This window comes from Mycobacterium sp. 852013-50091_SCH5140682 (assembly GCF_001665685.1).
Taxonomy (GTDB): Bacteria; Actinomycetota; Actinomycetes; order Mycobacteriales; family Mycobacteriaceae; genus Mycobacterium.
Window position 1 is genome coordinate 1 of record NZ_LZTB01000114.1, and the last position, 56,023, is coordinate 56,023.

Sequence of the window (56,023 nt, forward strand, 5' to 3'; positions counted from 1 at the left end):
CTCCCGGCCCCCCCCCCGCCGCCCCCCCCCCCCGCCCCCCCCGCCCCCCCCCCCCCCCCGGGGGGGGCCCCCCGCGCGCCCCCCCCCCCCCCCCCCGACCACCGCCGGGAGCGCGGAGACCGCCCCGGCCACCGGGCCCGCTACGCCGCCGTCAGACGCGTCTTGAGGAACTCGACCACCCGCTTGCGCGCCTCGTAGGCGGGATGCCCGTCGACCTCGCGGACCTGGTCGGTGAGCACCGAGTGGGCCATCGGCGAAATCCCGTGCGGATTGCCCTTTTTCGAATCGATCTCGATGACCTCGAAGGCATCGCCGAGCCGCGACTTGAGGGTTCCGAACCGCGCGCCGGGGGCCAGGCGGTCCTCACTGAAACGCAGGCCCAGAGCACACAGGCCGTCGTTGGCGGCACGTTGCTCGACGATCTTGAGCTCCTCCTCCGAGAGCCCGGGATCCCGGCGCATCTTCGCGGTGAGCGCGATCGGCGCCGAGGGCTGGCTCAGCACGGGGGCCAGCACGCTGTCGTCGACGGCCGCGGCCAGCGCGAATCCACCGGTGAAGCACTGCCCGATCACGCCGACGCCCTTTCCGGGTGTGCTTGCATTGAGGTCGCGGGCGAGCGCCCGCAGGTAGTGGGCGACGGGCCGGTCGGCGTTGGTCGCAAAGGCCGCGAATTCCTTTGTCACACAAGCCTTCATCATCACCGGGACAGCGCCCGGACGCACCGCGCGTGCGCCAGGGGTGCCGAACAGTGACGGGGCCGCCACAGTGAAGCCGTTGTCCACCAGGTGATTACCCAGCGCCAGCACGCCGGGATGCAGGCCGGGGATTTCCGGGATCAGGACGACGCCGGGCCCCTCGCCTTTGCGGTACACGTCGTAGGTCTGGTCGGCCGCCGAGAACGGTGCGACGGTCCAACCCGTGAGATCAGCTTCTGGTGCGGTCATTCACCAGCTCCATCCGTTATCGCTTGACGGGAAGTGGCGACTGCTTCTGCGTCGCTTCCGCCAGCGTACGGTACTCATCCGTACCACCGGCTCCCGTGATCGCGATCTGCACCGGACCGCTCAGGCGCGTCGTCCACACCGACTCGGGGCTCTCGCTCTCGTACACCACCCAGGTCACCCCGTCGACGTTCTGAGTGCCCGACGGATACCCGCCCGCCCTGATCGAGGACACCAACGCGGTCTCGTCGGCGTTGCTCTGAGTCAGGCTCAAGTACGCGCCGGTGGGTGTGAGATAGCCGACCCGCGACCACACCGCACGCCCGCGCTGCCCGTCGGGCAGGGTCATGCCGCCGTCGATGCTGCCGCGGCTACCGGAGTTGGCCTGCCAGCCGGCAGGCAGTTGGGGCACTCGCAGCGGGATCTTGAGCGCGTCGGCGTCGGCGCGCAGCCCAGCCGCGGCGTCGTACACCGGCGCAGGTCCACGGCCCGGTCCGTCGGTCGCCAGCGAGCACATGCCGAGCATGCCGGCGAGCACGATGCACGCCAGTACCAGCGGCGCCATCGACCAGAACATGTCCCGGCCATCCTGCAGCAACCGAGACTTTTCTGGCTTCGGAACCGGGGTGGGCTGGGTGGTCATGGTTGCAGTATCCCAGCTCGCAGAACGCCGGCCGGTTCTGGGAGAATCAGCCCATGAGTCCCACTCGCGGCGAAGCCCCGGATCGCAACCTTGCCCTCGAACTCGTCCGGGTAACCGAGGCGGGAGCCATGGCCGCAGGCAGGTGGGTCGGCCGCGGCGACAAAGAACGCGGTGACGGCGCCGCCGTCGACGCCATGCGGGAGCTGGTCAACTCGGTCTCCATGCGCGGCGTCGTGGTGATCGGCGAGGGCGAGAAGGACAACGCCCCGATGCTCTACAACGGGGAGGAAGTCGGCAACGGCGACGGCCCCAACTGTGACTTCGCGGTCGACCCTGTCGACGGCACCACCCTGCTGAGCAAGGGTCTGCCCAACGCCATCTCGGTGCTCGCAGTCGCCGAGCGTGGTGCGATGTTCGACCCGTCGGCCGTTTTCTACATGAACAAGATCGCCGTCGGCCCCGAAGCCGCCGACGTCATCGACGTCACCGCCCCGATCGGCGAGAACGTCCGCAAGGTCGCCAAGGCCAAGCGCCTGGCGACCGAGGACGTGACGGTGTGCATCCTCGACCGGCCCCGCCACGAGAAGCTGATGGCCGATGTCCGCGACGCCGGCGCCCGGATCCGGCTGATCACCGACGGCGACGTCGCAGGCGCGATCGCGGCCTGCCGGCCCAACTCGGGCACCGACATCCTGGCCGGCATCGGCGGCACCCCCGAGGGCATCATCGCCGCGGCCGCGATCCGTTGTATGGGCGGCGCGATCCAGGCCCAACTGGCGCCCAAGGACGACGCCGAGCGCCAGAAGGCCATCGAGCGGGGCTATGACCTCGACGCGGTACTGGTCACCGAACAGCTGGTGTCCGGGGAGAACGTCTTCTTCTGCGCCACCGGCGTCACCGACGGCGACCTGCTCAGGGGCGTGCGCTACGCCAGCGGGGGCTGCACCACGCAGTCGATCGTCATGCGGTCCAAGTCCGGCACCGTCCGGATGATCGAGGCCTACCACCGGCTGTCCAAGCTCAACGAATATTCCGCCATCGATTTCATCGGTGACGCGGCCGCCGTCCGACCTCTGCCGTAATCCACCCGAACAACTCCATCGCACACAAAAGGGAGCACATGTCCGCCGACAGCGCAGTCGAAGGTGAATTCCGAATCGAGCACGACACCATGGGCGAAGTCCGGGTGCCGATCAACGCCCTCTGGCGGGCTCAGACCCAACGAGCGGTAGAGAACTTTCCGATCTCGTTCCGCGGGTTGGAGCGCACCCAGATCCGGGCGCTGGGCCTGCTGAAAGCCGCATGCGCCCAGGTGAACAAGGACCTTGGCCTGCTGGCACCGGAGAAGGCCGACGCGATCATCGCCGCGGCCGGGGAGATCGCCGACGGCCTGCACGACGACCAGTTCCCCATCGACGTGTTCCAGACCGGCTCGGGCACCAGCTCGAACATGAATACCAACGAGGTGATCGCGTCGATCGCCGCGCGCGACGGTGTGACGGTGCACCCCAACGACGACGTGAACATGTCGCAGAGCTCCAACGACACGTTCCCAACCGCTACGCATATCGCGGCAACGGAAGCCGCTGTGCGCCACCTGATTCCGGCACTCGAGGTGCTCCACGCCTCGTTGGCCGCCAAGGCCAGGCAGTGGCGGACCACCGTCAAGTCGGGCCGCACGCACCTGATGGACGCCGTGCCGGTGACCCTGGGCCAGGAGTTCGGCGGCTACGCCCGCCAGATCGAGGCAGGCATCGAGCGGGTCAAGGCCACGCTCCCCCGCCTGGGTGAGCTCGCCATCGGCGGCACCGCCGTCGGCACCGGCCTCAACGCGCCAGACGGATTCGGCGCCAAGGTGGTCGAGGTGTTGGTCAACGAAACCGGTCTTGCTGAATTGCGCACTGCCGTGGACTCTTTCGAGGCCCAGGCGGCACGTGACGGCCTGGTCGAAGCGTCCGGCGCACTGCGCACCATCGCGGTGTCGCTGACCAAGATCGCCAACGACGTGCGCTGGATGGGCTCCGGGCCGCTGACCGGTCTCGGCGAGATCCAGCTGCCCGATCTGCAGCCGGGTAGCTCGATCATGCCGGGCAAGGTCAATCCTGTTCTGCCCGAGGCGGTTACCCAGGTGGCCTGCCAGGTGGTCGGCAATGACGCCGCCATCGCCATGGGCGGGGCTTCCGGCGCATTCGAGCTCAACGTCTACATCCCGATGATGGCGCGCAACCTGCTGGAGTCATTCACGCTGCTGTCCAACGTGTCCCGGCTCTTCGCCGAGCGCTGCATCGACGGCCTGGTCGCCAACGAAGCGCATCTGCGCGAACTCGCGGAGTCCTCGCCCTCCATCGTGACACCGCTGAACTCGGCCATCGGTTACGAAGAAGCCGCGAAGGTCGCCAAGCAGGCCCTCAAGGAGAAGAAGACCATCCGGCAGACCGTGATCGATCGCGGCCTCATCGGCGACAAGCTTTCCGAAGCCGAGCTCGACAAGCGCCTCGACGTTCTCGCCATGGCGAAAGTCAAGGACGGCCAGTAACTTTCCCTGCGCGAGCAGTCCCCCGCAAGCGGGAGGTGCCCCCAACAGAATCGCCCATTTCCTTCAGGGAATGGGCGATTCTGTGTCTGCTCGCCGGAGTTCTCGCGCCGCGCACGGCAGTGAAAGTGACTTTGGTCCTCGGCCAAAAGGACTTTCGCCCGACCCTCTCGGCCCGTCCGGCTACGTACGGTGTGACCATGCCGTACGTGATCGGAACAGCATGTGTCGACGTCATGCACAAAGCTTGTGTCCTGCAATGCCCGGTGGACTGCATCTACGAGGGCGCACGGTCCCTCTACATCAATCCCGATGAGTGCGTGGATTGCGGGGCGTGCCGGCTGGAGTGCGACGCGGGGGCGATCTACTACGAAACCGATCTTCCCGACGACCAGCTACCGCATCTGGCGGACAACGCCGCATTCTTCAGTGAGATTTTGCCGGGCAGGGATGCACCGCTCGGTTCTCCCGGTGGTGCCGCCGCGCTCGGCCGGTTGGGCGTGGACACGCCACTGGTGGGTGCCCTGGCGCCACAAAACGCCTGACGCGCCTGCGGGTCTAGGCGGGCAGAGGTGCCGTCCAGCACACCACTGTGCCACCGCCGGAACGGCTTTCGATGCTCAACTGCCCGCCGGAGGCCTTGGCGCGGTGACGCAGATTCGCCAGCCCACTCTCGGTAACCGCCCCGGTGATGCCGGTCCCGTTGTCGCTCACCGTGATGCTCAGATCGTCCGCCACTTCCACGCGCACAACGAGTTCGGTTGCCGCAGCGTGCCTTACCGCGTTGCTGACCGCCTCCAGCAGCACCGCCTCGGCGTGGTCTGCGAGCACGGCATCGACAACCGACAGCGGGCCGATGAACTGGGTGGTGGTGTGCAGGCCGCTGCCGGTGAACTGCGTGAGCACTTCATCGAGCCGTTGCCGCAACCGCGTCGCCCCGGCCGAACGCCCGTGCAGGTCGAATATGGCGGTGCGGATCTCCTGGATGACCGCTTGCAGATCATCCACGCTGTCGGTCAGCCGCTGCTGCACATCCGTTGAGCGGGCTCGCGGAATGGTGGCCTGCAGCGACAATCCCACGGCGAAGAGCCGCTGGATCACGTGGTCGTGCAGATCACGCGCGATGCGCTCACGGTCGGAGAGGATTTCCAGCTCCTGCACCCGGCGCTGCGAGCTGGCCAGCTGCCAGGCCAACGCGGCCTGGTCGGCGAACGCCGCGACCATGTCCATCTGTTCGTCGGTGAAGGCCGGGCCACCCCGGGTGCGCAGTGCCACCAGTACACCGGCCACGGTGTCGGTGGCACGCAGCGGAAGCACCAGCGCAGGTCCGGTGAACCCACACAGCTCCAACAGTTCGCGACGCTGCGGTGCGCCCGCGCGATAGACCTCGCCCACCGCCGTGCCCGTCACCGGGATCGACGCGGTGCCGCAGTCACGCACCGTGCCCGCGGTGGCGGCCACCATGAGCGCGGCGACGTCACCGTGGTCGGCGTCGGCGTCGGCGGGCACGGCGACCACCGTGCCGTCGGCACCGGTCAGCTTGAGTGCCTCGTCAGCCACCAGCCGGAAAACTCTGGCCGGATCGGTGCCGCCGAGCAACTCCGTGCCGATGTCTCGGGTGGCCGCGATCCAGGCTTGCCGCGCCCGGGACTGTTCGTAGAGGCGGGCGTTCTCGACGGCGATGCCCGCCGCCGCCGCGAGCGCCTGCACCAGCACCTCGTCGTCCTCGCTGAACGGTTGCCCGGTGGTCTTGTCGGTCAGGTACAGATTGCCGAACACCTCGTCGCGGATGCGCACCGGGACACCGAGGAATGTGCGCATGGGCGGGTGATTCGGCGGAAAGCCCACTGACGCCGGATGCAGCCGGATGTCGTCGAGCCGAATGGGTTTCGGATCGTCGATCAACACACCCAACACGCCGCGCCCCTCGGGCAAGTGGCCGATGCTCTCCCGCATGGCGTCGTCGATGCCCTCGTTGACGAACTGCGTCAGCTCATGTCCTTCGCCGCGCACGCCCAGGGCACCGTAACGCGCGTCGACCAACTGGATCGCGGTGTGCACGATGGTTTTCAGCGTGACATCGAGTTCGAGGCCCGAGGTGACCGCCAACATGGCCTCGACCAGTCCGTCGATCCGATCGCGTCCGGTCAGTATCTGCTCGACCCGGTCCTGGACCTCCGTCAGCAATTCGCGCAATCGCAACTGCGACAGCGTTCCTCGCAGATCGTCGGCCACCGCTCCAACCTAGCTGGGACGTTCGAGTTTGGAGACGAAGACCGCGGCCTGAGTCCGACGCTCCATGCCGAGCTTGGCCAGCAGCCGCGACACGTAGTTCTTCACGGTCTTTTCGGCGAGGAACATCCTGGCCGCGATCTGCTTGTTGGTCAGGCCCTCGCCCAATAGATCGAGCAGCACCCGTTCCTGTTGAGTCAACCCCGACAGCGGATCGGCATGCTCGGCGTCGTGACGCAGTTTGGCCATCAACGCCGCGGCGGCCCGGTTGTCCAGCAATGACCGGCCTGCCCCGACGTCCTTGATGGCCTGCGCGAGCTCCATCCCCTTGATGTCCTTGACCACGTAGCCGCTGGCGCCCGCGAGGATCGCGTCCAGCATCGCCTCGTCGGAGGTGAACGACGTCAGTATCAGGCACCGCAGATCGGGCATGCGCGACAACAACTCCCGGCACAGCTCGATGCCGTTGCCGTCGGGTAGCCGCACATCGAGCACCGCGACATCGGGTGCGCTCGCGGGCACCCGGGCCAGCGCCTGGGCCACCGAATCGGCCTCCCCGATCACGTCCAGCTCCGGGTCGGCGCTGAGCAGATCGATGAGGCCGCGGCGGACCACCTCGTGGTCGTCGACCAGGAAGACTCTGATCATGTCCTGAGTCTCGCCGCAGTCGGCGTCGAGCGCAATCACATCGCCAATCCCTAAGCGATGGTGAGGAAGTCGCTGACGGGCCGACGCGGGGTGGGCGGCGGCACGTCGTCGAGGACGGGAGCCAGCCCGATCCGCACCAGAACCTGCGGGCACGCGTCGCGCCCGATCAGGTTGGCGACGATGTCGCGGCTGGCGTGCAGCTCGGTCACCTGTGACACCGGGCAGCTCGCGAAGCCTGCCATCGTGCTCTCGAGCAACACCTTCGACAACGCCTCACCGGCATCCAGCGCGTCGGCGCGGCTGTAGCCGTCGGTGGACAGCACGACGATGCGCGCGGCGTCCTCGCCGATGGCCAGCCGACGGTCCGTGTGAGCGGTCACCGGGAACGCCCGGGACACCGCGACGCGGTCACTTTCCGCCGCGGACACCAGCGCGCTCTGTGGAATCCCGTCGGTCGTCGCGAAAGGCGTTGTCCACCAAGCCAGGTCGGCGTGATATCCGGAGTCGTAGAGGCGCAGCGACTCACTGAGCATGGCTGCTTCGGCCAGCTGCGGGCGCATCTCGTCGGTCAGCACGTCGAGGTGCACCGGGCCGGTGTCCAGCCACGCCCGCAACAACGGTTCGAAGGACTCCCAGTCAGCAGGCGCGGCCATCGGCAACCGGTCGGTGCGGCGCGCGAGGATCGCATCGGCACGCCTGCGGTGCGCGTCGGTCACGAAGTCGAGCGGGCTGAACTGCAGCGTCGCCAGGTGGTCGGGGTGGTTGGGATCGGGGAACCGCTCGACGCCGGTGTCCCAGCCCGCGGCGGCCATCGCGACCACGACGTGGTCGAGCATCACGCCGCAGCTGATGACCGCCTCGCGGGCCGACCGGTCCGTGGCACGCACCACGCGTTCGGGGTCGAGATGCAGCTGCAGGGTCTCGCCGGTGTACACCCAGCGCCACGGCTGGGTGTTGTGCAATGACGGTGCGCGCGAGGCCAGCTGGACGGCTGTGGTGATGGTGGCGCTGTCGAACATGGTGTCGGGCATGCCACCAGCGTCGTCCCGGACGGCTGATCCGGTTAGGGTCTTTGGTCCTCAACCGGGTGCGATGTGCGCCTCACCGGCTCACGCCCCGTTGTTGACCCCACCGGAATTGGCCCCGGGGATGTCGGTGATCGGGAAGTTCGGCATGGGAGGCGGCGACGGTGTGGGTGGCAGCGTCGGAATGCTCGCGGGCGGGATGTCCTGCAGACCGTTGACGGGCGGGCCGTTCTCGCGGCTGCCATAGCTCGTGCCCGGCTCGCGGGGGCCGAGCAGGTGGCTGACCGTCACCAGGTGGTAGTCGTTGGCCTTGAGCACCGGGATGAACTGCTGCACCAGATCCACGGTGGACGAGTAGGTGTCGTGGAACAACACCACCGAGCCGGGTTTGATCTGGGTCATCAGCATGTAGCGGGTGGCCGCGGTGTTCGAGTCGTTGGCCCAGTCGAACGGGATGACGTCCCAGTTGATGTCGGCCAGCCCCTGTTTCTTGGCCTCCGCCAGTACCTGGTCGTTGATCAGACCGCCCGCGGTGCGCAGCAGTTTCGGCCGCTGGCCGGTGGCCTGCTCGATGGCGTCGCTGGCCTTGGACAGCTGTGACGGGATGTCCTCCGGCGGAATGGTCGTCATGTTGGGGTGTTCCCAGGTGTGCTGGCCGAGCTCCATGCCCGCCTCGACCACCCGCTTGGCCCCCTCGGGGTTGGCGGCGACCTTGTTGCCGATCTCGAAGAACGTCGCCTTGGCGTCGTTGTCCTGCAGGATCTTCAGCAGCCGGTCGGTGTACGGACTGGGGCCGTCGTCGAAGGTCAGGGCTACGCACTTCTCCACTGCGCAGTTGACGTCATCGGCCGACGCGCGCCGCACGTGCCCGGTGACCGCACCAGCCACGAGGACCACGACGGCGACGAAAATGCCGATTACGGTCCATCGCCACGCCTGGCTGTTGGGGAGTCTCACCACTCCGGCAGCCTACCGGCTGGCGATTTGTCCACCTCCCGTGACGGGCGCCGTCACGGGAGGTGCACATCAATCACTCAGGGAAGTGCAGCGGGGCTGTACTCCTCCAGCATCTCGGTGACCAGCGCGGCGATCGGCGAGCGTTCGCTGCGCTGCAGCGTGATGTGGGCGAACAGTGGGTGGCCTTTGAGCTTCTCGATGACCGCCGCGACGCCGTCATGGCGGCCGACCCGCAGGTTGTCCCGCTGTGCGACATCGTGGGTGAGCACCACGCGTGAGCCGGCGCCCAGCCGCGACAGCACGGTCAGCAGCACGTTGCGCTCCAGTGACTGCGCCTCGTCGACGATGACGAACGAATCGTGCAGCGAGCGACCACGGATGTGGGTCAGCGGCAGCACTTCGAGCATGCCGCGTGAGAGCACCTCTTCGAGCACCGCGGGACTGGCCAAGCCCTCCAGCGTGTCGAAGACGGCCTGCGCCCAGGGGCCCATCTTCTCGCTCTCACTGCCGGGCAGGTAGCCGAGATCCTGGCCACCGACCGCATACAGCGGACGGAACACCACGACCTTGCGCTGGGTGCGGCGCTCCAGCACCGCCTCCAGGCCCGCGCACAGCGCCAGCGCCGACTTGCCGGTGCCTGCCTTGCCGCCCAGCGAGACGATGCCGACGGATTCGTCGAGCAGCAGATCCAATGCGACGCGTTGTTCGGCTGACCTTCCCCGGAGGCCGAACACTTCGCGATCACCGCGGACCAGCTGCACGCGCTTGTCGGCGTTGACCCGCCCCAGCGCGTGCGAGTTTCCGCCGAGCAGACGAATTCCGGTGTGGCACGGAAGATCCCGGGCATCGGCCACGTCGATCTCACCCTCGGCGAACATCGTGTCGATGTCCTCGGCGGCGACATCCATCTCGGTCATGCCGGTCCAGCCCGAGACCACGACATCCTGGGCGTGGTATTCGTCGGCGGCCAAGCCCACCGCGCCCGCCTTGACCCGGAGCGGAATGTCCTTGCTCACCAACGTGACTCGCTTGCCCTCCGCGGCCAGGTTGGCCGCACAGGTCAGGATGCGGGAATCGTTGCTGTCGGTACGGAAGCCCTGCGGCAGCACAGTCGGATCGCTGTGGTTCAGCTCGACGTGCAGCGTCCCGCCCTGTGTCCCAACCGGAATCGGCTGGTCCAGCCGTCCGTGTTCGAGACGCAGATCGTCGAACATCCGCAGTGCCTGCCGGGCGAACCAGCCCAGCTCGTGGTGATGCCGTTTGGCTTCCAGTTCGCTGATGACAACCAGCGGAACCACCACTTCATGCTCAGCAAACCGGCTGCAGGCCCATGGATCGGACAGCAGCACGGAAGTGTCGAGCACATAGGTACGGACAGGCGAATCAGTCACGTGGCGCTCCTAGAGGCGAAGCTCGTTACGCGGCCCCACACGAACTTCTCGGTGGACGCTGCGGCACCAGGACCGGGGCCGGTCCTCTCGCAATCAATACGATCGGTACCGCCCGGACAGCAGAGCATGTCGCTAGCCATCGGAATCGACGCTACCCCCGCCGCGCCGAATGCGCCTGACAGGCGCGCCGTAGCTAACCCGCCGGCACGTTAAGTGTTGATGAACTGCTGGAGCTGGGCCTCGCCTGCCAGACCCCATGCGGCGATGCGATCGGCGATCACCGTGCGCAGGGCGGCCTTGTCGAAGATGCCTGCCTCGGCCACCAGCGCCACCTTGTCGCCGTACGCGTCGATATCCGCGCCGATCAGGTCGAGCTCGGCGGCGCGGGCGGCGATCGCGGCGACGGTTTCGTCGCGGTGGCGCTCGAGCAGGAACGACACCAGGTTCGCGAAGAACTCCTCGTGACGCTCCTCGTCACTGGCGATCCGGCCCATCAGCGATGCGAGCACCGGTTCCGCGGCCTGGACCTGCAAGTTGCGGCAGTACACCGCGTGGGCGCGCTCGAAGAACGCCATGAACACCAGGGTCTCGATCTGGCTGAAGCTGTCGGCTCGGTAGCCCTTCATCACGTGCTCGACGCGGACGTCCTCGTTGGCGGCCGGGTCGATCTCACGGGTGACCACCAGATAGTTGCGCAGGGCGACAGCGTGCAGATGCTCCTCGGCGGTCCAGCGGCCCAGGAACCGGCCCCACTTCTCGTCCAGGATGAAGTGTTCGACCAGCTCGCGGTGGTACCCGGCGAGATTGTCCTTGGTGATCAGCAGGATCTCCAAGGCGTCGGTGACCTTCTTGGGCAGGGTCACCTGGGAGGGATCCCAGTCCCGTCCACCTAGGAATGCGAAGTTCTCGCCCTGGTCGAACGGCACGTAATCGTGGGCGTACCAGAGATCCTCAGAATCGATGTGACGACGCAGCTCGGCGCTCACCACCGGCTCCAGCTCGAGGGTCAGCGCATTAGGGACAGGTTTCTGTGCCATGAAGTAACTGTAACCCTAGTACACACATTCCTTGAAATCGGGCCGGGACGGCGTGTCGCACACCACGCAGACGGCTCCTGTGAGTCTCCTGGTTATGCAATCTAGCTGCACAAATGCGCTCTACGCTGAACCATGACAATCCAACCGCAAGCACGCCGGATTCTTGTCACCACCGCCGCCGCAGGCCTCATCCTCGTACCGATCACAGCCGCGATATTCGGTTCGACGCCACGCGCTCTCGCCGACGATTGCACATCCGATGAGGTGCAGGACAGCTACTCACTGTCATGTGTGCCGACCATGGTGCCCGACACCAGCGATCAACTCACCGAGGACGAGATCGCCCAGCCCGGGTACAACGGCCACAGCGGCGGGGGCGGCGGGGGCGGCGGCCACCACTGACCGCCGCCTGACGCCCGCTAGAGCGTCAGGCCCGGGTACAGCGGGTTGGCGTCGAGCAGTTCAGCCGACGCGGCGTGGACGCGTTCGGCGGTGCCGTCGGCCATCTTGTACTTGGCCTTGGACGAGCCGTCGGGCTGCGTGTTGGACAGCACGTCGACGATCAACTCGGCGACCCGGTCGAAGTCGTCGGCGCCGAATCCGCGGCTGGTCAGCGCCGGGGTGCCCAGCCGGACACCGCTGGTGTACCAGGCGCCGTTCGGGTCCGCGGGCACCGAGTTGCGGTTGGTGACGACGCCCGCGTCCAGCAGCGCTGATTCGGCCTGGCGGCCGGTGAGCCCGAACGACCGCACGTCGAGCAGCACGATGTGGTTGTCGGTACCGCCGGTGACCAGCCCGGCATCACGCTTGGTGAAGCCGTTGGCCAGCGCCTGGGCGTTGTCGGCCACCTGCTGCGCGTAGGCCTGGAACGCGGGCTGGCGGGCCTCGGCCAGCGCGACGGCCTTGGCGGCCATCACGTGTGAGAGCGGGCCGCCGAGCACCATCGGGCAACCCTTGTCGACCGCGGGCGCGAACTCCTCGGTGGCCAGCACCATGCCGCCACGCGGACCGCGCAGCGACTTGTGTGTCGTGGTGGTGGTGACGTGCGCGTGCGGCACGGGATCCTCGTCACCGGTGAACACCTTGCCCGCCACCAGACCCGCGAAGTGCGCCATGTCGACCATCAGCGTCGCGCCCACCTCGTCGGCGATCTCCCGCATCTTGGCGAAGTTCACGCGGCGCGGGTACGCCGAGTATCCGGCGACCAGGATCAGTGGCTTGAATTCGCGGGCCGCTGCGGCGACGGCGTCGTAGTCGAGGAACCCGGTCTCCGGGTTGGTGCCGTAGCTCTGCTGATGGAACATCTTGCCCGAGATGTTGGGCCGGAAGCCGTGAGTGAGGTGGCCACCGGCGTCGAGCGACATGCCGAGCAGCCGCTGGTTGCCCAGCTTGTTGCGCAGGGTTTCCCAGTCCGCTTCGGACAAATCGTTGACGTGCTTGGCGCCCAGGTTGGCGAGTTCGGGGGCCTCCACCTTGGTGGCCAGGATCGCCCAGAAGGCAACAAGATTGGCGTCGATGCCGGAGTGCGGCTGCACGTAGGCATAGGGCGCGCCGAACAATTCGCGCGCATGCTCGGCGGCAAGCGCCTCGACGGTGTCGACGTTCTGGCAGCCCGCGTAGAACCGGTGCCCCACCGTGCCCTCGGCGTACTTGTCGGAGAACCAGGTGCCCATGGTCAGCAGCACGGCAGGCGATGCGTAGTTCTCGCTGGCGATCAACTTGAGCGAATCCCGTTGATCGGCAAGCTCTTTGCGGGTGGCCGCGGCCACCCGGGGCTCGACCGACTCGATGACCTGCAGCGCGGCCTGATAGGCGGCGCTGGCGGTGTCGGCGTAGTCGGCGCCCGAAGCCGCCGGCACAGAAGATGGGGTGGACGACGAGTCAGCTGCCATGGCGTTCAGCCTAGTCGTGGCCGGTCAGGTCAACGGTCTCGGGCCGGTTTGGCTCGGCGGGTGGCCGGGGTAGGGATACGGCTGTTGAGCAGGCTGCGCCGTCGCGATGTCCCTGGTCAGCTTCCCGTGCAACACGATCCACGCGCCGATCCCGACGAAAACCGATGCAGCGAACAGCACACCGCTGACGGTCTTCATCGCCGGCCCCTCTCCGAGCAGCTTCATCAGCACCGACGGAAAGGGGGTGGGGCTGTCGCCGCCGTCGACGCAGGCAAGTCCGAACACCAACATCGCTGCCCACAACACGATCTGAGCCCAGGCCTGCCCGGAGGTGAGCTCACGGCGCCCACGCTGACGCATCATCCGCGTCGTCAGCCACAGGAGGAAGAGCAGTATCGGCGATGCGAGAACACCGAAAAGCGCCATCCATCCCATCGGCACGAACAGTCCCCGACCCACGACCATCCACAGCACCAACAGCACATTGAGCGGCGTCGCCAGCGCAGGAATGTCCTGCCGGAGTTCTTTCACCTTCCGAGCCTAAGCCCGCAACGTGGACGGGATGAGCGGCTCATCGAGCAGCCTGCCGAACCGCGACGTCAGCGTCACGCCGTCGGGCCGCGCATCGAGCCAGGCCCGCAGCAGCCGGTAGCCCTCGATGTAGGTGCTGGTGTAGGCGCGCCACAGCGGCGAGGACAAGAACCGCAGCATCTGCCGGGCGCGCTCATCGTTGACCAGCAGCCACCGCTTGAGGAACGAGACCACGTCGTCGACGTCGCGGTGCTCGTCGTGCAGCATCAGCGCCGCGTCCTGACGCACGTCGGCCAGCCCGGCCATCGCCTCCGACACAGCTTCGGCGCGCTCACCGTCGAAGCGCAGACCCAGGTCGGCGTAGATCTCCGACGCCCACGCGCCCCAGCTGGGCCCCATGACGGCGTACAGCGCCAGGTCGGCCAAACCCTCGGCCATCAGGCACTGCGGGGTGTTGACCAGGAAGATCGTCTGTTCCAGCTGGCCCTGCCGCTCCACCAACCCGGCCTCCTTGCGGCAGTGCTCGGTGTGGTGGCCGGGATAGGACTCGTGGGCGACCAGCCGGGGCAGGTTGGCCATCTGCTGCTTGAGGTCAGCATTGACCGCGACCGTCGAGCGATAGTCACCGAGGTAGTAGTTGAAGCCCGACCACGGCTTGTCGGTGACCACCTCGTAGGTGATGGTTTCGGTGTCGGGCAGCGGATATTCGGCGCGCACCCGATCGCGCAGCGCCGAGGAGAACGCATTGATGCACTCCTCGAGCCGCTCCGGCGGGATCTCGTCGCCCGTGCGGTGCGCCTGGATGCGCTCGGCCAGCGGGCCCGTTCCGCCGAGCGCCTCGTCGAGCTTGGCGTGCGCCTCGCGGTACCGCTCGGGATCACCCTTGGCGATCCGGACGTCGAAGTAGGCCTGCACCTCGTCGACAAAGCCGACCTGTTCACCGGCGAACTTGCGCCCCGCGCAGTTCAGCGCGCGCAGGTGCGCGGCGAGATACGCGGCGCGGTCGCGGTCCAGATCCTGCGGTATCTCACCGAGCAGCCGGTCGGCCTGCCGGGCCAGGTCCGCGGGGTCGGGTGCGGGTTCGTTGTCGACGGCGCGACGCAACGCCGGGTCGCCGGTGAACGAGTCGACGTAGCCTTCCTCGACGCGGTCGAAGCGCAAACCGAGCAGCAGATATTCGCGGATGAACGCATCTGAGGGCGCCCCTATGTCGATACCGGAGTCCATGCCCTCAACCGTAAATGCAAGACTGACCAAATGCCGCGGCCCAGCGAGCCGAGCCCCTATGTGGAGTTCGACCGAATCCAATGGCGTTCGCTGCGCATGTCGACCCCGCTGAAACTCACCGAGGATGAACTGCTGCGTCTGCGCGGCATGGGCGAGAAGCTCGACCTCCTCGAGGTGGAAGAGGTCTACCTGCCGCTCGCCCGATTGATCCACCTGCAGGTGGCCGCGCGTCAGCGGCTCTTCGCCGCCACCGCGGAGTTTCTCGGTGAGCCGCAGCAGAACCCGGACCGGCCCGTGCCGTTCGTGATCGGGGTGGCGGGCAGCGTGGCGGTCGGCAAGTCCACCACCGCGCGTGTACTGCAGGCGCTGCTGGCCCGCTGGGAACACCACCTGCGCGTCGACCTGGTCACCACCGACGGATTCCTCTACCCGAACAAGGAGCTCAACCGCCGGAACCTGATGCACCGCAAAGGTTTTCCGGAGAGCTACGACCGCCGGGCGTTGATGCGGTTCGTCACCGCGGTGAAGTCAGGGGCCGACGAGGCCTGTGCCCCGGTCTACTCGCACCTGCTCTACGACATCGTGCCCGGCGAGAAGCAGATCATCCGCCACCCGGACATTCTCATCCTGGAGGGGCTCAACGTCTTGCAGACCGGGCCTGCGTTGATGGTGTCGGATCTTTTCGACTTCTCGGTGTACGTCGACGCGCGCATCGAAGATATTGAGAAGTGGTACATCTCACGATTCCTGACCATGCGCTCGACGGCATTCGCCGACCCGGCCTCGCACTTCCACCACTACTCGACGCTGACCGACGAGCAGGCCGTGTTCGCCGCCCGCGACATCTGGCATTCCATCAACCGGCCCAATCTGATCGAGAACATCCTGCCGACCCGGCCGCGCGCGACCCTGGTGTTACGCAAGGACGCCGACCACGCCATCAACCGGCTGCGGCTGCGCAAACTCTGACGCCGAAAGGCCAGTTATCGCACGCATTCTCGCGATTCGCGTGCGACAACTGGCCACTCGGCAGTGCGGATTACGCCCGGATGCGGCGGACCCCGATGAACTGCCATTCCGCCATCACCGCGGTGTAGATACCGGTGGCGATGACGATCACCCCGCCCGCCGTGGTGAGGGTCATGGTGAGCACGGCGGCCACCGCGATCACCGTGCAGAGCGCGTTGGCCACGGCGGTGCCGATGCCCGCGGGGCGCACCCGGTCCATGGCCGCGAGCGCGAAGACGACGATGCCGTAGCCGACGGAGAAGATGCCGACGCCGTATTCGATGGACTTGGGCAGGCCGGTGAGATCCGAGAACCATCCGGCGGTGGCGAGCAGGACGATGCCGGTGATGCCGACGAAGATCGCGTCGACCCGCATGGCCAGCCGCAGCAGCGTGTCGGATGCGCTCGCGGTGCGGGGTGTGGTGATGGCGGTCATGATTCTCCTTCGTGGTGGGTGTTGAGATGAGCACGGTGCGAGGACCACAGCCGCAACCTCTACGGATGCGGCCCCCGCACCGGCAGTCGGGGAGTCACGCCAGGCGGCGCACTCCGCGGTATTGCAGCCAGGCCAGGCCCAGCGTGATGGTGACGAACCCCAGCAGCAGATCGGTGCCCAGCGCGGTCAGCGGCAGCCATCCGGCCAGCACCGACGTGACGGCCACCGCTCCGAAGGCCACGTTGCCGACGAACACCGCGGTGCCGACGCGGCGGATATCGGGTAGTGCGGCCAGCACGTAGAGCAGCGCTCCGTAGCTGACGAGGGCGGCGCCGACGAGCCAACCGGCCGTGGCGGTCAGGCCGGCAAGCCGAGCCAGAGGATCAGCCACCATGGCGCCGAGCAGGCCCACCGCCGCGCATACCGTGGCGTCGGCGCGCAGGGCGAACCGCAGCAGCGAGGCTTCCATAGCGCCGCCGCTCGGCGCGGATTCGTGAAGTGGTCGGGTGACGAAGGCGGTCATGGCTGGCTCCTCGGCAATGAGGCGGTGTCGAGCTTTTCGAACACCTCCGACATTGCTCACGGCGCACTGCCAGATCGACGCCGGACGCTGCCAAGCACTGCCAACCGCAGGTCAGGCCCCTATTGCGCCGCCTGGCCCGAGGCAGGAACCAAGCTCCCGCGCAGGTCTGCGGCGATCACCTTGGCAGCGGCGTTCTGCCAGTTGTGCAACGACCGCTGCGGCACTTCGGTGACCAACCACTGCCACGCCTGCCGCGCGACCGGGTCAAGGCCTGCGGCGGTGGCATTCTGCGCGTAGGCACGCACTCCGACGACGTACGGGAAGTACAGCGAGTTGTAGTGCCGCCACTGCTCGGTGGTGCCGAAGTCACCACCGTCGCGGGGCTTGAGGGCCGCGATGCGGTCGGCGAGCAGCGCCTTGAGTTCGTTTGCCCGCTCGAGCGGTTGATCGGCGGCGCCCCGTTCGGCCAACCGAGCGTCGATCGCGGGCAGCGCGGTGAGCGGGCTGGCCATCAGCTTGGAGAGGTCGCCGTAATGCCCCAGCGCGCGGCGGGTGAGCCGGGCGAACGCGTCGTCGTCGACATCGTCGAGCGGGCTGCCCGAGCGCAGTGGTAGCGCGGCCTCCGTCCGGCGCAGCGCCTCGCGGTCGGCGCGCAGGGCCGGCGAACGCGAGAACGCCAGCCGGTCGAGCACCCCGGCCAGCGGATCGGCGAGCACCTCCACCGCCACGGCGACGGCCAGGCTGGTGAACAGCAGCACCGTCATCGCCACCCGGCCGTTTCCGGCGAGCACGGCCGCCCCGATGAGCGCCTGCGCGCCGAACGGCACCGCGATCACCAACGTCCCGAGAATCGAGCGCCGCATGTCGGCGCGCAGTGCCTGCCCTTCGTCGAACGCGTCCCAGATGGCCACCGCGATCCCGAGCAGTGCGACGTCAAAACCGGTGGACGCCAATGCCAGCCAGCTCGGGAGCAGTCCGAGCGGGATGACGATGATCGCGTTGCCGAGGGCGAAGAACAGCGTCGCGACAATGATGAAGCCCACCACGGATCCGGGCTTGGCCCCACCGATGACAGCCTTGATCATCGCGCCGAGCGAGGCCAGGGATATCACCGCGAACATCACCCAATGCCCCGGGCGCAGCGGCCCGGCGACACTGCCCGCCAGTGCGGCCCCGGCGAAGGCGGCCACCGCGACGGCGAAGATCGCGGCGAACTCCCCCGCCCTGGCGCGCCAGGTGTCACTCGGCCGCGACAGCTCGATCATCACCGCGAACCAGGCGATGCCAGGCAGCGCGACCAGATAGATCTCGATGCGGCTGAGCAGGTCCGACCCGCTGACGAGCCGCACCGCATCGAGAGCGACGACGACGGCGAAGCTGGTCAGCCCGATCGCGGCGCACACCAGCACGGGTTTGCGCGGGTCGCGGGCAAGCAGGTAGAGCCCCAGCCACCAGCTGAGCGTGAAGACCACCGCCGACAGCGCAGCCATGAATCCCAGTGTGGCACGCGCCTACTTGCCGAAGCGGCGGTGCCTCGCGGTGTAGTCGCGCAGCGCGCGCAGGAAGTCCACCCGCCGAAACGCGGGCCAGTACGCCTCGGTGAACCACATCTCCGAATAGGCGCTCTGCCACAACAGGAATCCGCTCAACCGCTGCTCCCCCGAAGTCCGGATGACCAGATCGGGATCGGGTTGGCCCGAGGTGTAGAGGTTCTCCGAAATGCCCTCGGCGGTGACGGCATCGATGAGCTGCTCGGCGGTGGCGCCGTTGGCCAGCTCCTTGTTGAGCAGTGAGCGCACGGCGTCGACGATCTCCTGCCTGCCGCCGTAGGCCACCGCCACGTTGACGTGAAACTTGCCGCCGTTGCCGTTGGTGCTCTCCACTGCCTCGCGCAGCCGGCGGGCCGGTTCGTCGCCGAGCAACGACAGATCGCCGACCGTACGCACACTCCACTTGTTGGCCGGGGCGCAGATCTCCTCGACCACGTCGGTGATGATCTCGATCAGTCCGGACAACTCTTCGGGGTCGCGCTGCAGGTTCTCGGTCGAGAGCAGGTACACCGTCGCCATCTCGATGCCTGCGGCCTGACACCACCGCAGCATCTCCGCGATCTTGGCTGCGCCCATGCGGTAGCCGATGCTGACATCGTCGTGACCTGCCTCACGCGCCCACCGCCGGTTGCCGTCGCACAGGACCGCGATGTGGCGGGGCAGTTGGGCTTTGGACTGCGCCAACTCCTGACGCAACCGCATCTCATAGAGCCGGTAGGCCGGTTCCTTGAGGCGCGGGGGAATGATGTCCACGAGAATCCAGACTACTGTCATAGTCGGTAACCCCATGGCTGTTAACGGAGGTGACATGACCGCGGACGCGAGGAGCACCAACATGACCGCGGACAGGAGGAGCACCGATCAAGCCCCGCCGATCGATGCCACCAAGCCCTACCGCTCAGCGGCAGCAGTGAATCGGTCGGCCGAAGATCTGCCCGCCGCGGTCGCCGACGGTGTCGCGCAGTTCCTCGGCAAACCGCGCGCTCGCGGCTGGATTCACGTCTACTCGGCGATCGTCGCGTTCATCGCCGGTGCCGCGCTGGTGTCCGTGTCGTGGTCGGTGGAATCCACCCGCGCCGGCCTGGCGACGCTGCTCTACACGTTCACCATCGTGGCGATGTTCGCGGTCAGCGGCACGTATCACCGCGTGAACTGGAAATCGGCGAACGCCCGCAAATGGATGAAGCGCGCGGATCACTCGATGATCTTCATCTTCATCGCGGGCAGCTACACCCCCTTCGCGCTGTTGGCCCTTCCCGAATCCAAAGGCATGGTGCTGTTCTGGATCGTCTGGGGCGGGGCCATCGCGGGCGTGCTACTGAAGATGTTCTGGCCGTCGGCGCCGCGCTGGCTGGGTGTCCCGCTGTACATCTTGTTGGGCTGGGTGGCTGCCTGGTTCATCGGGCCGATCATGAGCGGCGCAGGCGTGGCAGCAGTGGTGCTGCTGATCGTCGGTGGCGCGCTGTACAGCATCGGCGGCGTGCTCTACGCGCTGAAGTGGCCCAACCCGTGGCCGACGACGTTCGGCCATCACGAGTTCTTCCACGCCTGCACGGCGGTAGCTGCGATCTGCCACTACATCGCCATGTGGTTCGCGGTGTTCTGAGCCCGCCTACAGCTTGACGGTGTCAGCCGGCGACCAGTAGGCCTTCATCGCGGAGATCTTGCCGTCGGCGTCGAAGACCATGACGTCGATGGGCTCGATCCGCATGCCCTTGGTGCCGAAGTCCATCGTGAGCCGGAAATGGAACGCGGCCTCGTGGCCGGCCACCCGTAGGGTCACCAGTTCGGTCTTGCTCTTGATGTTCTCGACGTTGGCATAGAAACCGCGGATGGCGGCCCGGCCGATGTGCACCTCGCCGCCGCCCACCGGGTCCTCGACGGTCGCGTCGTCCGCGTAGAGTTCGGCGATCTCATCAGCACTTCCGTTGGCGACCAGCTCGAGATAGCGGTTGACGGTCTGGGTGATGTGCTCGACGTTCGGCATGGCCGCGAGGCTACACGGCGCCGCGTCGGCCGTCCTCCGGTTGACGGGCCAGTGATACCGCGAGGTCCCCGACCGTGGTGACGGGCAGGTCGCACACCCGGCCACGGCACACGTACGCCGCGTCGGCTCCGTCGACCCGGTCACGGCCTTCCAGCAAGGCGGACGAGTTCGCTGGGCCGCCGACGACGATGGCCCCGCCGGGCGCCAGCGCGCGTGCGGCGGTGAGCAATTCGGCCGACGCCGGGTCGCAGGCCACCGCGACCTGGATGGGTCCGCGGATCTGCGCCTCGGCCACCGCCAGCCAGTGTCCGCCCGAGCGGGGCGCCCGAGCCAGGATCGGCGTCGCCGAAGCCAGCGTGTCCTGCGCGGCGGCTGCATACGTTTCCGACCCGGTCAGGTGCGCGGCCAGTTGCAGCGCCTCGGCGATCAGCGACGCCCCAGACGGTGTGGCCCCGTCGACGGGATCAGCGGGCCGCACCATGAGTTGCTCGGCGTCGTCGGCGGTGTCGAACCAGCGCCCCGGCCGCTGCGGATCGCCATAGTGCTGCAGTGCGGTGTCCAGGAGCTCCAGCGCCTCGGGCAGCCACAGTCCGGTGAGCTGGTACAGCGTCAGCAGTCCGGTCACCAGCGCGGCGTAGTCCTCCAGGATTGCGGCGCTGTCCCCCACTCGGCCGCCGAGGCTGGCGCGGCGGAGCCGCCCGTCGACGAGGTGCACGTCCAGCAGCCGGCGTGCGCATTCTGAAGCGGCAGTGAGGTATTCGGGGTTGTCCAGGGCCACCGCGGCTTCGGCCAATGCGGTGATGGCCAGCCCGTTCCACGCCGAGACCACCTTGTCGTCGCGTGCGGGTTGCGGGCGGGTACCGCGGTGCGCCAACAACTTTGAGCGCACGCATGCGAACCGGGCGGCGTCGTCGGGGTCGACCGGCAGCTGCAGCACCGACGCGCCGTGCTCGAAGGTCCCTTCCGCCGTGACAGCGAAAACCGAAGCCGCCCAATCTCCGTCGTCATCACCGAGCACTTCGGCCAATTCGCTGGGCGTCCACACGTACGTCAGCCCCTCGCGACCGGCCGCATCGGCGTCCAGTGACGACGTGAACATCCCGTCGGCTCCGAGCCCGGCGATGATGAAGCCGGCCGTCTCGTCGGCGACCCTGCGCGCCAACAGATCCCCGGTGCGCCGCGCCCAGTGCGCATACGCCCGCAGCAGCAACGCGTTGTCGTAGAGCATCTTCTCGAAGTGCGGCACCACCCAGTACGGATCCACGCTGTAGCGGGCGAACCCGCCTGCCAGCTGGTCATAGATCCCGCCGCGGGCCATGGCCGCTCCGGTGCGTGCGACGGCCTGCAGGGCCGCGTCGGATCCGGTGCGTTCGTAATGCCGCAGCAGGCCTTCCAGAAGCGCCGAGGGCGGGAACTTCGGCGCTTTGCCGAATCCGCCGTGCGCGGTGTCCTCGTCGCGCAGCACCGTGGCCACCGCGTGATCGCACAGTTCGGGGCCTACCGGTGCACCACCGCCGGGCAGCCCGGCGGACATCGACCGCAGCTCCGTCGCGATCTGCTCCGAGGCCCGCTCGACTTCGTCGCGACGGTCGCGCCAGGTCTCGGCCACCGCCGCCAGCAGCTGCAGGAAACCCAGCTTCGGGTAGTAGGTGCCGCAGAAGAACGGCCGCCCGTCAGGGGTCAGGAAGCAGGTCATCGGCCAGCCGCCCTGCCCGGTCAACGCCACGGTGGCGTTCATGTAGACGGCGTCGAGGTCGGGGCGTTCCTCACGGTCGACCTTGATGCAGACGAACCCGTCGTTCACCGCGGCCGCAACCTCGGGATCCTCGAAGGATTCGTGAGCCATCACATGGCACCAATGACACGCCGCGTAGCCGATCGACAGCAGAATCGGGACGTCGCGTGCGGCCGCCTCGGCCAGCGCCTCGGCCGACCACTGTCGCCAGTGCACCGGATTGTCGGCGTGCTGGCGCAGGTAGGGGCTGGTGGCCCCCGCGAGGGTGTTACCCCCCGGACTCACGGGGCTGGCGGTCGTCGGATCTCTCCTCCGAGGTGTCGTCGGATTGCTCGTCTTCCGTGGTTTCCACCGTACCGTCGTCGACGGCCTGGTCCGGCTCGGGATGCTCCCGGTCGAACGATTCGGGCAGCTTGCGCAGGTGCCGATTCATCGACCAGACCAGGGCGAACGTCCCTACCAGCAGCGCTACCGTGATCAACAACCCGAACGGGCTGGCCTTACCGAAATCAGGTCCGGTGTTGCGGGGCTCGTCGGCCAAAAGCGTCACGACGGCCGTCAGGGTATCCATCACTTTTCAATCCCACTGAACAAATCATCCTCGGGCAGGCTTACCGGCACCCGGGACCGGGCCAGCTCGAACTCCTCGGTCGGCCACAACCGCTGCTGCCATTCGATCGGCGCGTGGAAGAAGTGACCGTTGGGGTCGATCTGGGTGGCATGTGCACGCAGCGCGTCGTCACGCTGGCTGAAGTACTCCGCGCATTCGATCCGGGTGGTGACCCGGCCCGCGAACACGTCGTGCTCGGGATCCCAATGTTCGAGCCATTTGGCGAACGGCCCCTCCTGGCCGTTCTTGGCGAACTCCTCCTGCAGCAGTTGCATGCGCTCCCGCAGGAACCCGTGGTTGTAGTACAGCTTGGACACACTCCACGGGTCACCCGCGTCGCGAAACTGCATGTAGTCGGCGGCGGCCTCATATGCGGCGACCGACACCTGGTGGCAGCGGATGTGGTCGGGGTGCGGATATCCGCCGTTCTCGTCGTACGTGGTCATCACGTGCGGACGGAACTCGCGGATCACCCGCACCAGCCGGGATACCGGCTCTTCGATGGGCACCAAGCCGAAGCAGCCGTCCGGCAGCGGCGGCAGCGGGTCCCCTTCGGGTAGTCCGGAGTCGACAAAGCCCAGCCAGTGGTGCTCGACGCCGAGGATCTTGGCAGCCTTGGCCATCTCGTCGCGTCGGACCTCGGCGATCCGGCCGTGCACCTCCGGGATGTCCATCGCCGGGTTCAGAATGTCTCCGCGCTCGCCGCCGGTCAGTGTGACAACCATGACGCGCACACCTTTGGCCGCATAGCGCGCGGTGGTCGCCGCACCCTTGCTGGACTCGTCGTCCGGGTGGGCGTGCACCGCCATCAACCGCAGTTCACTCATTTCGTCTCATCTAACTACGGCGACCTCTTGTGTAATCCAATACCTGCGCCGGTTGGCCGCGGGCTGTCCCCGCCTATAGTTCCAGTTCTGATGATCGAACGCCCCGTCGCCCGGTACGGACGGCAGTCTCTGCCCCGCCGGAACCGTCGCTGGATCCTTGCCGCTCTCCTCGCTCTCGTGGTGGCGGCCGGGGTCGTTCTCGCGATCGCCGCATGGCACAAATTCGCCAACAACGACGTAAAAGGCGAGCTCACGGCCTATGAGTTGGTCGGCGACGACAGCGTCTCGGTGACCATCGGGGTGACCCGTCCTGACCCGTCGCGGCCGGTGGTCTGCATCGTGCGGGCCCGCTCCCTCGACGGCGGAGAGACCGGCAGGCGCGAAATCCTGGTGGGTCCCTCGACGCAGAAGACAGTTCAGGTCACCGCGGTGGTCAAATCCAGCAAACCACCCGTCGTCGGTGACGTCTACGGCTGCGGGACGGACGTGCCATCGTACCTGGTAGCGCCTTGATTTGAGCCGGCGCAACAAACGCCGAACTGCGAATACATGAAGATCGGCTGTCTGTTCGGTGGTAAACTGGCCCGATACACGGTTCCGCGCTGGGGCCGTGTATTGCTGCATTAGCCCGCAGAAATCACTTGCGCTAGCGGCAATACACGCAGAGCCCCCGGCCCGAAACCGAGGCTTTCGCATGCGAGGCAACAAACGACAGGAGCGCGAAGACATGACCGACACCCAGGTCACCTGGCTCACCCAGGAAGCTTTCGACCGGCTGAAGGCCGAACTGGATCAGCTGATCGCGAACCGGCCGATCATCGCCGCCGAGATCAACGACCGCCGCGAAGAGGGCGATCTGCGCGAGAACGGCGGCTACCACGCTGCCCGCGAAGAGCAGGGCCAGCAGGAGGCCCGCATCCGCCAGCTGCAGGAACTGCTCAACAACGCCAAGGTTGGCGAGGCCCCCAAGCAGTCCGGCGTTGCGCTGCCCGGCTCGGTGGTCAAGGTGTACTACGACGACGACAAGAGCGACACCGAGACGTTCCTGATCGCCACCCGCCAAGAGGGCATCAGCGACGGCAAGCTCGAGGTGTACTCGCCCAACTCGCCGCTGGGTGGGGCCCTGATCGACGCCAAGGTCGGCGAGACCCGCACCTACACCGTGCCCAACGGCAACACCGTCAAGGTCACGCTGGTCAGCGCTGAGCCGTACCACTCGTAAGGTACGGCTCGCGGGGGAAGCACTACAGTCGGGGCAATGGCGCAAATCGCCGAAGATCTCTTTCTGCTGTTGCTGGACAATGCCTCCGCGCAGCCTGGTCTGGACCGGCGGCGCCGTGAGCGAGTCCTGGCCGCCGCCGTCCTCCTCGATCTCGCCTACGCGTGCCGGATCCGTCCGGCACTGCCCGACGAGCCCGTGGAACCGGGTCTGCTGATCGCCCTCGAAGGCAACTGGCCGGCGGATCCGGTCACCGACCCGGCGTTGCAGCTGCTGCGGCGGCGCCCGCTTTCGGCGGAGGCGGCGCTGGCCAAGCTCGGCAAGTCGACCCAGCCCACGCTTGAACTGCACCTGGAGAACACCGGCCAGATCCACCGGGTTCGCTTGCCGGGCAAAGGTTTTCGTGCGTCGTACTGCTGGCCGCTGACCAATCGAGAGCGGGCCGGGGTGGCCCGCGCGGCGCTGCTGGGCGCGTTGTTCGACGGGCAGAACCCGGCCCCGGCGATCGCTGCCATCATCTGCCTGCTGCACGCGGTCGACGGTCTCGGTGCCGTGCTCAGCCTCAACGAGCGGGGCTGGCGCTGGGTGCATGCCCGGGCAACCGAGATCACCACGGGCGCATGGGTCGACGACACCGCCGCCGGGTTACCCGAGATGAACCTGGCGGTGACGACGGCGACCGTGCGCCCGGCGTTGATGGGCTAGTCACCTTCGCTCGCGAGTCACCTATCTCTCGCGAGTCACCTTCTCCGGCGAGCAGACGCTGCGGCACGCGACACGCCGCAGTTCGCGGACTTTGACGCCTGCTCGCGGTGGTCAGGCGAGAGCCTGCTCCAGGTCGGCCAGCAAGTCGGCGGGATGTTCGATACCGACCGACAGGCGCACCAGGTCGTCGGGCACCTCCAACTGCGAACCCGCCGTCGAAGCGTGCGTCATCGCGCCGGGGTACTCGATCAACGACTCCACTCCCCCGAGCGACTCGGCGAGGATGAAAATCTCTGTGCGCGAGCACAGTTCACGCGCAGCATCCGGGCCGCCACGCAACCGGACCGACACCATGCCACCGAAACCGCTCATCTGTCGCGCGGCGACGTCGTGATTGGGGTGGGTCTCCAGTCCCGGATACAGCACCGATTCGACGGCGGGATGGCCGACGAGGAATTCGGCGATGAGGGCAGCGTTTTCGCTGTGCTGACGCATCCGCAGCACCAGCGTCTTGAGCCCGCGCATGGTGAGATACGCGTCGAACGGGCCCGGCACCGCCCCAGCACCGTTCTGCAGGAACGCGAAAGCCGTGTCGAGCTCCTCGTCGTTGGTCAGCAGCGCACCACCCACCACATCGGAGTGCCCGCCGATGTACTTGGTGGTGGAGTGCAGCACGATATCCGCGCCGAGCAGCAGCGGCTGCTGCAACGCCGGCGAAGCGAATGTGTTGTCCACCAACACCTTCACCCCCGACGCCGAGGCGATCTGCACAATCCCTGCGATGTCGGCGATGGACAGCAACGGGTTGGTCGGCGTCTCCACCCAGATCATCCGGGTGGACGGAGTCATCGCCGCCCGCACGGCGTCGAGGTCCGACAGCGGCGCCGGGGTGTGGGTGATCCCCCAGTGCGAGAAGACCTTGTCGATGAGCCGGAACGTGCCGCCGTAGGCGTCGTCGGGAATCACGACGTGGTCCCCTGGCCGCAGTACCGCCCGCAGGGCACAGTCGGTGGCGGCCATGCCTGAGCTGAACGCACGCCCGTAGTCGGCTTCCTCGACCGCGGCCAGCGACGCTTCGAGCGCGGCGCGGGTGGGATTGCCGGTGCGTGCGTACTCGAACCCGCCGCGCAACCCACCGACGCCGTCTTGGGCGAAGGTCGAGCTGGCGTAGATCGGGGTGTTGACGGCTCCGGTACCCGGGTCGGGACGGTAACCGGCGTGGATGGCTTTTGTGGCCAGGCCGTGCCACTTGCGCTGTTCACTCATAACCCGTTGAGCCTATCCGGACCAACCCTGGTGTGGTCCCGCGACCGGTCCAGGATTCACCGGTACGCACACCGTCGACATGATCTTGTCGGCGAAAGTCTGACGCTTGGCGTCCCACAGCGGGAACAGGTAGCCCAGGTAGCAGACGAGACCGTCGACGACATGGACGATCTGACGCATCAGGGACATGCCGAAACCGATTGGCTCGCCGGTCTTCTCACTGACGACCTGAAATTTCATCGCCTTCTTGCCGATGCTCTGGCCGGTCGTCCCCTGCCGTTGCCCGTAGTTCCACACCGAGAACGTGAACGGCAGCACCATGCCGAACAGGGCGGCCGTCCCGTACAGAGCGAGCTCACCGCTGGTCGAATAGCCCGGGCAGCTGAGCTGGCGCCGGCACGTCGATTCACTGCCTGCGACCGAGCCGATGGCCACCGTCAAGATGGCGAACGCGATGACCAGGAACACCGTGACGGGCAACTGGTCGATCACGAACGCGACCACCCGCGTGCCCCACGGCGTGTACGGATGCTGCGGGGCCCGTGGCTGCGGGTAGGCCTGCTGGGGCTGGTATCCGGACGTGGGCGCGTAGAACACCGGGATGGGCTCCTGGCCGAAGGTGTTTCCACCCGGGTTGTCGTTCGGCAGCATTGAACTCATGACGACTGCCGATCAGTAGATCCCGCTGGCAGGAGGACCCGGAACGGGAGGACCCGGCACCGAAGCGGCGGGCACGCAGATGGTCGACATGATCTTGTCGGCGAAGGTTTGCCGCTTGGCATCCCACAGCGGAAGCAGGTACCCGATGTAGCAGACGGCGCCGTCGGCGATATGGGCGATCTGTCGCACCAGGGACATGCCGAAACCGATTGGCTGGCCGGTGCTTTCGGAGACCACCTTGAACTTCATCACCTTTTTGCCGATGCTCTGGCCGGTGGTGCCCTGCTTGTAACCGTAGTTCCACACCGCGAAGACGAGCGGAAGGGTGAACATCACGATCGTCACGAGCGCCATCAAGACCGCGAGGACTCCCGAAGGCGCGGTGCTACTGGAGCAGTCGACGTAGCTGCCGGTGCTGGTGCACTGGGGCTGTGACGTTCCGACGAGCGCCAGTCCCCCGATGAGCACGACGGCGTAGGCGACCACCAGAATGGCCGCGATGGGTAGCTGATCGATGAAGAACGCCACCGCGCGGTCAGACCACGGCGTGTAGGAATTCGTGTTGGGCACCTGCGGGTAATAGCCCTGCTGCGGCGCGAAACCCGGTTGGGGTGAGCCGAATCCGGGCTGAGGACCATAGTTCGGTTGACCGTAGCTCGGTTGCCCGTAGTTCGGTTGGCCATAGCTCGGCTGTCCATAACCGGGCTGCCCATAGCTCGGCTGTCCGGGGCCGGGCTGGCCGGGGCCCGGCTGGCCAGAGCCGTATCCGGGTCCGTAAGGGTTGGGCGGCATCGCGGTCATGGCCAGATGATGCCATGGAAGCACTGTGCCCACGGTGCCGACCTGTGGGCCGGGTGCACCGTGGGCACAGTGTTGTTGACTTGATTACTACGGGGTCAGCGGAGCAACCTGGGCGCCGGTGAGCCGACGCCAGGTGTACACCAGGAACAGCGCCGCGACCGGTGCGGCGACCAGCAGGCCGATGCCGCAAAGGAGTTCGCCGACGAAGATGGTCACGAAGATGACGATGTAGGCCACCAGGGCATTCACGAAGTTCGACTTGACGAGCTCGAAGCTGGTCTTGATGGCGTCGATCGCGGACAGGTTGCGGTCCAGGATGGCGGGCAGGGTGAACAACGTGAAGATGCCCACCACGATGCTGCCGATGAAGCAGAGCGAGCCGATCGCGCTCACCACACCGACGATGAGGCCGGCGATGATGAAATTGCCGAGCTGACGCGGCTTGAAGAACGAACCGATGGTCACCGGTTGCCCGTTCGCGATATCGATCACACCGCTCAGATAGGCCGAAGACACCACGGCCATGAGCACGATGAGGATCAGACCGCCGACGAGCAGAACAGCGATGCTGCCCGCACCGAGGCTGTAGCTCGCCGAGTATTCGTAGTCCGAGCCATAGCTGCCGTACGACGACGTGCTGCTCGTGGCCATTGCCATGGCCAGGCCGTACGCGACACCCGCGATCACACCGACGATCAACCCGTACACCAGCGTCGGGACGATAAGAGCGGCGGCGTTCTTGCTGAACTTGTTCCACGCCCAGGAGAACGCTTCACCGACGCTGTAGGCAGCGCCCTGCTGCCCGTAACCCGGCGGCGGATAGCCCGGCGCACCCGGAGGCGGCGGTGGCGGGTAGCCACCCGGTCCGCCGGGAGGAGGAGGCGGCGGGTAACCACCTTGCGGCGGAGGCGGATAGCCGCCTTGCTGCGGAGGTGGCGGAGGCGGATAGCCGCCACCGCCCTGTGGCTGGAACCCACCACCCTGCGGCGGCTGGTAGCCACCGCCTTGGTGCGGTTGGTAGCCGCCGCCACCCTGAGGCGGCGGCGGGTAACCTCCGGGTGGAGGCGGCGGGTAGTTTCCGGGCGGCGGTTGATTACTCACGTTCATGGCTCCTATCTCGGGTAGCGACCGTCACCCGGTCACCACTGACTGCCAGCACCTAGATGTACAGCGAGCGGAACGGCTCACTGGGGAGATTACGCACCACGGGGCTTGTTCACATGCCCGTCGCGGCAAAGGCCGTATCTATAGATCGGTCGCGGACCCCCTCCGCAGTCGAGTTTGCTGGATAGCGCTCGCTGACATTACCCGAGAAGTGGTCGATTGCAGCGCTTCTCACCTGCTGTTCAGTGCCGCGCGTTTCCCTCCGAAAGGAACCCGAGCAGGTCGTGACGGGTCAGCACGCCAACGGGCTTGCCGTCTTCGACGACCATCACCGCGTCGCTGTCCCGAAGCGACTTCGCCGCTGTGCTCACCAACTCTCCCGCGCCGATCAGCGGCAGCGCGGGGCCCATGTGCTCGGAGACGGCGTCGGCGAGCTTGGCCCGGCCTTCGAATACCGCCGACAGCAGTTCACGTTCCGACACACTGCCGGCCACCTCGCCGGCCATCACGGGCGGCTCGGCACCGACGACGGGCATCTGGGACACCCCGTACTCGCGCAGGATTCCGATGGCGTCGCGGACCGTCTCCGACGGGTGCGTGTGCACCAGATCGGGCAGCGCACCGGACTTGCCGCGCAGCACATCTCCGACGGTCGACTGTTCGATCGAGCCGTCCAGGCGGCTGCGCAGGAAGCCGTACGACGACATCCACGCATCGTTGAAAATCTTTGAGAGATAACCACGTCCGCCGTCGGGCAGCAGCACCACCACGACCGCGTCGGGCCCGGCTTTGCGAGCCACCTCGATGGCTGCGACCACGGCCATCCCGCAGGATCCACCGACAAGGAGAGCTTCCTCACGGGCCAGCCTGCGGGTCATGTCGAAGGAATCCGCGTCGGAGACCGCGATGATCTCGTCGGGCACGGTGGGGTCGTAGGCGCTGGGCCAGAAGTCTTCGCCGACACCTTCGACCAGATACGGACGACCGGTTCCGCCGGAGTACACCGACCCTTCGGGATCGGCCCCGATGATCTGCACCTTCCCGCCGGACACCTCTTTGAGGTACCGGCCGGTCCCGGTGATGGTGCCGCCGGTGCCGACGCCTGCGACGAAATGGGTGATCTTGCCGTCGGTGTCGGCCCAGATCTCCGGGCCCGTGCTCTCGTAATGGCTGGCCGGCCCCATCGGGTTGGAGTACTGGTCGGGCTTCCAGGCCCCGTCGATCTCCCTGACCAGCCGGTCGGAGACGCTGTAGTAGCTGTCGGGATGCTCCGGCGGCACCGCCGTCGGACATACGACTACGTCAGCGCCGTACGCGCGCAACACATTCTGCTTGTCCTCGCTGACCTTGTCCGGGCAGACGAAGATGCACTTGTAGCCGCGTTGCTGGGCCACCAAGGCCAGTCCCACCCCGGTGTTGCCGGATGTCGGCTCGACGATGGTGCCCCCCGGCTTGAGTTCGCCGCTGGCCTCCGCCGCGTCGATCATCTTGACGGCGATGCGGTCCTTGGCACTACCACCCGGGTTGAGGTACTCGATCTTGGCGGCCACCAAGCCCGCACCTGTTGGGACAACCGAGTTCAGCTGTACCAGAGGAGTATTGCCGATGAGCTCACTGACGTGCTTGGCGATGCGCATAGTCACATCGTGTCAGGCCCGCGCGCGGGTTACCAGGTGGCCTCTCGAATGTAGTCGCCGATCTGGCGTAGCGAGCGCGTCGCTTCGGACACCAGAGGCGACGCGAGCTGGAAGACGTGCATCTGACCGGGCCAAACGCGAACCTCCACCGGAACCCCGGCGGCGCCGAGCATGCGGGCGGCTTTGCGCGCATCGCTGATCAAAACTTCGGAACCGGACACGTGAATGAGCGTGCGCGGCAGGCCCGGCTCGATATGGTCGAGCGGTTCGTAGACTTCTTCGCCTTTGCGGCCTGCGGCGTGCTCGACGAGTTCGACGAGAGCTTCGAAGGCGCGAGCGGGGAACATGGCGTCCCGCCGAATGTTCGGATGGTTGGCGCGGGTGAGGTTGTCGATCTCGAAGAGCGGCGACATCGTGACCAGGGCCGCCGGCTCTTCGCCTTCGGCCAGCAGCCGCTGGGCCAGCGCGAGACCCAGATAGCCGCCTGCGGAATCGCCCGCAAGCACGATCTGGTCGGGCTCGTAACCCGTGAGCCGTAGCCATTGGTAGGCGTCGTAACAGTCGTCGAGCGCGGTGCCCACCGAATGCTTGGGGATCATCCGGTAGTTGGCCACCAGCACCGGGCTGTCGGCGTACTGCGACAACGACGACACGATGCCGGAGTGGGTGCTCGCACCGCACACGATGAACGCGCCGCCGTGCAGATACAGGATGACGCTGCGCTTGCCGTCGGCCGGCAGCACTCCGTTTGCCCGCACGAGCTGCGCGGTGCAGTTGGGCAACCCGATCGTCGCCCTGATGGTGCCCGGAGACGGACGCAGCGCCCGCGCCGCGAATTCGACGATGCCGAACGGCCACGGCAGACGTGGAGCATGGCTACCAATTGCCAGCACCGGTCGGATTGTCAGCATGGCCGCCAGCGAAGCCAGCCGGCCACCCAGGCTCGGGCCATCTTCAACGATCTCTACCGGTGCCAGGTCACTGACCGGATACTTGCGCGCGCGGTGCAGGCTAGCTGGGCTTATGCCGGCACGATGGGACCTCGAGACCTTACTCGGTGCAGTCATCGCCACCACTTCCTACGTCTTTGTAGTGCTAGGTGTGCTACGTCACTCAGACAACCCGGGTAACTTAGCTTGACACCGTCATTCACTTCAACAATCAAATAATCTGAATTGATACCGGACTTGATACCGCAACGTAATCGCTGATCCGCGTTCGCCGCGCGCAAAACCCCGTGTGTCGCACCTAAACTTGCGGTGTGGGGTCAAGTAGCGATGCTCCTCGCATCCGCAGCCGTAGTCGGACGCCACGTCGAGCCACCGTCGCCCTGGCGGCCGCTGCGACGCTGGCGTCAACCGGCACGGCCTACATCGGAGCACGCAATCTGCTGTCCGGGCAGGCCGACCAAGCCCGCCGAGTCATTCCGAAATCCTGGGACATCCCGCCGCGTGCCGATGGCGTGTACGCGCCCGGCGGTGGGCCGGTACAGCGTTGGGAGCGCGGGGTTCCGTTCGACATCCACCTGATGGTGTTCGGCGATTCGACCGCCACGGGATACGGCTGCCATGAGGCCGACGAGGTACCGGGAGTCGTGATCGCCCGCGGCGTCGCCGAGCAGTTCGGCAAGCGGATTCGTCTGAGTACCAAGGCAATCGTCGGCGCCACGTCGAAGGGGTTGTCCGGTCAGATCGACGCCATGTTCGTCGCGGGTCCACCACCGGACGCGGCCGTCATCATGATCGGTGCCAACGACATCACCAAACCGAACGGCATCGGCCCGTCGGCGCGACGCCTGGGTGCCGCGGTGCGCAGGCTGCGGTCGGCGGGTGCGGTGGTGGTCGTCGGCACCTGCCCTGACTTCGGGGTCATCACCGCGATACCCCAACCGCTGCGCATGGTGGCCCGCAGCCGCGGGTTGCGGCTGGCCCGCGCGCAAGCCGGCGCTGTGCGTGCCGCGGGCGGCGTGCCGGTCCCGTTCTCCGACCTGCTGGCACCGGACTTCTACAAGGCTCCCGAGTTGCTCTTCTCCCAGGACATGTTCCACCCGTCGGCGGCGGGATATGCGCTGGCGGCCAGCCAGCTCTTGCCCGCGCTCTGTAATGCCCTGGGCGACTGGGACGGTGCCGAAGCGTTGGAAACCGGGTCGGCGGACGACACGTCGCTGCTGTCACGACTGGGCGGTGTGAGCAGGCTCTGGCGGCGGCCGACCGGGGTGCCCGCACCCATCGTGGTGCCCGCGGGTTAGGTTCGTTTCTAGAACACGATCTAGGAGCCTGCCATGCCTGAAGCTGTCATCGTTGCCACTGCCCGCTCGCCGATCGGCCGCGCAGGCAAAGGCTCACTCGTCGATATGCGTCCCGACGACCTTGCCGCGCAGATGGTCAAGGCCGTGCTGGACAAAGTGCCCGCTCTGGATCCCCGCGACATCGACGACCTGATCATGGGCTGCGGCCAACCCGGTGGTGAGGCGGGCTTCAACATCGGTCGCGCCGTCGCGGTTCAGCTCGGCTACGACTTCCTGCCCGGCACCACCGTCAACCGCTACTGTTCGTCGTCTCTGCAGACCACGCGCATGGCATTCCACGCGATCAAAGCCGGTGAGGGCCATGCCTTCATCTCCGCGGGCGTCGAGACCGTGTCCCGGTTCGCCAAGGGCAACGCCGACGGCTGGCCCGACACCAAGAACCCGATCTACGCCGACGCGATGGCCCGCTCCGACCAGGCCGCCGCCGGCGCCGAGGAGTGGCACGATCCCCGCGAAGACGGCCTGGTGCCCGACGTGTACATCGCCATGGGTCAGACCGCCGAGAACGTAGCACTGCACACCGGCATCAGCCGGGAAGACCAGGACCACTGGGGTGTCCGGTCGCAGAACAAGGCCGAGGAGGCCATCAACGCCGGTTTCTTCGAGCGCGAGATCGTGCCGGTGACCCTGCCCGACGGCACCGTGGTCTCCAAGGACGACGGCCCGCGGCCCGGCACCACCTACGAGAAGATCAGCCAGCTCAAGCCGGTCTTCCGGCCCAACGGCACCATCACCGCCGGCAACGCCTGCCCGCTCAACGACGGCGCCGCGGCGCTTGTTGTCATGAGCGACGTGCGTGCTCGCGAGCTCGGCCTCACGCCGCTCGCCCGCGTGGTGTCCACCGGTGTGTCCGGCCTGTCGCCGGAGATCATGGGCCTCGGCCCCATCGAGGCCGTCAAGAAGGCGCTCGCCAACGCGAACATGACCATCGGTGACATCGACCTCTACGAGATCAACGAGGCCTTCGCCGTGCAGGTGCTCGGCTCGGCCCGTGCGCTGGGCATGGACGAGGACAAGCTCAATGTCTCCGGTGGCGCAATCGCTTTGGGCCACCCGTTCGGCATGACGGGTGCCCGCATCACCGCCACGCTGTTGAACAACCTGCAGACCTACGACAAGACCTTCGGCATCGAAACCATGTGCGTCGGTGGCGGCCAGGGTATGGCGATGGTCGTGGAGCGGCTCTCCTAACTTCTCTGGCGTTGACTCTGCGGTTCCCACACTGACTCTGCGGGTGAGGCGCAAAAGTGCGAGAAGCCCACGCCCTCACCGCAGAGCCAACGGCAGGGCAACCCGGTCCCACACTGACTCTGCAGCCACGGCACAAAAGTGCGAGAAGCCCACGCCCTCACCGCAGAGCCAACGGCAGGGCAACCCGGCCACACACTGACTCTGCAGCCACGGCACAAAAGCACGAGAAGCCCACGCCCTCACCGCAGAACCAGCGGCGGGGCAACTCGGTCCCACACTGACTCTGCAGCCACGGCACAAAAGTGCGAGAAGCCCACGCCCTCACCGCAGAGCCAACGGCGGGGCAACCCGGTCCCACGCGAGCTGCAGGCGTCGCAGGATGTCCGGCCGACGGTGTCCCGCCGCCACCCGAATTGTGGTCCAACCCAGCTGAGCGACGTACTCGTGGCGGATGATGTCGTAACCAAGCGCATCGGCGTGCTGTGCACCGTCGTATTCGACCGCGAGCTTGTGCTCCTCCCACCCCATGTCGAGGTAGTACCGCGGTTGCCCGTTCGCGCCAAGCACCGGGATCTGAGTCTGCGGCCGCGGGTATCCGGCATCGATGATCATCAGCCGAAGCCTGGTCTCCTGCGGCGACTCGGCACCGGGATCGTAGAGGTCGAGCGCAGCTTCGAGTTGACGTAGTCCGCGGACATGCCGATGACGCTCGGCCAGCTCCAGAACGTCAACAGCTTTCAACTCCGTCGCGTTGCCGAGCGCATCGAGCCGAGCCACCGCCTCGCCCAGTGAACCGCGTCGGCCGAGGTCGAAGGCCGTCCGCTCGGGCGTCGTCACGCTGAGTTCGTCGAGTCTTCGCCACTCCCCCGGCAACAACAGCTCGGCACGGGTGATCACGGATTCCGGCGCCCTGGCATTCGCCCAGATCAACTCGATCGGAGCGTCGTCACCAATCCATTTCGCCCCGTACAGGGCGGATGCCGAGCGCCCCGCGACGACGCCTTTTCGCTGAGACCACAGCCATGCCGCTTGAGTCCGCCGCTGCAGCGTCGGGGCGATCCGTTTGTCCAGATACACATTTGGCATCACCGGCCGGTAATAGCGGCGTAACTCGTAGCGGTTCAGCGCGCCGCATGCCAGAGCCTCGCTGCCGATGAACGGTTCGATACCAATCTCCATGGCGACAGGCTGGTTTCGGCTACCGACGAATTGTCGCCGTCCGGCCCGCCACAGGAGGCGGGCTGTGGATGAACCTGCGATTGGGGATAACCCCACCTGCCGATATTGACTCTGCAGCCACGGCCCAAAAGTGCAAGAAGCCCACGCCCTCACCGCAGACTCAACGGCGGGCCAACCAGGCCACACACCGACTCTGCATCCACGGCGCAAAAGCGCGAGAAGCCAACGCCCTCACCGCAGACCCAACACACGGCCCACGCCTCACCGCAGACCCAACGCACGGCCAACGCCCCCACCGCAGAGCCAACACAAAAGAAAAAGGCGCCCGCATTCGCGGACGCCCTTCTCGGGTATGACTGCTAGTCGTTGTTGAAGTAACTCAGCAGTCGCAGGATTTCGATGTACAGCCAGACCAGGGTGACGGTCAGGCCGAGCGCGATGCCCCATGCTGCCTTCTCGGGCGCGCCGGCGCGGATCATCTGGTCGGCGGCGTCGAAGTCGATCAGGAAGCTGAACGCGGCCAGGCCGATGCACAGCAGCGAGAAGCCGATGGCCAGCGGGCCGCCGTCGGTCAGCGGGGCGTTGCCGGTGAAGATCGCGAACAGGATGTTCACGATGGCCAGCGCGACGACGCCGAAGATGCCGGCGACGATCATGCGGGTGAGCTTCGGGGTGACCCGGATGGCGCCGGTCTTGTAGACGACGAGCATGCCGAAGAACACACCGAAGGTGGCGACCACGGCCTGGAAGATCATGGCCGGTCCGCCAGTGGACACCAGGTTGGCGAACAGGAATGACGCGGTACCGACGAACACGCCCTCGAACGCCGCGTAGGACAGCACGATGGCCGGGTTGTCCTGCTTACGCCCGAATGTGGCGATGAGCACCAGCACCAGGCCGCCGATGCTGCCGACCATGAACATCGGGAACATCAGCGCCGGGTTGGCGGCGGCGAAGAAGTAGGAAAGCACACCCACGATCGACACGATCGCGAGCGTCATACCGGTCTTGGTGACGACGTCGTCGATGGTGAGCGGACGCGACACACCGGTCTGCCGCTGTTCGGGGTACTCGGTGTAAGGCTGTGCATGTACCTGCTGAGCGCCGTATCCGGCGGCTCCGGTACCGAATTGTGCGTATCCGCCCTGCGTTTTGGGCAGAGACCGGAATACCGGGTTGCTGGTCTCGCGCACCGTCGGGTCCTCTCCTATGTGCCGTTGTCGGCAGTGAACTACTTGGGTCAACGTTCGGCGATCTGCACAGGTTCCCGCAAAACCGAATGAGTTCCCAGGAAACGTACAGGTTTGGATATCGAGGCAAACCCTACCCGGCGAAAGCGGCCAACGGGCGTCGAACTAGATTGCATCCGTGACAGAAAACGAGGACATCCTAGTAAACGTCCGCAACGGCGTCGGCATCCTCACCCTGAACCGGCCCAAGGCGATCAACTCGCTCAACGAGGCCATGGTCGCGGGCATGGCCACGGCGCTCGACGCGTGGGAGCACGACGAGACCGTTCACACCGTTCTGCTCACCGGCGCCGGCGAGCGCGGTCTCTGCGCAGGCGGCGACGTCGTGGCGCTCTATCACAGCGCCAAGGCGGGCGGGGCCGACGCCCGCAGGTTCTGGTACGACGAATACCGGCTCAACGCCCGCATCGGCAGCTACCCCAAACCGTATGTGGCACTCATGGACGGCATCGTGATGGGTGGCGGCGTGGGGGTCGCGGCCCACGGCACTGTCCGGGTGGTCACCGACAGCACCAAGATGGCGATGCCCGAGGTCGGCATCGGCTTCATCCCCGACGTCGGCGGCACGTATCTGTTGTCGCGCGCCCCGGGCGCTCTGGGCCTGCATGCCGCGCTGACAGGTGCGCCGTTCAGCGGGGCTGACGCGATCGCGATGGGCTTCGCCGATCACTACGTGCCCCACGACAGCCTGGCCGAGTTCACCGAGGCCGTCGTCAACGACGGCGTCGAGCACGCCCTGGCCGCCCACGCCGTCGAGCCGCCGGCCAGTCCCCTGCTGGCACAACGAGACTGGATCGACACGTGCTACGCCGGGGACACGGTCGCCGACATCCTGGCCGCGCTGCGCGAGCACGACGCGGGCACCGATGCCGCCAACCTCATCGCCACCCGCTCGCCCGTCGCGCTGGCCGTGACTCTGGAAGCCGTGCGTCGGGCCGCCAAGCTGGACACTCTCGAAGAGGTCCTCCAGGAGGAATACCGGACCTCGTGCGCATCGGTGCGCTCGCACGATTTCGTGGAGGGCATCCGCGCCCAGTTGGTGGACAAGGATCGCAATCCACAATGGGCTCCTGCGTCGATTGCGGAGGTCACCCAGGCCGATGTCGACGCATACTTTGTTCCGGCGGATCCCGACCTGACGTTCTGAGAGGACATTCGATGAGCTTTGAGACGATCCTGGTGACCCGCGTCGACCGCGTCGCCACCATCACCCTGAACCGGCCCAAGGCGCTCAACGCGCTCAACAGCCAGGTGATGAACGAAGTCACCACGGCCGCAGCCGAACTCGACAACGACCCGGGTATCGGCGCGATCATCGTCACGGGCAACGAGAAGGCATTCGCCGCAGGCGCGGACATCAAGGAGATGGCCGAGCTGTCGTTCGCCGATGTGTACTCGGCCGACTTCTTCGAGCAGTGGTCGAAGTTCGCCGCCACCCGGACCCCGACCATCGCCGCGGTCGCCGGGTATGCCCTGGGCGGCGGCTGTGAGCTGGCGATGATGTGCGACATCCTGATCGCCGCGGACACCGCGAAGTTCGGTCAGCCCGAGATCAAGCTGGGTGTGCTGCCGGGGATGGGCGGCAGTCAGCGGCTGACGCGTGCGATCGGCAAAGCCAAGGCGATGGACCTGATCCTGACCGGCCGCACCATCGACGCGGTCGAGGCCGAACGGGCCGGGCTGGTATCGCGTTTGGTGCCCGCGGACTCGCTGATCGACGAGGCTCTGGCCGTCGCGGAGACGATCGCGGGGATGTCGCTGTCAGCCACGCGGATGGCCAAGGAGGCCGTCAATCGTGCCTTCGAGTCATCGCTCACCGAAGGGTTGCTCTACGAGCGCCGGCTGTTCCACTCGGCGTTCGCCACGGCCGATCAGAAGGAAGGCATGGCGGCCTTCACCGAGAAGCGCGCCCCCAACTTCACGCATCGATAAAGTCAACGGGTGACCGAGACCGCCGAGCCCGAAGCCGAGACGCCTGACGCCCAGTCACGCGAGGCGGACAAGCCCGACTGGTGGGAGCGTCATTACACGTTCTTCGGGACGGCGATCGGCCTGGTGTTCCTGTGGTTGTCGATGACGCCGTCGCTGCTGCCGCGTGGTCCGCTGTTTCAAGGCCTGGTCAGCGGATCCGCCGGCGCAATCGGATACGGCCTCGGCGTTTTCGGGGTGTGGCTGGTGCGGTTCATGGGTTCCAGGGACAGCAGCCCCAAGGCGCCCAAGTGGGCCTGGGTCGCACTGGTGGCGGTCGGCATCGTCGGCCAGATCCTGATGATCGTGTACTTCCACGTGTGGCAGGACGAGGTCCGTGACCTCATGGGCGTGCCGCGGCTGTCGTTCTGGGATCACCCGCTGACGGCTGTGTTGTCAGTGGTGTTGCTGTTCGTGTTCGTCGAGATCGGGCAGCTCATCGGAAGGCTCGTGCGCTTTTTGGTGCGTCAGCTCAATCGCTTTGCGCCGCCCCGGGTTTCGGCGGTGGTCGTCGTCGTTCTGTTGCTGGCGTTCAGCATCGCACTGCTCAACGGCGTGGTGGTCCGGGTCGCGATGGACAAGATCAACAGCACGTTCTCGAATATCAACAACGAGGACAGCCCTGATTTCGCGGCGCCGACCTCGAAGCTGCGGTCCGGCGGTCCTGAGTCCTTGGCGAAGTGGTCGACGCTGGGCCACCAGGGCCGAGTGTTCGTCTCGTCGGGGCCCAGTGTCGAAGCGCTGAGCAAGTTCAACGGTGAACCTGCGATGCCACCGATCCGGGCGTACGCCGGTTTGCATTCCGCCCAGGGCATCCGAGCCACCGCGGCGCTCGCGGCGCAGGAACTGTTGCGCACCGGTGGCTTGGACCGCAAGGTCGTCGCGGTGGCGACCACCACCGGCACGGGCTGGATCAACGAAGCCGAGGCCTCCGCACTGGAATACATGTACAACGGCGACAGCGCGATCGTGTCGATGCAGTACTCGTTCCTGCCCAGCTGGATCTCGTTCCTGGTGGACAAGGAGAACGCGCGCCAGGCCGGGCAGGCCTTGTTCGAGGCCGTCGACGAATTGGTCAAGCAGCGGCCGGAAGGCAAGCGCCCCAAGCTCGTGGTGTTCGGCGAGAGCCTGGGTTCCTTCGGCGGCGAGGCGCCGTTCCTGAGCCTGAACAATCTGATCGCGCGCACCGACGGCGCACTGTTTTCGGGCCCGACGTTCAACAACACCATTTGGACGGATCTGACCCGCAACCGCGACGCCGGTTCACCGGAGTGGCTGCCGATCTACGAAAAGGGCGACTACGTCCGGTTCGCCGCCCGCCCGGAGAACCTGGACCGGCCGGCCGAGCCGTGGTTGACCCCGCGCACGGTCTACCTGCAGCACGCATCCGACCCGATCGCGTGGTGGAACCCGGATCTGTTGTTCTCCGAGCCGGATTGGCTCAAGGAGCCGCGAGGTTACGACGTGTCGGGGCGCATGCAGTGGATCCCGGTGGTGACGTTCCTCCAGGTGTCCGCGGATATGGCGGTCGCGGTCGACGTGCCCGACGGGCATGGCCACGTGTACGTCAAGGACGTCGCCAACGCGTGGGCCAAGATCCTGCAGCCGCCGGACTGGACCCCGGACAAGACCGAGAGATTGCGTCCTCTGCTGAACAACAACGAAAACGCTTGAGCCCCGCCAGATTCAGCCCTGGACTGTCGGCCGGATCGTGATCTCACCGATCTCGACCTCGCGAGGCTGCTCGATGGCGAAGGCGATGGCAGCCGCGACCGCATCGGGCGGGAGGCCGAACTCGTTCATACCGTGGCGGATTTGCTCCCGCTGGGCGAGGTCGTCGATGGAATCGGCGAGCTCGGTGCGCACGAAGCCGGGTGAGATGGCGGTGGTCCGCACAACACCGTCAGTGGACTCCTGGCGTAACGCTTCCAGCAGGGTGCGCACCGCGTTCTTCGTCGCGGCGTAGACGCCCTGGTTCGGCACGATCTTGAGCCCAGCGGTGGAAAGTGTTGTGACGAAGTGCCCGTGGCCCTGGCGGCGGAACACCGGCAGGGCGGCGGCGATGCCGTGCAGCACGCCGCGGAGGTTCACGTCGATCATCGCTGACCAGCCTGCGAGGTCCAGTTCCGCGATGGGCCCGATCTTGCTGATGCCTGCGTTGCCGACGAAGACGTCCAGCCCGCCGAACTCGCGCACGGCGAGATCGACGAGCTGTCGCAGGTCATCGGGATCAGTGACGTCGGTCGCGCGCGCGACGGCCACTCCTCCGTCACGACGGATGTCGTCGACCAGCTGATCGAGCCGCTCGGCGCGGCGGGCACCGAGAACGACCGACGCACCGCGACGCGCGAGCAGGCGGGCGGTGGCCTCACCGATTCCGCTGCTGGCGCCGGTGATGGCAACGATCGGCGACATCGCGGCCCCTTTCGAGGTCGATACGAACACGTGTCGCCATCATCCCCGACGGCCGGGCCCTGCTAGACCAGCTCAGCCACTTTCAGGGCCTGGTAGCCGCCGATGACGTCGGTGGCGCGGTGCAGCCCGAGGTCGAGCAGGGCTGCGGCGGCCAGGCTTGAGGTGTAGCCCTCCGAGCACAGGATCACCCAGTACACGTCGTCGTCGACGGCCTGCGGAATCCGGGCATCGCTGGTGGGGTCGCACCGCCACTCCAGCACGTTGCGCTCGATCACCAGCGCCTCGGGCACGTCGCCCTCGACCGCTCGTTGCGCGGCGGGCCGAATGTCGACGAGTACCGCTCCCGACGCCAGCGCGGCGGGCAATTCGGCGGCGGGCAGCCGCTGCAGGCGTTCGCGCGCGGCGGCCAGGATGGCGTCGATGCGGCTCATGCTCATCCCTCCGGGGCGTCGGTCAGCTCGGTTCGGTTGCGACGCAACGTGTTCCGTTCGGTCACCTCGTAGTACGACATGGCGGTCAAGGGCGGCGAGTAGGCGTGCACACTCAACGTCGGACCGGTGATCGGCGCGGGCGCGCGGACCACGTCGTGCACCCAGCCGAGCGGGAACGCGGCCTGGGCACCGGCCGACAGCCGTCGGCGCCGCAATGCCTCGCCGTCCCAACGGGTTTCGGTGAGCGCGCCGGACACCACGGTCAGCGCCCCCAGCGATCCGCCGTGGTCGTGCAGTTCGGTGGACTTGTCCGGCACCCAGCTGATGAGCCAGATGTCCAACTCGTCGTCGCCGGCGAGCCGGGTGTACCAGCGTTCGTCGTGCGGCAGGCCGCGCAGCAGCCGGTCGTAGCGGCCGGACAGGACGTCGTCAGCGGCGCGGTCGGTGGTGTGCAGCAGATCGGGCAGGCGCAGCCGGGTCGGTGCGGAGACGGCGGGCACCACGGCAGGGGCAAGAGTGGAAACCATGCGGGGAACTCCAGAAGAGACGTGCGGACAGGGTTGGTCGAGGGCGCGCTAGCGAGCCCGACAACACCGCAGAGAGCTGGTCCGTTCCGTCACGGCGGCCAGTGTTGCATAGATTGGCGTCATGCGCAGTAACACCTGGGCCGTGCGATGGACGATCGGCGCCGTCGCCGCAACCGGCCTCACGTTGTTGACGGGATGTTCGTCGTCCGGCGATCAGGGGCAGCCGTCCGCGTCCTCCGCGACCCCCTCGGCCGCCTCCACCCGCACGGCGACACCCACCGCCGCCCCGGGCCAAGCGGCGGTCTCGCCGGGTGGGGTCACCACCGCGGTGGGAGCCGACGCCCAGTCCTCCGAAGAGGAGTATTTCCAGGCCTGCCACGCCGCGAAGGTGTGGATGGACGAGAAGGGCGGCGACCCCAAGGCGCAGATCGAACCGTATCTGGCGTCCCTGCAGACCCCTGGCGCAATCCCGGGGCCGGGCACCTACAACAAGGCCTGGGCGGAGTTGGAGCCGGGCCGTCAGGCAGCGGTGATCGTCGCGGTCCGTGCCGCGGCCGATCAGCTCTGCGGCTAGTTCGAATCAGGCTGCGCCGAACCACCCGTCTGGCCGCGCTGGGCGGCCACCCAGGCGCGTCCGCGGGCGACGGCGGTGGTGTGCGCGCCATACTTGCGCCGTGCGATTTCGCGTTGCGCTCAGCCCCGCGCTTGTGCCCTACCAACGACAGTGGTTGCGCGGCGACGTGTTCGCCGGACTCGCGGCAGGCGCGGTGGTCATCCCGCAGGCGATGGCGTACGCGACGGTGGCCAACATGCCCGTCGAGTTCGGCCTCTACAGTTGCATGCTGCCGATGGTCGTCTATGCGTTCATGGGCGGTTCGCGCAGCATCAGCGTGAGCACCACGTCGACGGTCGCGACGCTGACCGCGTCGACGATGCTGGGTGCGGGCGTGCTCGCCGGATCATCGCACGCTCCTTCGTAATTGATGACCTTGACACTGCTCGTCGGGGTGATCCTGCTGGTCGCCCGGGTGGTGCGGCTGGGGTCGGTGGTGGAGAACATCAACGAGGCCACCCTGATCGGGCTGAAGGCTGGTGTCGGGTTGACCATCGCGGCCGGTCAGCTACCGAAACTCCTGGGTGTGACACCGGATCCGAATCACGAAGGCTTCTTCCGGGTGCTCGCCTCGGCGCTGCGCCAGCTGGGTCATGCCCATGTGATGACCGTGGTGCTCTCACTCGCCAGCATCGGGCTGCTCTGGTTCATCGGCCGTGCCTACCCGAAGGTTCCCGGCCCGCTGGTGGTCGCGAGTCTGGGTATCGCGGGTGCCGCGTTCGGTGGGTTGACCGCACTCGGCGTCAAGTTGATACCCGCTGTGCCGGAAGGACTTCCGGTCCCCGGATTGCCGTCGTTCGATCAGATCGGTCATCTGCTGCCAGGGGCGCTGGCGATCGCGATGATGGCCTTCCTTGAGACCGTGTCGGCGGCGCGCGGTATCCGCCGCCGCGAAGATGCACAGATCGAACCGGACCGGGAGCTCAGCGCGCTGGGGCTGGCCGCGGTGGCGGGTGCGTTCTTCCACGCACTGCCGCCGTCGGGTGGCTTCTCACAGAGTCAGGTGAACACCCGGGCGGGCGCCCGCAGCCAGGTGTCGGGGTTGGTGACCGCGGCGTTGGCGGTCGTGGTGGCGCTGCTGCTGGCGCCGGTGTTGTCCAAGCTGCCGGAGGCGACGCTCGGCGCCATGGTCCTGGTTCCGGTCCTCGGGCTGATCGAGGTCCGGGCACTCAAGGCGCTGTGGACGTTCAGCCGCCGCGAGTTCACGTTGGCGATCCTGGTGATGACAGTGGCGTTGACCGTGGGCCTGCTTCCTGCCGTCGCCGTCGGAGTGCTGCTGACGCTGTACGCGGTGCTGCACAACGCGAATCAGCCACATGTCGTCCAGGTCGTCGACCACGACGGCATCAGCGCCGACGGACCGGAAGGCGAGCTGGTCCAGCCGGCCGATCCTCTGGTGCTGCGGCCGCAGGTGGCGCTGTACACCGCGAATCTGAGGGCCAACACCGCGATGATCCGCGTCATGGCGCTGTCGGCCGATCCGCCGCCAAAGACGTTGGTAGTGGACCTTTCCCGCCAATTGACCATCAGCACCACGATCCTCGACGGCCTGCGTGATCTGGATGCCGACCTGGCTGCGGCGGGGGTCCGCGTGGAGTTCACCGCGATGCCGCCTGCGGCGCTGGCTCTGGCACGTCGGTGGCCGTGGTGGCAGGACGTCGAACGCGAGCAGCGTTACCGGCAGGTGTGACGCCACCGTCGGCACGGCAGAATGGAACGCATGCGAGTTGCGCTGGCTCTCGGCAGCGGAGGTGCGCGGGGCTACGCGCACATCGGCGTCATCAACGAACTGCGCGAACGCGGCTACGAGGTGGTCGGGGTCTCCGGCTCCTCGATGGGGGCACTGGTCGGCGGGCTGCACGCCGCGGGCAAGCTTGACGACTTTGCCGAGTGGGCACGGACTTTGACCCAGCGTGCGGTGTTGCGGCTGCTCGATCCGTCACTCACGGCAGCGGGGATCATGCGCGCGGAGAAGATCCTCGACGCCGTCCGCGACATTCTCGGCGAGGCCACCATCGAGGACCTGCCGATCCCCTATACCGCGGTCGCGACGGATCTGATCGCCGGGAAATCGGTGTGGCTGCAGCACGGCCCGGTCGATGCGGCGATCCGGGCATCGATTGCCATCCCGGGTGTGATCGCCCCGCACGCGTTGGGCGGCCGGTTGCTCGGCGATGGCGGCATTCTCGATCCGTTACCGATGGCGCCTATCGCCGCGGTCAACGCCGACCTGACCATCGCGGTGAGCGTGTCCGGGGGTGATCCCGGCACGGCCGCGACCCCGGAGGATCGCGAGCCACGCCCGAGCGTCGAGTGGCTCAACCGCATGTTGCGCAGCACGTCGGGGGTTCTGGATACGGCGTCGGTGCGCAGCATGCTGGACCGGCCGACGGCCCGCGCGGTGCTGAGCCGGTTCGGGGCGACGATTCCCGACGGCGAGCTCGCGGAGACCGACACCGACGACATCCCCGAGACCGCGGGGGCGCCGCGGTTGGGCAGCTTCGAGGTGATGTACCGCACCATCGACATCGCGCAGGCCGCGCTGGCCCGGCACACGCTGGCGGCCTATCCGCCCGATCTGCTGATCGAGGTGCCCCGCACGGTGTGCCGCAGCCTGGAGTTTCACCGGGCCGGCGAGGTGATCGGGATCGGCCAGGAGTTGGCCGCCCGCGCGCTCGACGGCTGACTCAGCCGGCCAGGAAAGCGGCGACCGCCGCGGCGACGCGCTGCCCCTGCCTGCGGCCGGCCTGCGCCGAGGGCACCCGACAGGCCGGATCGAGCGGGTTCGCGCCGAACGCGGCGACCGCGTCGTCGTCGGCGTAGACGCCCAGCGATACTCCGGCGAAACCGTCGATCTCGGCGCTGACGCCGGCCCCGAACGGCGACGGGGTGTCCTTCCCCGAGGGCACCAGCACAACGGCGGCGGCGCAGTCGGCGGCCAGCACCATGTTCACGCTGCTGTTGACCCCGCCGTCCATGTAGCGCCGGTCACCGATCGTGACCACCGGCCACACTCCGGGGACCGCGCAGCTTGCGGCGACGGCGTCGACGAGCTCGACGCCGGAATCCCGGTCGAAGCTGACCAGCTCGCCGCGATCGATGTCGACGGCCGAGATCCGCAGCACCCGCTGCGGCCACTCGTGAGATGGCAGCCGCGCGGCGATCACCTCTCGGCGGACGGCCTGGGACACGGTCGGGGTGTCCAGGGCGACTTGGCCGATCTTCTGGAGTTTCTGGGTCTTGTCGGTGTTCGGGGTGAGCATGGCATCGAGAAACAGGTCGGTGACACTGTCGATGCCGACACCGGGGTCCAGTTCGGCCGATTTCGCGCCGATCTGCCGTCGGTAGAGCTCGTCGAGGCTCAGCCCGCTGCCGAGTTGTGCGGCGACCGTCGAACCGGCCGACGTGCCGACCAGCACGTCACTGTCCAGCAGCGCCTTGGCCGTCTGCGCGGATTCGTCGGCGATGCCCCGCAGAATGCCGGTCTCCCATGCGATCCCCGCGATGCCGCCGCCTGCCAGGACCAGTGCACGTTTGGCTGCCACGGGATTCCAGTGTGCCAGCCGGACGCGGGCTCACCCGGCAGGGTGCTGCGATGCGGCGGCCTTCGCGGTGAGATCGGCCAGTCGCAGCAGATGCTTGGGAGCATCGGGAAAGACCACCTCGCGGTGGATGTTCAGATCGGCGTCGACGTGCACGAGTTCACCGGGCGCCAGCTGCTGCCAGGCTTCGCCGTCCATCGGCTCGCTGGGGAACACCACCGCCGGATGCCGGGCGAGCTGGTCGGAGTGTGCGGCGATGCGGTGGCTGCGCATCCGCATCCGGTGCTCGGCCAGCTCACGGCGGTCCAGCAGGTAGAGCTCGTGGGTGGCCGGATAGCGCAGCGCCCACAGCCCGGTGGCGGTGCTGAGCAGAACGTTGACGGCGTATATCGGCACGGTGTCGGCGAGCCAGCCGATGGCAGCACGCAGACCGGCGGTCACGTCGCCGTCGGAGCGGCGGGTCTCCGCGGTGATCAACGCGAACACCCGCTCGGAATCGCTTTCGCCGCCGACCAGGTCGGCGACTCCCAGCTCGTCCAGCCGCGCATCGAGGACGTCGAGTCCTTCGACCACGCCGTTGTGCGCGAAGATCCGCCCGTCCTGCAGGAAGGGATGGGTGTTGCGAACCTCGAGTGCACCGGTCGACGCGTACCGGACATGCGCGATGAACGTGGTCGCGGTGAGGTCATGCGCCTCCGTCGCGAAGGCGCAATCCTGCCACGCCGCAATCGGTTGCTTGTACACATGCGGTGCGCCGTCGGGCCCGAACACGCCCAGACCGGTTCCGTCCGGGTTATGCCTGCTCTGGGCGGCGAGGCTGTCCGGCGCGTTCAGCAGCCAGAAGGTCGCCGTGACGGCGTGATGGCCGGCGTGCAGTCCGAACAACCGGCACATCGGTCAGCGTCGTTGCTCGACGACCGGCGACTGCGACATGATGCCGATAGTAGCCGCCGGACGAAGGGAACCGAGATGACCGCGACGATGCGGGCCGAGCGCTTCTACGCCGACACCAAAACGGTTGTTGTGGAAGATGTTCCAATTCCGGAGCCCGGTCCGGGCGAAGTTCTGGTGAAGGTGGCGTTCTGCGGCATCTGCCACTCGGACCTGAGCTTGATCAACGGCACGTTCCCGGCGCAGGCTCCGGTGGTGACGCAGGGGCACGAGGCGTCGGGCACTATCGCCAAGCTCGGCCCCGGGGTGACGGGGTGGGCCGAGGGCGACCGGGTGATCGTCGCGGCGGGCAGACCCTGCCTGACGTGTGCCAACTGCCGGCGCGGGGACATCGCCAACTGCATGCGGATCCAGTTGATGGCCTTCGCCTACGACGGCGCGTGGGCCGAGTACACCGTCGCGCAGGCATTCGGGCTGACCCGCGTGCCCGACAACGTGCCGTTGGAGCAGGCCGCGATCCTGGCCGATGCCGTGTCGACGCCGTACGGCGCGGTGGTGCGCACCGGCAAGGTCGGGATCGGCGAGTCGGTCGGGGTGTGGGGACTCGGCGGCGTCGGCACCCATATCGCGCAATTGGCGCGACTGGTCGGCGCCGTACCGGTGATCGCCGTCGACATCAAACCCGAAGTCCTCGACCGCTCACTGGAACTGGGCGCCGATTACGCATTCGATTCCCGTGACGAACAGCTCGGCGAGAAGATCGCCGAGGTGACCGGCGGCCGTGGGCTCGACGTCGCGTTCGACGCGGTAGGGCTCAAGTCGACGTTCGAACAGGCGTTGGGACAGTTGACCGTTGGCGGCCGGCTGGTGTCGGTCGGCATGAGCGCACAGGAGCCGACCGTGGGACCGACGTCGATGTTCGGCCTGACACAGAAGCAGGTGCTGGGCCATCTCGGCTATCAGAACGTCGACATCTCGACGCTGGCGACGCTGGTGTCGTTGGGCAGGCTCGATCTGTCGCGGTCGATCAGCGGCATCGTCCCGTTGGAGGACATCGCCGCGGGCATCGAGAGGCTGGAACGCCAGGACGGTAATCCCATCCGAATCCTGGTGCAGCCCTAGGGATCACCGCAGATCAGGAGCCGCCTTCCCACTGATCAGCGGCAGGTCGGGGTAGGTGGCGATGCCGGGTGCCGCCGCGCACACCGCGGGTACGGAGTTGACGCAGTGCGCCGCGGTGGCGACGACGCCGGGTTCGGGGCCCTGCTCGCCGACGATGCCCTGAAATCCGTTGATCACCATGGTGAAATCCGGATTTCCCCGGACCTGCATCTCGTAGCGTTGCCCGGCCGGCCCGAAAGTCCATGCCGGGTCCAGGTTTTCCTCACCCATCAGCCAGTTGACCGTGATCCGGACGACGGGTTCGTCGCCGACGAGGGCCTCCCAGTGGAACTTCCGGCCGGCAACCTGACCCGGTTCGATGACGCCGATCGGCGACTCGATGGGCGCGGTGGCCACGGCTATCTCCTGGGTGGCCCTGATCCGCGGCTCGGCCTTGAATCCGACCTGGTCCACGATCAATTTGATGGCCTGGATGAAGCCGCCGTCGAGCAGCTTCTGCATCGGCCCGCTCAGCGCGCTGTCCGGCTCACCACCGAAGCCCATGACATGGCGCACCACGTCGGGGGCCTCGTAGGTGCGCAGGTCGGAGAACTCCTCGGCGCGCACGAATCGCACGCCGGTGGACAGCGCCGACATCAGCAGCGGGAACTTCTCGCTGATGCCGCCGGGTGCGATACCGGTGCCGTGCAGTGTGGTGCCGCCTTCGAGTGCGGCAGCCCGCAGCGGCTCGGCCTGCTTGTCGGATGGGTAGAACCAACCGATCGGGGTGACGACGTTCTTGCCGGACCGCAGCAGGGCCGCCACTTCGTCGGGGTTGGGCACGAGCGGCGCGTAGATCACCGCGTCGGCGTCCAACGAGAGGATCTCGTCGACACTGTTGGTCGCGACGACGCCGACGGGTCCGGTGCCGATGAGCTCTCCGACGTCCCTGCCGTTCTTGGCGTCGGAATGCACCCAGCACCCGGCCAGTTCGAGGTCGGGGTGTTCAAGCACGCCCTTGATGGCGGCGACGCCGACTCCGCCGGTCGCCCACTGCACGACTTTGAGCACGGCACACCCTCCCAACAGAACTAGAACGTGTTCTATTTATGTCTACACTAAGCGCGCCGCGATATGTATGTTTCTCGACATGGTTAACAAAGTGTTCGTTGTCGGTGTGGGGATGACGAAGTTCGAGAAGCCAGGCCGGCGCGAAGGCTGGGACTACCCGGACATGGCGCGGGAGTCGGGTACCAACGCGCTCAAGGACGCCGGGATCACCTACGACCAGGTCCAGCAGGGCTATGTCGGGTACTGCTCGGGGGATTCCACCTCGGGTCAACGCGCGCTCTACGAGCTGGGTATGACGGGCATCCCGATCGTCAACGTCAACAACAACTGTTCGACCGGGTCGACGGCGCTTTACCTTGCCGCACAAGCCATCCGGGGCGGCTTGGCGGACTGCACCATCGCGCTGGGCTTCGAGAAGATGCAGCCCGGCTCACTTCAGGCCGGCGCCCAAGACCGGGAATCGCCGCTGGGCCGCCACGTCAAAGCACTGGCCGAGATCGATGAATTCGCATTCCCGGTGGCGCCGTGGATGTTCGGCGCGGCCGGCCGCGAACACATGAAGAAGTACGGCACCACCGCCGAACATTTCGCGAAGATCGGCTACAAGAACCACAAGCACTCGGTCAACAATCCGTACGCGCAGTTCCAGGACGAGTACACACTCGACGACATCCTGGCCGCCAAGATGATCTCCGATCCGCTGACCAAGCTGCAGTGCTCCCCCACCTCCGACGGGTCCGGCGCGGCCATCCTCGCCAGTGAGGCGTTCGTCGACAAGCACGGACTGGCCGCTCAGGCCGTCGAGATCGTCGGACAGGCCATGACCACCGACTTCGCCTCGACCTTCGACGGCAGCGCCGCCAACATCATCGGCTATGACATGAATGTGCAAGCCGCCCAACAGGTCTACGCGCAATCGGGCCTCGGCCCCGAGAATTTCCAGGTCATCGAACTGCACGACTGCTTCAGCGCCAACGAGTTGCTGCTCTACGAAGCCCTGGGTCTGTGCGGCGAAGGTGACGCGCCGCGGTTGATCGACAACGACGACACCACCTACGGCGGACGTTGGGTGATCAACCCGTCCGGCGGGCTCATCTCCAAAGGCCACCCGTTGGGCGCGACGGGCCTGGCCCAATGCGCCGAGCTGACCTGGCAACTGCGCGGCACCGCCGACAAGCGTCAGGTCGAGGGCGTCAACGCTGCCCTGCAGCACAACATCGGCCTTGGCGGCGCCGCCGTCGTGACGGCCTACCAGCGCGCCGAGAGGTAAGACTTCTCCCCGCGAGCAGACACGCCGGCACGCGACACGCCGCGTTTCGGGTACCCAGATGTCTGTTCGCGGGAGGAACAAGCGGGAGAAAACTAACCCGTCAACATCGCGTCGATCAGCCGGCGCAGCACCTGTCTGATCTCGCGGCGGGCCTTCTTCGGATCCTCGGCGGTGGCGATGGCCATGGCCGCCTCGTCGAGGGCGCCGATCAGCACGTGGGCCAGCGCCCGCACCGGCTGCTTCGCGAGTTGACCGGCCTTGATCGCCTCGGCGAGCAGCTGCTCGGTCATGCCGAGGCTGTAGCGCTGGGCCACATCGCGGAACCCTGCCCAGCCGAGCACACTCGGCGCGTCGAGCAGGACCAGCTGGCGCACCTCGGCATCGCCGGACACCTCCAGCCACGCGTCGACCGCCGCACGGATCGCGTCGGCCGGTGTCGTCGCGCCGGACGCGGCCACCTCGGTCGCGAGCCTCGCCATGACGTCCTGCTCCACCGCCTCCACCACAGCCAGGAAAAGCGCTGCCTTGTCGGCGAATTGGTGGTACATGGCGCCGCGGGTCACGCCCGCGGCAGTGGCGATCTCCGGCGTTCCCACCTCTGCGTATCCGCGTTCACCCCACAGTCGCCGGGCGGCCGCGATCAACGCTTCACGGGTAGCCGCGGAGCGCTCTTCCTGAGTACGTCTCTTGTTTTCCATACACCCTGTTGGTAAGTTACCGGCAGACTGTTCGTAAATGCGTATCGAGCCGGGAGTCATCCATGTCGATCATTGAGATTAGCGCCGGAACCGTCCATTTCGAGGAATTCGGACCGAAGGACGGCAGGCCGGTCGTCTTCGTCCACGGGTACATGATGGGCGGACAGCTCTGGCGGCAGGTCAGCGCGCGCCTCGCCGCGCGTGGCCTGCGGTGCATCGCCCCGACCTGGCCGTTGGGCGCACATCCGGAACCGTTGCGGCCCGGCGCCGACCGCAGCATCCGCGGCGTCGCGGACATCGTCGCCGACACACTGGCCGCACTGGATCTCGACGACGTCGTTCTGGTCGGCAACGACACCGGCGGGGTGGTCACTCAACTGGTGGCGGTGCATCACCCGGAGCGGATCGGCGCTCTGGTGTTGACGAGTTGCGATGCGTTCGAACACTTTCCACCGCCCATCCTCAAGCCGCTGATCCGGGCGGCACACTCCAAAGTGCTGTTCCGGGGCGTGGCTCAGGCGGTGCGGGTGCCTGCCGTGCGCAAGCGGGCCTACGCGGGACTGGCTCACGCGAACATCGATGTCCTCACACGGGAATGGGTGCACACCACCCGGTCGAATCCGGCGATCGCCGAGGATCTTCGGCAGTTCACCCTGTCGCTGCGCACCGAGGTCACCACCGGCGTGGCCGCACGGCTGCCCGAATTCGACAAGCCGACGCTGATCGCCTGGTCCGCCGACGACGTGTTCTTCGAGCTGGGCGACGGCGAGCGCCTGGCGCAGACCATCCCGAATGCGCGCCTGGAAGTGATCGACGGCGCCCGCACCTTCTCGATGATCGACCGGCCGGATCGCCTGGCAGACCTGATGTCGACCATCGCCGTACGCGCCTGAGGGCGCCGAGCAGACACAGAATCGCACCGTGGCCGCCGCAATAGTGCGATTCTGCGACTGCTCGCGTTAGAGGGTGACCACCTCGTAGGCGCCGTCGGCGTGCCGGGCCCGGATCGTCTTCTTGTCGTACTTGCCGACGCTGGTGCGCGGGACCTGATCGATGAACGTCCAGCGCTCCGGAAGCCACCACCGAACCACCTTGTCGGCCAGGAATTCTCGCAGTTCCGCCGGGCTGGCGGTGGCATTCTCGTGCAGCACGACAACGGCGAGCGGGCGCTCCTGCCAGCGCTCGTCGGGCACGCCGACCACGGCGGCCTCCAACACGGCGGGATGGGCGATCAGCAGATTCTCCAGCTCCACCGACGAGATCCACTCACCACCGGATTTGATGACGTCCTTGGCCCGGTCGGTGAGGGTGACGTAGCCGTCTTCGTCGATGCAGCCCACGTCACCGGTGCGCAGCCAGCCGGTGTCGAACTTCTCCGCGTCTCGTCCCTGGTAGTAGCTGCCCGTGATCCACGGCCCGCGTACCTCCAGCTCTCCCACGGCTTTACCGTCGGCGGGCATGGGCGTACCCGTGTCGTCGACGATGCGAACCTCGACACCGCACATCGCTCGCCCCGCGGTGGCGCGCATCGCCCAGTGCCGTTCCTCGGACACTCCGGGCAGTGGTTTGGCGACCGTCGCCAACGGCGATGTCTCGGTCATCCCCCACGCCTGTTGGATGTAGACGCCGTAGCGCTCCTGGAATGTCCGCATCAGCGTGACCGGCACCGCCGAGCCGCCGCACGCGACCAGTCGCAACGACGAAATATCGTGTCCCGGTGTCTTTTCCAGACAATGCATCACGTCATTCCAGATGGTGGGCACGGCGCCTGCCACCGTGGGACGCTGCGATTCGATCAGCTCGATCAGCGAAGCACCGTCGAGGAATCGGTCCGGCATGACCAGATGCGCCCCGGCCATCAAGGCCGCGTACGGCAACCCCCAGGCATTCGCGTGGAACATCGGCACGATCGGCAACACCACATCGCCTGTGCCCACATCGAGCGCATTGGCAGTGCAGGTGGACAGCGCGTGCAGATAGCTCGACCGATGGCTGTACACCACCCCCTTGGGGTTTCCGGTGGTGCCACTCGTGTAACACATTGCCGCAGCCGAGTTCTCGTCGATGTCCGGCCAGTCGAACTGGGCGGGCTGAGCCGCCAGCACTTCGTCGTACCGAACGACCGTGACGCCGTTGAGAGCACTGACGTCACCGTCCCCGCACACGATCACGGTGTGCACCGTCTCCAAGAGCGGTAGCACGGGGGCAAGCTGCGGCACCAGCGACGCGTCGGCCACGATCACCCGGTCCTGCGCTTCGTTGGCGATGTAGGCGATCTGCTCCGGGGACAACCGGATGTTGAGGGTATGCAGCACCGCCCCCATCGCAGGCAACGCCAGATAGGCAACCAGATGTTCGGCGTTGTTCCACATGAAGGTGCCAACCCGCTCGTCCCCGGTGATGCCGAAGCTCCGCAACGCGTGCGCCAGTCGCGCGGCCTGTTCACCGATTTCCCGGTAGGTGGTGCTGCGGTACCCACCCCCGCCGGTCGCTGTGGTGACGCTTCGGTCGCCGTTGGCGCCACAGGCGTGCCGCAGGATCGACGTGATGGTCAACGGCCAGTTCTGCATGGTGCTGTCCACGGGCGCGATGCTATCGGGGCAGCTGCGGGAACGAATCGGGTTCCCGAAACGATGTAGGGAGAGGAAGATGTGAAGTAGCTGAACGAGAGGCACGACAATGCGGGTGAAGTGGACCATGGGTGCGGTCGCAGTGGCTGTGATCGGGCTGGTGGGCGCCCCCGCCGGTCTGGCCTCCGCCGACGAGACGGCGCAGGAGACGATCAGCCGGCTGCAGTCGCAGGGCTATACCGTCAACATCGATCGCGTCGGCACGGCGCCGCTTGACCAGTGCGTGGTCACCAGCGTCCGCAACCCGCAGCAGGTCAAGCAGTGGGTGCCCTACACCGGCCCGGGCCGCGGCAACGGCAACGACCGCGTGCTGGTGCAGGTGGTCACCAGCCAGACGGTGTCGGTGTCGCTGAACTGCCAGGGCTGAGCGGGCCGGGCTGGGCTCACCAGCCCGACGGCCCCCAGTGGCGGTAATGGCCCCACCCGTAGCCTCCGCGCTAGCCGCGATCGCCCCAGCCTCCGTGCCAGCCGTGATATCCGGCATCGGATGCATGCACGACCTGATCCGGTGCCGCTGACACCGAGTGGGTCGGCTCCGCGGGTGTGCTCTCCACTGCCGCGGCCGCGGGTGCGGCGACGACGGCGCCTGTGACGACGGCTGCCACCACTGCGGCCGCAACGCGCTTGACTGTTCGATGCATGGTGTCACTCCTTGGAAAGTGTTGTGGTCCTTACCCTTTCCACGATCCGCCGACACAGGATCGAGATCGTTGGCGCTGACCCCCAATCGCCGATGCCTGCCAGCTGCAATCCCGGTCAATGCGCGTAGAGCTGCTTGACGGCATTGCGGTCGATGGCGCCCTTGGCGGTATGCGGCAGCGCCGTGACGACGTCGATCCGCTCGGGGACTTCGAAGGCAGGCAGCTTGGCGCGGCATTCCAGGGCGATCTGTTCGGGCCCGCCGGCACGCCCGCCGGAGAGCACCACAGCCGCGCCGACGCGTTCGCCGAACGTATCGTCGGGAATCGCGAACACCGCCGCCTCCACGACGCCGTCGCACCCCGTGAGGACGCCTTCGACATGTTCGGGAGAGATGTTCTCGCCGCCCCGGATGATGATGTTCTTGATCCTGCCGGTCAGATGCAGCCGTCCGTCGATATCCATGATGCCCAGGTCACCCGTGCGGAACCAGCCGTCGACGAAGCTCTTGGCCGTCTCATCCGGATCAGCGAGATAGCCGCGGGCGACGGTGGGGCCGCTCACCCACACCTCACCCATCACACCGGGCGGGCAGGGGTTTCCGGCACCGTCGACGATTCGCAGCCGGACCGCGCCGGTGCCGCGCCCCACCGAGCCGAGTTCGTCTGGCGTCCGCGCGCGGATCTGCTCGCCGGCCGCCTGGTGGGTGGTCTCGGTCATTCCATAGGCCTCCAGGAGGGGCGCACCGAAGGCCCGCTCGATGGCGCGGGCGGTGGTGATGTCCAGCGGAGCGCTACAGCTGCGGACGAATCGCAGCGACAGCACGTCCGGGCCGGGAACATCCGCGGCGGGGCGATTCAGCAGGATCTGGTGGATGGTGGGCACCGCGCTGAACCATGTGGCGCCGACGGATCGCATCTCTTTCCAGAACATGTGCGCAGAGAACCGCCCGCGTGCCGGGAGCAGCACTCGTCCCCCGCTGGCCAACGAGCCGAGTAGCACGGCCACCAACCCGTGGCCATGGAAAAGCGGCATCACCGCCACGGTCGCGTCATCGGGGCCCAGGTCGTAGGTCGCACAGATTCCCCGCACCGAGGCGGCCACATTGCCGTGCGTCAGAGGCACCATCTTGGCCCGGCCGGTGGTGCCCGAGGTGAACAGCACCAGCGCATCC

The 56,023-nt window shown here is 67.1% G+C and carries 57 protein-coding genes and 1 pseudogene (1 of these 58 cut by a window edge); 21 read left to right on the forward strand and 37 right to left on the reverse strand.

All coding sequences use genetic code 11. The features are described 5' to 3' along the window. Window positions 1–140: 140 nt before the first annotated feature. Both A5784_RS28580 and A5784_RS28585 read right to left on the reverse strand, forming a co-directional pair. Window positions 141–944, reverse strand: coding sequence for a dienelactone hydrolase family protein (locus tag A5784_RS28580; protein WP_064948242.1), 804 nt, complete (start codon window positions 942–944; stop codon window positions 141–143). A 16-nt stretch (window positions 945–960) separates the two neighbouring features. Beyond that, window positions 961–1,584: a DUF4245 domain-containing protein gene (locus A5784_RS28585; protein ID WP_064948243.1), complete on the reverse strand. Its 624-nt coding sequence runs from the start codon at window positions 1,582–1,584 to the stop codon at window positions 961–963. Window positions 1,585–1,637: 53 nt separating this feature from the next. Here A5784_RS28585 and glpX point away from each other — a divergent pair, with 53 nt between their 5' ends. The 3 genes from glpX (at window position 1,638) to fdxA (ending at window position 4,662) form a co-directional block, all read left to right on the forward strand. Then, window positions 1,638–2,666 carry a class II fructose-bisphosphatase gene (gene glpX, locus A5784_RS28590; RefSeq protein WP_064948342.1) on the forward strand — a complete coding sequence of 343 codons (1,029 nt, stop codon included), beginning with the start codon at window positions 1,638–1,640 and terminating at the stop codon, window positions 2,664–2,666. A 38-nt stretch (window positions 2,667–2,704) separates the two neighbouring features. Then, entirely contained in the window at window positions 2,705–4,120 is a 1,416-nt protein-coding gene (locus A5784_RS28595; RefSeq protein WP_064948244.1) for a class II fumarate hydratase, read from the forward strand. A gap of 197 nt (window positions 4,121–4,317) precedes the next feature. After that, complete coding sequence (fdxA, locus tag A5784_RS28600; protein ID WP_064948343.1) at window positions 4,318–4,662, forward strand: ferredoxin; 345 nt, start codon at window positions 4,318–4,320, stop codon at window positions 4,660–4,662. A gap of 13 nt (window positions 4,663–4,675) precedes the next feature. Here fdxA and A5784_RS28605 read toward each other — a convergent pair whose 3' ends face one another. From A5784_RS28605 to A5784_RS28630, 6 genes are all read right to left on the reverse strand, one after another. Then, window positions 4,676–6,352 (reverse strand): GAF domain-containing sensor histidine kinase, encoded by a 1,677-nt coding sequence (locus A5784_RS28605; protein ID WP_064948245.1) that lies wholly within the window; start codon window positions 6,350–6,352, stop codon window positions 4,676–4,678. 9 nt (window positions 6,353–6,361) lie between these two features. Beyond that, on the reverse strand, window positions 6,362–6,997 hold the full coding sequence (gene dosR / locus A5784_RS28610) for a hypoxia response regulator transcription factor DosR/DevR (protein WP_064948344.1): 636 nt from the start codon (window positions 6,995–6,997) through the stop codon (window positions 6,362–6,364). A gap of 50 nt (window positions 6,998–7,047) precedes the next feature. Continuing rightward, window positions 7,048–8,028, reverse strand: coding sequence for an Acg family FMN-binding oxidoreductase (locus A5784_RS28615; protein ID WP_064948246.1), 981 nt, complete (start codon window positions 8,026–8,028; stop codon window positions 7,048–7,050). Between the two features lie 78 nt (window positions 8,029–8,106). Continuing rightward, window positions 8,107–8,982 (reverse strand): polysaccharide deacetylase family protein, encoded by an 876-nt coding sequence (locus A5784_RS28620; protein WP_064948247.1) that lies wholly within the window; start codon window positions 8,980–8,982, stop codon window positions 8,107–8,109. A gap of 74 nt (window positions 8,983–9,056) precedes the next feature. Beyond that, the gene (gene phoH2, locus A5784_RS28625) at window positions 9,057–10,370 is read right to left on the reverse strand and encodes an RNA 5'-3' helicase PhoH2 (protein WP_064948248.1); all 1,314 of its coding nucleotides are present in this window, start codon (window positions 10,368–10,370) and stop codon (window positions 9,057–9,059) included. Between the two features lie 209 nt (window positions 10,371–10,579). Continuing rightward, window positions 10,580–11,407: an acyl-ACP desaturase gene (locus tag A5784_RS28630; RefSeq protein WP_064948249.1), complete on the reverse strand. Its 828-nt coding sequence runs from the start codon at window positions 11,405–11,407 to the stop codon at window positions 10,580–10,582. Between the two features lie 132 nt (window positions 11,408–11,539). Between A5784_RS28630 and A5784_RS28635 the strand changes: the two genes are divergently transcribed. Beyond that, window positions 11,540–11,809 (forward strand): hypothetical protein, encoded by a 270-nt coding sequence (locus A5784_RS28635; RefSeq protein WP_064948250.1) that lies wholly within the window; start codon window positions 11,540–11,542, stop codon window positions 11,807–11,809. A gap of 17 nt (window positions 11,810–11,826) precedes the next feature. On the opposite strand, the gene A5784_RS28640 is transcribed toward A5784_RS28635, so the two are convergent. From A5784_RS28640 to A5784_RS28650, 3 genes are read right to left on the reverse strand one after another with little or no spacing between them, the layout of a single operon-like run. After that, window positions 11,827–13,299, reverse strand: coding sequence for a glycine hydroxymethyltransferase (locus tag A5784_RS28640; protein WP_064948251.1), 1,473 nt, complete (start codon window positions 13,297–13,299; stop codon window positions 11,827–11,829). 24 nt (window positions 13,300–13,323) lie between these two features. After that, on the reverse strand, window positions 13,324–13,830 hold the full coding sequence (locus tag A5784_RS28645; RefSeq protein WP_064948252.1) for a hypothetical protein: 507 nt from the start codon (window positions 13,828–13,830) through the stop codon (window positions 13,324–13,326). A 9-nt stretch (window positions 13,831–13,839) separates the two neighbouring features. Then, window positions 13,840–15,057 (reverse strand): hypothetical protein, encoded by a 1,218-nt coding sequence (locus A5784_RS28650; protein WP_064948253.1) that lies wholly within the window; start codon window positions 15,055–15,057, stop codon window positions 13,840–13,842. A gap of 30 nt (window positions 15,058–15,087) precedes the next feature. Between A5784_RS28650 and coaA the strand changes: the two genes are divergently transcribed. Continuing rightward, window positions 15,088–16,026, forward strand: a complete 939-nt coding sequence (gene coaA, locus A5784_RS28655) for a type I pantothenate kinase (protein WP_064948254.1) — start codon at window positions 15,088–15,090, stop codon at window positions 16,024–16,026. Between the two features lie 70 nt (window positions 16,027–16,096). Here the strand turns inward: coaA and A5784_RS28660 are convergent, their stop codons facing one another. The 4 genes from A5784_RS28660 to A5784_RS28675 form a co-directional block, all read right to left on the reverse strand. Further along, window positions 16,097–16,501 carry a hypothetical protein gene (locus tag A5784_RS28660; protein ID WP_064948255.1) on the reverse strand — a complete coding sequence of 135 codons (405 nt, stop codon included), beginning with the start codon at window positions 16,499–16,501 and terminating at the stop codon, window positions 16,097–16,099. Between the two features lie 94 nt (window positions 16,502–16,595). Next, the gene (locus A5784_RS28665; RefSeq protein ID WP_064948256.1) at window positions 16,596–17,024 is read right to left on the reverse strand and encodes a hypothetical protein; all 429 of its coding nucleotides are present in this window, start codon (window positions 17,022–17,024) and stop codon (window positions 16,596–16,598) included. Between the two features lie 119 nt (window positions 17,025–17,143). Next, complete coding sequence (locus A5784_RS28670; RefSeq protein WP_064948257.1) at window positions 17,144–18,514, reverse strand: hypothetical protein; 1,371 nt, start codon at window positions 18,512–18,514, stop codon at window positions 17,144–17,146. A gap of 21 nt (window positions 18,515–18,535) precedes the next feature. Continuing rightward, complete coding sequence (locus A5784_RS28675) at window positions 18,536–19,327, reverse strand: (2Z,6E)-farnesyl diphosphate synthase (RefSeq protein WP_064948258.1); 792 nt, start codon at window positions 19,325–19,327, stop codon at window positions 18,536–18,538. Between the two features lie 82 nt (window positions 19,328–19,409). Between A5784_RS28675 and trhA the strand changes: the two genes are divergently transcribed. Beyond that, window positions 19,410–20,180, forward strand: a complete 771-nt coding sequence (gene trhA, locus A5784_RS28680; RefSeq protein WP_064948345.1) for a PAQR family membrane homeostasis protein TrhA — start codon at window positions 19,410–19,412, stop codon at window positions 20,178–20,180. A 6-nt stretch (window positions 20,181–20,186) separates the two neighbouring features. Here trhA and A5784_RS28685 read toward each other — a convergent pair whose 3' ends face one another. The 4 genes from A5784_RS28685 to mca are packed head-to-tail and all read right to left on the reverse strand — an operon-like array spanning window position 20,187 to window position 23,733. Then, window positions 20,187–20,561 carry a nuclear transport factor 2 family protein gene (locus A5784_RS28685; protein ID WP_064948259.1) on the reverse strand — a complete coding sequence of 125 codons (375 nt, stop codon included), beginning with the start codon at window positions 20,559–20,561 and terminating at the stop codon, window positions 20,187–20,189. A gap of 10 nt (window positions 20,562–20,571) precedes the next feature. Next, window positions 20,572–22,581, reverse strand: a complete 2,010-nt coding sequence (locus tag A5784_RS28690; RefSeq protein ID WP_064948260.1) for a thioredoxin domain-containing protein — start codon at window positions 22,579–22,581, stop codon at window positions 20,572–20,574. Next, the gene (locus tag A5784_RS28695; RefSeq protein WP_197514906.1) at window positions 22,565–22,867 is read right to left on the reverse strand and encodes a hypothetical protein; all 303 of its coding nucleotides are present in this window, start codon (window positions 22,865–22,867) and stop codon (window positions 22,565–22,567) included. Before A5784_RS28695 ends, A5784_RS28690 begins: the two co-directional genes overlap by 17 nt. After that, complete coding sequence (gene mca / locus A5784_RS28700; RefSeq protein WP_064948262.1) at window positions 22,867–23,733, reverse strand: mycothiol conjugate amidase Mca; 867 nt, start codon at window positions 23,731–23,733, stop codon at window positions 22,867–22,869. The genes A5784_RS28695 and mca overlap by 1 nt, the downstream gene beginning before the upstream one ends. A gap of 90 nt (window positions 23,734–23,823) precedes the next feature. On the opposite strand from mca, the gene A5784_RS28705 reads away from it, so the two are divergent. From A5784_RS28705 to A5784_RS28715, 3 genes are all read left to right on the forward strand, one after another. After that, window positions 23,824–24,246, forward strand: a complete 423-nt coding sequence (locus A5784_RS28705; protein ID WP_064948263.1) for a DUF4307 domain-containing protein — start codon at window positions 23,824–23,826, stop codon at window positions 24,244–24,246. Window positions 24,247–24,460: 214 nt separating this feature from the next. After that, window positions 24,461–24,955 (forward strand): transcription elongation factor GreA, encoded by a 495-nt coding sequence (gene greA, locus A5784_RS28710; RefSeq protein ID WP_029366355.1) that lies wholly within the window; start codon window positions 24,461–24,463, stop codon window positions 24,953–24,955. Window positions 24,956–24,991: 36 nt separating this feature from the next. Next, entirely contained in the window at window positions 24,992–25,657 is a 666-nt protein-coding gene (locus A5784_RS28715) for a GOLPH3/VPS74 family protein (RefSeq protein ID WP_064948264.1), read from the forward strand. A 111-nt stretch (window positions 25,658–25,768) separates the two neighbouring features. Here the strand turns inward: A5784_RS28715 and A5784_RS28720 are convergent, their stop codons facing one another. The 6 genes from A5784_RS28720 to A5784_RS28745 all read right to left on the reverse strand — a co-directional run bounded on the left by A5784_RS28720 (window position 25,769) and on the right by A5784_RS28745 (window position 32,192). Next, complete coding sequence (locus tag A5784_RS28720; protein ID WP_064948265.1) at window positions 25,769–26,923, reverse strand: cystathionine gamma-synthase; 1,155 nt, start codon at window positions 26,921–26,923, stop codon at window positions 25,769–25,771. Window positions 26,924–26,935: 12 nt separating this feature from the next. After that, complete coding sequence (locus A5784_RS28725) at window positions 26,936–27,583, reverse strand: RDD family protein (RefSeq protein WP_156750836.1); 648 nt, start codon at window positions 27,581–27,583, stop codon at window positions 26,936–26,938. A 12-nt stretch (window positions 27,584–27,595) separates the two neighbouring features. After that, window positions 27,596–28,384, reverse strand: coding sequence for an RDD family protein (locus A5784_RS28730; protein WP_064948346.1), 789 nt, complete (start codon window positions 28,382–28,384; stop codon window positions 27,596–27,598). 87 nt (window positions 28,385–28,471) lie between these two features. Next, window positions 28,472–29,485 carry a DUF2189 domain-containing protein gene (locus A5784_RS28735; RefSeq protein ID WP_232006278.1) on the reverse strand — a complete coding sequence of 338 codons (1,014 nt, stop codon included), beginning with the start codon at window positions 29,483–29,485 and terminating at the stop codon, window positions 28,472–28,474. Window positions 29,486–29,730: 245 nt separating this feature from the next. Beyond that, on the reverse strand, window positions 29,731–31,125 hold the full coding sequence (locus A5784_RS28740) for a cystathionine beta-synthase (protein WP_064948268.1): 1,395 nt from the start codon (window positions 31,123–31,125) through the stop codon (window positions 29,731–29,733). Between the two features lie 29 nt (window positions 31,126–31,154). Further along, window positions 31,155–32,192 carry an alpha/beta hydrolase fold domain-containing protein gene (locus A5784_RS28745; protein WP_064948347.1) on the reverse strand — a complete coding sequence of 346 codons (1,038 nt, stop codon included), beginning with the start codon at window positions 32,190–32,192 and terminating at the stop codon, window positions 31,155–31,157. Window positions 32,193–32,386: 194 nt separating this feature from the next. Between A5784_RS28745 and A5784_RS28750 the strand changes: the two genes are divergently transcribed. Both A5784_RS28750 and A5784_RS28755 read left to right on the forward strand, forming a co-directional pair. Further along, window positions 32,387–33,373 carry an SGNH/GDSL hydrolase family protein gene (locus A5784_RS28750; protein ID WP_502687547.1) on the forward strand — a complete coding sequence of 329 codons (987 nt, stop codon included), beginning with the start codon at window positions 32,387–32,389 and terminating at the stop codon, window positions 33,371–33,373. 33 nt (window positions 33,374–33,406) lie between these two features. Then, complete coding sequence (locus A5784_RS28755; protein WP_064948269.1) at window positions 33,407–34,624, forward strand: acetyl-CoA C-acetyltransferase; 1,218 nt, start codon at window positions 33,407–33,409, stop codon at window positions 34,622–34,624. 321 nt (window positions 34,625–34,945) lie between these two features. On the opposite strand, the gene A5784_RS28760 is transcribed toward A5784_RS28755, so the two are convergent. Together A5784_RS28760 and A5784_RS28765 are read right to left on the reverse strand one after the other, a co-directional pair. Then, window positions 34,946–35,803, reverse strand: a complete 858-nt coding sequence (locus tag A5784_RS28760; protein ID WP_064948270.1) for a DUF559 domain-containing protein — start codon at window positions 35,801–35,803, stop codon at window positions 34,946–34,948. Window positions 35,804–36,162: 359 nt separating this feature from the next. Then, the gene (locus A5784_RS28765; RefSeq protein ID WP_029366345.1) at window positions 36,163–36,996 is read right to left on the reverse strand and encodes a Bax inhibitor-1/YccA family protein; all 834 of its coding nucleotides are present in this window, start codon (window positions 36,994–36,996) and stop codon (window positions 36,163–36,165) included. A 175-nt stretch (window positions 36,997–37,171) separates the two neighbouring features. Between A5784_RS28765 and A5784_RS28770 the strand changes: the two genes are divergently transcribed. The 3 genes from A5784_RS28770 to A5784_RS28780 are packed head-to-tail and all read left to right on the forward strand — an operon-like array spanning window position 37,172 to window position 40,695. Next, window positions 37,172–38,200, forward strand: a complete 1,029-nt coding sequence (locus A5784_RS28770; RefSeq protein ID WP_064948271.1) for an enoyl-CoA hydratase/isomerase family protein — start codon at window positions 37,172–37,174, stop codon at window positions 38,198–38,200. A gap of 11 nt (window positions 38,201–38,211) precedes the next feature. Next, the gene (locus A5784_RS28775; protein ID WP_064948272.1) at window positions 38,212–38,985 is read left to right on the forward strand and encodes an enoyl-CoA hydratase; all 774 of its coding nucleotides are present in this window, start codon (window positions 38,212–38,214) and stop codon (window positions 38,983–38,985) included. A gap of 9 nt (window positions 38,986–38,994) precedes the next feature. Beyond that, on the forward strand, window positions 38,995–40,695 hold the full coding sequence (locus A5784_RS28780) for an alpha/beta hydrolase (protein WP_064948273.1): 1,701 nt from the start codon (window positions 38,995–38,997) through the stop codon (window positions 40,693–40,695). 12 nt (window positions 40,696–40,707) lie between these two features. Here the strand turns inward: A5784_RS28780 and A5784_RS28785 are convergent, their stop codons facing one another. The 3 genes from A5784_RS28785 to A5784_RS28795 all read right to left on the reverse strand — a co-directional run bounded on the left by A5784_RS28785 (window position 40,708) and on the right by A5784_RS28795 (window position 42,394). Next, window positions 40,708–41,436, reverse strand: coding sequence for an SDR family oxidoreductase (locus A5784_RS28785; protein WP_064948274.1), 729 nt, complete (start codon window positions 41,434–41,436; stop codon window positions 40,708–40,710). A gap of 62 nt (window positions 41,437–41,498) precedes the next feature. Then, window positions 41,499–41,867, reverse strand: a complete 369-nt coding sequence (locus A5784_RS28790) for a rhodanese-like domain-containing protein (protein WP_064948275.1) — start codon at window positions 41,865–41,867, stop codon at window positions 41,499–41,501. Between the two features lie 2 nt (window positions 41,868–41,869). Beyond that, a complete protein-coding gene (locus A5784_RS28795) occupies window positions 41,870–42,394 on the reverse strand; it encodes a cysteine dioxygenase (protein ID WP_029366340.1) in 525 nt (174 codons plus the stop codon). Between the two features lie 121 nt (window positions 42,395–42,515). Between A5784_RS28795 and lpqV the strand changes: the two genes are divergently transcribed. From lpqV to A5784_RS28810, 3 genes and pseudogenes are all read left to right on the forward strand, one after another. Further along, complete coding sequence (gene lpqV, locus A5784_RS28800) at window positions 42,516–42,968, forward strand: lipoprotein LpqV (RefSeq protein ID WP_064948276.1); 453 nt, start codon at window positions 42,516–42,518, stop codon at window positions 42,966–42,968. 166 nt (window positions 42,969–43,134) lie between these two features. Continuing rightward, window positions 43,135–44,697, forward strand: a pseudogene (locus A5784_RS28805) (SulP family inorganic anion transporter). A gap of 21 nt (window positions 44,698–44,718) precedes the next feature. Next, window positions 44,719–45,693 carry a patatin-like phospholipase family protein gene (locus A5784_RS28810; RefSeq protein ID WP_064948277.1) on the forward strand — a complete coding sequence of 325 codons (975 nt, stop codon included), beginning with the start codon at window positions 44,719–44,721 and terminating at the stop codon, window positions 45,691–45,693. A 1-nt stretch (window position 45,694) separates the two neighbouring features. Here the strand turns inward: A5784_RS28810 and A5784_RS28815 are convergent, their stop codons facing one another. Continuing rightward, window positions 45,695–46,552, reverse strand: a complete 858-nt coding sequence (locus A5784_RS28815; protein ID WP_064948278.1) for a patatin-like phospholipase family protein — start codon at window positions 46,550–46,552, stop codon at window positions 45,695–45,697. Window positions 46,553–46,582: 30 nt separating this feature from the next. Next, window positions 46,583–47,443: a class II glutamine amidotransferase gene (locus A5784_RS28820; protein WP_064948279.1), complete on the reverse strand. Its 861-nt coding sequence runs from the start codon at window positions 47,441–47,443 to the stop codon at window positions 46,583–46,585. A gap of 75 nt (window positions 47,444–47,518) precedes the next feature. On the opposite strand from A5784_RS28820, the gene A5784_RS28825 reads away from it, so the two are divergent. Beyond that, on the forward strand, window positions 47,519–48,562 hold the full coding sequence (locus A5784_RS28825; protein WP_064948280.1) for a zinc-binding dehydrogenase: 1,044 nt from the start codon (window positions 47,519–47,521) through the stop codon (window positions 48,560–48,562). Window positions 48,563–48,565: 3 nt separating this feature from the next. Here A5784_RS28825 and A5784_RS28830 read toward each other — a convergent pair whose 3' ends face one another. Further along, complete coding sequence (locus A5784_RS28830) at window positions 48,566–49,612, reverse strand: NAD(P)H-dependent amine dehydrogenase family protein (RefSeq protein WP_064948281.1); 1,047 nt, start codon at window positions 49,610–49,612, stop codon at window positions 48,566–48,568. Between the two features lie 79 nt (window positions 49,613–49,691). On the opposite strand from A5784_RS28830, the gene A5784_RS28835 reads away from it, so the two are divergent. After that, the gene (locus tag A5784_RS28835) at window positions 49,692–50,882 is read left to right on the forward strand and encodes a lipid-transfer protein (RefSeq protein WP_064948349.1); all 1,191 of its coding nucleotides are present in this window, start codon (window positions 49,692–49,694) and stop codon (window positions 50,880–50,882) included. Between the two features lie 92 nt (window positions 50,883–50,974). Here the strand turns inward: A5784_RS28835 and A5784_RS28840 are convergent, their stop codons facing one another. Beyond that, window positions 50,975–51,580 carry a TetR/AcrR family transcriptional regulator gene (locus tag A5784_RS28840; protein WP_064948282.1) on the reverse strand — a complete coding sequence of 202 codons (606 nt, stop codon included), beginning with the start codon at window positions 51,578–51,580 and terminating at the stop codon, window positions 50,975–50,977. 62 nt (window positions 51,581–51,642) lie between these two features. Here A5784_RS28840 and A5784_RS28845 point away from each other — a divergent pair, with 62 nt between their 5' ends. Beyond that, window positions 51,643–52,473, forward strand: a complete 831-nt coding sequence (locus tag A5784_RS28845; protein WP_064948283.1) for an alpha/beta fold hydrolase — start codon at window positions 51,643–51,645, stop codon at window positions 52,471–52,473. A gap of 66 nt (window positions 52,474–52,539) precedes the next feature. On the opposite strand, the gene A5784_RS28850 is transcribed toward A5784_RS28845, so the two are convergent. Continuing rightward, a complete protein-coding gene (locus A5784_RS28850) occupies window positions 52,540–54,162 on the reverse strand; it encodes a fatty acid--CoA ligase (protein WP_064948284.1) in 1,623 nt (540 codons plus the stop codon). A gap of 97 nt (window positions 54,163–54,259) precedes the next feature. Here A5784_RS28850 and A5784_RS28855 point away from each other — a divergent pair, with 97 nt between their 5' ends. Next, window positions 54,260–54,577 (forward strand): hypothetical protein, encoded by a 318-nt coding sequence (locus A5784_RS28855; protein ID WP_064948285.1) that lies wholly within the window; start codon window positions 54,260–54,262, stop codon window positions 54,575–54,577. Window positions 54,578–54,647: 70 nt separating this feature from the next. Here the strand turns inward: A5784_RS28855 and A5784_RS38550 are convergent, their stop codons facing one another. Together A5784_RS38550 and A5784_RS28860 are read right to left on the reverse strand one after the other, a co-directional pair. Beyond that, window positions 54,648–54,851, reverse strand: a complete 204-nt coding sequence (locus A5784_RS38550; RefSeq protein WP_156750837.1) for a hypothetical protein — start codon at window positions 54,849–54,851, stop codon at window positions 54,648–54,650. Between the two features lie 115 nt (window positions 54,852–54,966). Further along, window positions 54,967–56,023, reverse strand: partial view of a FadD7 family fatty acid--CoA ligase gene (locus A5784_RS28860; RefSeq protein WP_064948286.1) — the 3' portion only. Its footprint extends 494 nt past the window's final position; only the last 1,057 of its 1,551 coding nucleotides appear in the window; its start codon lies off the right edge, out of view; its stop codon occupies window positions 54,967–54,969.

Coding starts and splice junctions, on each gene's coding strand:
- A5784_RS28775 (WP_064948272.1), top strand. CDS start 38,212: ATGAGCTTTGAGACGATCCTGGTGACCCGCGTCGACCGCGTCGCCACC.
- A5784_RS28730 (WP_064948346.1), bottom strand. CDS start 28,384: ATGACCGCGATGCCGCCCAACCCTTACGGACCCGGATACGGCTCTGGC.
- A5784_RS28670 (WP_064948257.1), bottom strand. CDS start 18,514: ATGGCTGCGCTGTCGGCGGTGGTCTTCACGCTCAGCTGGTGGCTGGGG.
- A5784_RS28715 (WP_064948264.1), top strand. CDS start 24,992: ATGGCGCAAATCGCCGAAGATCTCTTTCTGCTGTTGCTGGACAATGCC.
- A5784_RS28795 (WP_029366340.1), bottom strand. CDS start 42,394: ATGGTTTCCACTCTTGCCCCTGCCGTGGTGCCCGCCGTCTCCGCACCG.
- A5784_RS28820 (WP_064948279.1), bottom strand. CDS start 47,443: ATGTGCCGGTTGTTCGGACTGCACGCCGGCCATCACGCCGTCACGGCG.
- A5784_RS28785 (WP_064948274.1), bottom strand. CDS start 41,436: ATGTCGCCGATCGTTGCCATCACCGGCGCCAGCAGCGGAATCGGTGAG.
- A5784_RS28810 (WP_064948277.1), top strand. CDS start 44,719: ATGGAACGCATGCGAGTTGCGCTGGCTCTCGGCAGCGGAGGTGCGCGG.
- greA (WP_029366355.1), top strand. CDS start 24,461: ATGACCGACACCCAGGTCACCTGGCTCACCCAGGAAGCTTTCGACCGG.
- A5784_RS28705 (WP_064948263.1), top strand. CDS start 23,824: ATGATCGAACGCCCCGTCGCCCGGTACGGACGGCAGTCTCTGCCCCGC.
- A5784_RS28840 (WP_064948282.1), bottom strand. CDS start 51,580: ATGGAAAACAAGAGACGTACTCAGGAAGAGCGCTCCGCGGCTACCCGT.
- A5784_RS28585 (WP_064948243.1), bottom strand. CDS start 1,584: ATGACCACCCAGCCCACCCCGGTTCCGAAGCCAGAAAAGTCTCGGTTG.
- mca (WP_064948262.1), bottom strand. CDS start 23,733: ATGAGTGAACTGCGGTTGATGGCGGTGCACGCCCACCCGGACGACGAG.
- A5784_RS28845 (WP_064948283.1), top strand. CDS start 51,643: ATGTCGATCATTGAGATTAGCGCCGGAACCGTCCATTTCGAGGAATTC.
- A5784_RS28685 (WP_064948259.1), bottom strand. CDS start 20,561: ATGCCGAACGTCGAGCACATCACCCAGACCGTCAACCGCTATCTCGAG.
- A5784_RS28650 (WP_064948253.1), bottom strand. CDS start 15,057: ATGGACTCCGGTATCGACATAGGGGCGCCCTCAGATGCGTTCATCCGC.
- A5784_RS28740 (WP_064948268.1), bottom strand. CDS start 31,125: ATGCGCATCGCCAAGCACGTCAGTGAGCTCATCGGCAATACTCCTCTG.
- A5784_RS28615 (WP_064948246.1), bottom strand. CDS start 8,028: ATGCCCGACACCATGTTCGACAGCGCCACCATCACCACAGCCGTCCAG.
- A5784_RS28695 (WP_197514906.1), bottom strand. CDS start 22,867: ATGGATACCCTGACGGCCGTCGTGACGCTTTTGGCCGACGAGCCCCGC.
- dosR (WP_064948344.1), bottom strand. CDS start 6,997: ATGATCAGAGTCTTCCTGGTCGACGACCACGAGGTGGTCCGCCGCGGC.
- A5784_RS28720 (WP_064948265.1), bottom strand. CDS start 26,923: ATGAGTGAACAGCGCAAGTGGCACGGCCTGGCCACAAAAGCCATCCAC.
- trhA (WP_064948345.1), top strand. CDS start 19,410: ATGACCGCGGACAGGAGGAGCACCGATCAAGCCCCGCCGATCGATGCC.
- fdxA (WP_064948343.1), top strand. CDS start 4,318: ATGCCGTACGTGATCGGAACAGCATGTGTCGACGTCATGCACAAAGCT.
- A5784_RS28755 (WP_064948269.1), top strand. CDS start 33,407: ATGCCTGAAGCTGTCATCGTTGCCACTGCCCGCTCGCCGATCGGCCGC.
- A5784_RS28760 (WP_064948270.1), bottom strand. CDS start 35,803: ATGGAGATTGGTATCGAACCGTTCATCGGCAGCGAGGCTCTGGCATGC.
- A5784_RS28580 (WP_064948242.1), bottom strand. CDS start 944: ATGACCGCACCAGAAGCTGATCTCACGGGTTGGACCGTCGCACCGTTC.
- A5784_RS38550 (WP_156750837.1), bottom strand. CDS start 54,851: ATGCATCGAACAGTCAAGCGCGTTGCGGCCGCAGTGGTGGCAGCCGTC.
- A5784_RS28640 (WP_064948251.1), bottom strand. CDS start 13,299: ATGGCAGCTGACTCGTCGTCCACCCCATCTTCTGTGCCGGCGGCTTCG.
- A5784_RS28595 (WP_064948244.1), top strand. CDS start 2,705: ATGTCCGCCGACAGCGCAGTCGAAGGTGAATTCCGAATCGAGCACGAC.
- A5784_RS28855 (WP_064948285.1), top strand. CDS start 54,260: ATGCGGGTGAAGTGGACCATGGGTGCGGTCGCAGTGGCTGTGATCGGG.
- A5784_RS28660 (WP_064948255.1), bottom strand. CDS start 16,501: ATGACCGCCATCACCACACCCCGCACCGCGAGCGCATCCGACACGCTG.
- A5784_RS28630 (WP_064948249.1), bottom strand. CDS start 11,407: ATGGCACAGAAACCTGTCCCTAATGCGCTGACCCTCGAGCTGGAGCCG.
- coaA (WP_064948254.1), top strand. CDS start 15,088: ATGCCGCGGCCCAGCGAGCCGAGCCCCTATGTGGAGTTCGACCGAATC.
- A5784_RS28665 (WP_064948256.1), bottom strand. CDS start 17,024: ATGACCGCCTTCGTCACCCGACCACTTCACGAATCCGCGCCGAGCGGC.
- A5784_RS28835 (WP_064948349.1), top strand. CDS start 49,692: ATGGTTAACAAAGTGTTCGTTGTCGGTGTGGGGATGACGAAGTTCGAG.
- A5784_RS28790 (WP_064948275.1), bottom strand. CDS start 41,867: ATGAGCCGCATCGACGCCATCCTGGCCGCCGCGCGCGAACGCCTGCAG.
- A5784_RS28745 (WP_064948347.1), bottom strand. CDS start 32,192: ATGACTGCACCGAGTAAGGTCTCGAGGTCCCATCGTGCCGGCATAAGC.
- A5784_RS28725 (WP_156750836.1), bottom strand. CDS start 27,583: ATGAGTTCAATGCTGCCGAACGACAACCCGGGTGGAAACACCTTCGGC.
- lpqV (WP_064948276.1), top strand. CDS start 42,516: ATGCGCAGTAACACCTGGGCCGTGCGATGGACGATCGGCGCCGTCGCC.
- glpX (WP_064948342.1), top strand. CDS start 1,638: ATGAGTCCCACTCGCGGCGAAGCCCCGGATCGCAACCTTGCCCTCGAA.
- A5784_RS28635 (WP_064948250.1), top strand. CDS start 11,540: ATGACAATCCAACCGCAAGCACGCCGGATTCTTGTCACCACCGCCGCC.
- A5784_RS28825 (WP_064948280.1), top strand. CDS start 47,519: ATGACCGCGACGATGCGGGCCGAGCGCTTCTACGCCGACACCAAAACG.